Raw genomic sequence first — 57,671 nt, forward strand, 5'->3', positions numbered from 1 at the left:
TACCTCTACATCCGTCATCGCTTCTGCCGTATAGTTATATCCTCTGTCTGTAAACATACCACCATAAGGAAAAATAGAATACCGCTTTACATAGTCATCATATAATAAATTTCCACTTTGATTTACCCGCTCTAACTTTACAAAACCATCTAACATGAAGTAAATTCTTTCTCTTGAATCCCCTTCTAAAAATAAAAATTGACCCTTTTTATAAGTTCGCCAATAGACAAACTCCGCCAAACCTTTCAATTTCTTTTCTGTTAAATGAGCAAATAATTCAAATTGTTTTAAGTCTTTAACTACGTTCCGTCTATTCATAAAATTCCCTCTCTCTTGCTGTATGTTGGAGCGAAAAATCAAGAAAGCGTATTTAAATTAAATTTTATCATAATTAACTTATATATTAAGATTTCATCATGAAAACTTTATGAACAATGAGTACAAAAAATATTAATAAATAAAAAGAATGAAGTTACTAACTTCATTCTTTTTTTACTAATAAATAGCGCACACAATTATTTAAACATACATGCATACATTCTGTTTAGAAATAATAGTACCAGCTTTTTCTTCTAGTGCTTCATATACTTTTTCTAAAGACGTAATAATTGTTTTTCTTTTTGGATTTGTATTAACAAAATTAATAGCAGCTTCAATTTTTGGAAGCATACTTCCCGCAGCAAATTGTTTTTCCTCAATGTATTCTTCTAATTGATTCACTGTGACATGCTCTAATTTCTTTTGATTCAGTTGATTATAATTTACATACACATGATCAACTGCAGTTAAAATTACGAGCGTATCAGCATCTACTAATTCAGCTAATTTCTGCGCAGCAAAATCTTTATCGATAACCGCTTCAGTTCCTTTTAACCCTTCTTCGGAATCAATTACTGGAATTCCACCACCACCAACAGCTATCACTATATTTCCATCCTCAACTAAAGAATTAATTACTTTATGCTCATGAATACTTACAGGCTTCGGTGATGGAACAACACGTCTCCACCCTCTGCCAGCATCCTCTTTAAACACTGCTTTTGTTTCTTCCATTAATCTTCTTGCTTCTTCTTCCGTATAAAAAGGACCAATTGGTTTAGTTGGATTTTTAAATGCCTCATCTTTTTCATCCACGACAACGCGTGTTATAACCGTTGCTACGTCTTTTTTTATATTCCGTTTTTTCAATGCCTTTTCAATCGCATTTTCCATCCAATATCCAATCATCCCTTGGCTCATTGCACCACAAGTATCTAATGGCATTGCAGGTGTCTTTTCCGTTTCTGCAGCTTTTTGCTGTAATAAAATATTCCCCACTTGCGGGCCATTTCCGTGCGCAATTACTATATCTACATCATTTTCCATTATTTTCACAAGTTGTTCCGCTGTTTTTTCTAATGCTTCTTGCTGTGCCCCTGCAGTAGCTTTTCCAGACTGTATCGCATTTCCCCCTAGTGCAACTACAATTTTTCTTCGTGCCATATTTCAGCCCTCCAGTTAATTTCGCTTTCACAGCGCTTTATAAAGTAATACTGCCTGTAATTAATCCATAAATCGCAAAGAATGCTAAAGCACCAATTGCTACCGATGATGCCAATTCCACTCGAGTAAATATTTGCTTCGAACTCTTTTGCTTTTGAACATTGTAAAAAATAAAAATACCTGGCGCATATAAAGTCATTGTTAATAATAAATACTCTAAACCAGCTGCATAAACTAACCACACACCATAAATACTTGCTATCAAACCAATTATTATATTTTTATTTCGATCCACTTCTTCAGACTTTAAACTATGCTTCAGTTGATAAAATGCTGAAAAAGCATATGGGATTAAAATAGCTGAAGATGCTAAAGAGAATGCAAAGTTATACGCCTGATCGGAAACGACGAATGTTAATAAGAACATTTGAATTAAGCCATTTGTTATCCATAATGAATTTATTGGGGCCTTATTTTTATTTTCTTTTGCAAACCATTTTGGAAATACTCCGTCTTTAGCTGCCAAATATGGAATTTCAGATGCGAGTAAAGTCCAGCCTAACCAAGCACCTAATACAGAGATGACTAAACCTAAATTAATAAAGATAGCCCCCCATTTTCCAACAACACTTTCAAATAAATAAGCCATAGACGGATTTTTCAAATTAGCAATATCTGCTTGCTGCATAAGTCCAAGAGACAGTAATGTAATTAAAATGTAAATGATGAGTGTACCAATTAAGCCAATAACCGTTGCTTTCCCTACATCACTTCTATTTTTTGCTCGACTAGATAAAACAACAGCCCCTTCTACCCCAATAAACACCCATAAAGTTACAAGCATTGTACTTTTAACTTGGCTGCCAACCGCTCCCCATGAAAAAGAACCAGTTTGTCCCCAAAATCCATCTAGAAACGTATCAATATGAAACGCGAAGATTCCTATAACAATAAATACAAATACAGGTACTAATTTTGCGATTGTAGTTACTAAATTCACAAGTGCTGCTGATTGAACTCCACGTAAAATTAACATGTGAACACACCATAATAATACGCTTGCACCAATAATGGATGCTACATTTTGACCGCCTTCAAAGATTGGGAAGAAATACCCTAATGAAGAAAACAATAATGTACCGTAAGCTACATTACCAAGCCAGGCAGATAGCCAATATCCCCACGCACTATTAAATCCCATAAAATTACCAAATCCTGCTTTTGCATAGCTAAAAATACCGCCATCTAAATCTGGCCGTTTTACAGTTAGATTTTGAAAAGATAATCCAAGCGCAATCATCCCAATTCCTGTTATAACCCAACCAATAATAATGGCTCCAGCACCAGCACCTTTTGCCATATCACTTGCTAAATTAAATGCTCCACCGCCAATCATAGACCCCACTACAAGCGCCGTTAATGTAAACAACCCTAATTTCTTATCTTCATCCATTCCACTCACCTCTCTTTAATTGCAATAACAATACGAAAGCCATAGTGAATGATAGTGTCTAAAGGAGGAGAAAGAAGAAAGGAAGACTCCCTTTCTTCTTTACTCCATGTTTCCTAAAGTAGCTGCCATAACCGCTTTAATTGTATGCATTCTATTTTCAGCCTGATCAAATACTTTTGAATGTTTACTGCGGAATACTTCGTCAGTTACCTCCATTTCCCTCAACCCATATTTCTCATAAACTTCCTCACCATACATCGTTTCAACATCATGGAAAGCGGGTAAACAATGTAAGAAAATCACATTTTTATTTCCTGTTTCTTTAATCATTTTCATATTTACTTGATAAGGTTTCAATAACTCGACACGTTCAGCAAATTTTTCTTCCTCACCCATAGACACCCATACATCTGTATAAATTACATCTGCATTCGCAACAGCTTCTTCCACATTACTTGTTATCATTACCTGTTCATTATATTTTTTTGCTAAATCAATTACTTCTTGCTCTGGCCATAAAGATTCCGGTGTACAAATACGTACATCCATTCCAACAATCGCTCCACCAACTAGTAAGCTATTAGCAACATTATTTCGTCCATCTCCAACGTAAACGAGCTTCACATTTTTTAATTTCCCCACATGTTCTCTAATTGTTAATAAATCTGCAAGTGTTTGTGTTGGATGCCACATATCTGTTAATCCATTCCAAACCGGCACACCAGAATTTTGTGCTAAAGATTCTACAGTTTCATGATTAAATCCACGAAACTCAATTCCGTCAAACATGCGTCCTAACACTTTTGCTGTATCCTCTACGGATTCTTTTTTCCCAAGCTGAATATCACCTTTCCCTAAATATTCAGGGTTCGCCCCCAAATCTGTACATGCTACTGTAAATGCACATCGCGTACGAGTAGAGGTTTTTTCAAATAATAGCGCTACATTTTTACCTTCTAAATAATGATGTGGGACACCGTTTTTCTTTTTCTCTTTTAATTCTGCTGCTAAATCTAGAAAATATAATAATTCTTCTTGTGTAAAATCTTTTTCAGCTAGAAAACTTCTTCCTTTTAAATTTGGTCTAGTCATTAACATACTTCATCCCTACTTTCTCCGTTATTTATACTAAATATCTTTACGAACAATTGGCATACTCATGCAACGTGGACCCCCACGACCACGAGATAATTCCGAACTTAGCACCTCAATGACTTCTATACCATGCTCCCGTAATAAAGTATTGGATACATAGTTGCGATCATATGTAACAACTACACCTGGCGCAATTGCTAATGTATTAGAACCGTCATTCCATTGTTCACGAGCGGAAGCAATTGCATCTCCTCCTCCACAAGGAATAAGAACTAATTCACTTAAACCTAATACCTCTTTTAATGCTTCCATTAAAGAAGTACGATGTGTAATTTTAAGAGTTTCCGCATCTGGACCTTTTTCTAAAATATAAATATTCATATTTCCTTTTGGCCCTTGAATGGCTGGGTGAATTGTAAACTTGTCATAATCAACCATTGTAAACACTGTATCTAAATGCATAAATGCTCGGCATTTTGGAATTTCTATCGCTAACACTTTCTTAATTTTATTTTGTCGGCTAAAAAGATTTTTAGCTAAACGTTCAATTGCTTTAGCTGACGTACGGGCAGATACTCCAATTGCAATTGTTTCTTCATTTAAAATTAGCTCATCGCCACCTTCAATTGGAAACTTATAATCACGATCTAGCCAAATTGGCACATTGTGATTTACAAATCTTGGATGATATTTAATGATGTACTCCATGAATAATGATTCACGTCTACGCGCCGGTTCTCTCATCTTATTTATCGTTAAGCCATCGCCCACGCTAGCTGCTGGATCACGAGTAAAATATAAATTAGGCATTGGGTCTAAGTAAAACGGATAATGATCTTCCATTAATTCGTATAAATGTGTCTTCTTACTTGTTTCAATTTCGCTTTTCCGTACACCACCCATAATTTTTTGAATTAATTCTTCATTTGAAAAGGAAAGTAAATATTCTTTTAAAGTTTGATGTGCAACATTTACGTCAGCCTGTCCTTCTTCTAAAATACGATCAACAAATTCTTCTCGAAGTTTTTTATCTACTAATGCCTCAGCAGCTAGTTTTTCTAAATAAAGAACTTCAACACCCCGATTGCGTAATGTTTGTGCAAAATAATCATGCTCTTTTTGAATAATTGGTAAGTATGGAATATCGTCAAATAATAATTGTTGCAAATAATCTGGCGTTAAGTTTTCCACTTCTTTACCAGGTCGTTTTAATAACACCGTTTGTAATTCCCCAATTTCTGAAGTAACATGTATCGGATGCTTCATTTGTTGTACCTCCTTTTAAATATGTTTGATGTCTTACAAGTACATAATAAATGCTACGCGCTTTCATCTTTGTGAAAACATCCACATTATCATTGTGAAATATTAAACAAGTTATTTTTTTAAAATCATATGAATTTGTATTTTTATAACACTCCATCCCGCTTTTTCAATAAAAAAATACATATATTACGCATATATGTTGAATATTTAACTTCCGTATTTACACAAAAATCCTGTTTTTAATTTTTATTAAAAACAGGATTTTGCATCTAAATAATTAAATTTAACCTTTCTTCTAAAATCTCCCTATCTGATTTCGACTGAGAAATTATAAGGCATGTATCATTTCCACATATACATCCTATTTTTTCTTTCCAATCTAACTCATCAAACAAAACACCAATAACATGTGCATTACCGGGTAATGTTTTAATAATCATTAATTGATCTACACAATCAATTTTTACAACAACCTCTCGTAATTTTTTCTTTAACCTTATATCAGTTTGTAAATGCTCTTCTGAGAAAAATTTATATATCATTAATCCTTCTTGAGAAGGTACCTTCGTTAAGTTTAACTCACGAATATCTCGAGAAACTGTAGCTTGTGTTACTAATACATCTTTTTTTGCTAACAATTCTACTAATCTTTCTTGCTTCTCTATTTCATACTCCTTTACAAATTGTTTAATTAATCGTTGTCTTTTTTCTTTTTTCATAAAAGACACCCCTTTTAATATTATAGCTCGCTATAATTTTCATCCGAAAGGAACAGAAAAGAATGTTGCGGAAACGTTCATAGTTTATACTTTTTAACTGTAGATATTAAATCTAGCTAAAAAAAGAGAAGAACAGCATTCTGTTCTTCTCTTTTACATTGAAAACCGTTCAATTGTTTGTTTTAAATCCGCTGATTGCTTCTCTAAGTCTTTTAATAATTGATCGATTGCTATCATATTTTTAGACTGTTGCAACGTCACACGTGCCACTTCTTGTGAACCAGCTGACGTTTCTTCCGCAATTGCTGCTACAGCCTTTGTTTGTGCTCCTGTTTGATGAATGTGACTCACTTGTTCATTCATATAACTACTAATTTGCTTGGTTGCATCGGCTACTTCCATAACACTTGATGACATTTCTTTTAAAATTAATTCTGTGGCTTCTCCGCGTTTCGCCTCTTCTTTAGCTTTCTTCACCTGCTCTGTCATTTTCAATGCGACTTGCTGTACTTCATCTTGCATATTCCGCAATAACTGCGATATGTTTTTTGCGGAATGATCACTTTCATCAGCCAATTTACGTACTTCTTCTGCTACAACCGCAAAGCCTCTTCCATGCTCTCCTGCACGAGCTGCCTCAATAGAAGCGTTGAGTGCTAATAAATTTGTTTGGGTAGCAATCTCACTCACAACAGAAACAATGTGTTCAACTTGTTTCATTCGCTCTTCTAACTTCTGTACGTTTTCCATCGAATCTTCATTTTCTCTCGCCAATGTTTGAATACCTTTAATTAAAGAAGTAAAGACACGTGTACTTTGTCCTAAAGCTTGAACCATTTCTGAAGACAACTCGTCAGACTGTTTTGCTTTTCCTTCTACTTCATTTGCAATAGAAGTCGTTGTATCAACAGTAGAAACGATCGCTTGAATCGATGCCGCTGATTGCTCGGCACCGGAAGAAATTTCCGCAAGAGTTTCAGACACACCTTGTGCTTGTTTTGTCGCTTCACCTGTTTGTTTTCTAATTTGCTGAACTTGATTATTTGTATACGAAAATGTAGTATCGATATTTTTTACCATGCCCCTTAAGTTCCCTAGCATCATATTAAATGCAACACTTAAAGATTTAATCTCATCATCGGTCTTTGGCAATGGGACATCTTCACGAATATCACCTTCAGCCGCTCTCCTTGCTGCTTCTTCCAACTTTCGAAGTGGTTTAATTAAAAATATTGCTGCCCCATACGCTAAAATTCCAGACCATACTACACCTAATAACATAACGATAATATTATAAACAGTTTGACTTACATAACTTTGAAAATAATCATATATAACGTAAATAAAAAATAAACTTGTTGAATATGTAATTAAAGCTAAAACTGTAGTAAATAGCATAAGCTGTATACGTAAACCAAAGGAAAATGTCTTCCTTTCTTTTTCCATCTCTTCTTTCCCCCCTTCTTATAAGCAATATAAGTGCTACCTATATATTATTATCCATATTTTCGTTATAGAAAGATATAGGGATTTTAAAAATCATAATTCCCTTGAATATCAAATTCCGTCAAAAAAATAAAGGATTCTGACAATTTATGACTAATAACAGAAATAAGGGGCAACATTTATAAAATATATTTTTGACTGGGGGTTTTGTATGATTCAAGTTCGAAATCTAGTAAAATCATTCGGCTCACTTGATGTTTTAAAAGGAATTGATTTAGAAGTAAAAGAAAAAGAAGTTGTTGTTTTAATTGGTGCCAGTGGTTCCGGCAAAAGTACATTACTTCGCTGTCTTAACTTTTTAGAAATGTACGATGATGGTGAAATTCACTTACAAGGTGAACGAATTGATCCAAAGCATTCAAATTTAAATAAAGTCCGTGAAAATGTCGGTATGGTTTTTCAGCACTTTAACCTCTTTCCTCATATGACCTCACTAGAAAACATCATAGAAGCACCTATTCATGTAAAAAAATTAGAAACAACAAATGCAAAGGATATTGGAAATCAGCTTTTGCAAAAAGTCGGTCTACAAGATAAAGCAGATGTAACTCCCCACCTCCTGTCAGGTGGTCAAAAACAGCGCATTGCCATTGCGCGAGCTCTTGCTATGAATCCTAAAATTATGCTATTTGATGAACCTACCTCAGCTTTAGACCCTGAACTTGTTGGAGAAGTGTTGCAAGTTATGAAAGAACTTGCTGAAGAAGGAATGACAATGGTTATTGTTACTCATGAAATGAATTTCGCAAGAGATGTAGCTGACCGCGTCATCTTTATGGATGACGGGAAAATTGTGGAGGAAGCTCCTCCCGCACAATTTTTTTCAGCTCCATCACATGAACGGGCCAAGCAATTTTTACGCAACGTTTTATAATGTAACTTCTGTTTCAAACGAAAAGAAATACAGTCATACGGTGCACAACTAATCATCCAAATAAAATATCTCGATAACATCCTTAAAACCATCCGTATGATCAATATATAGGAGGGGTTTTATGAAAAGAAAACTATTAACTATTGTTGCGAGTATTACACTGTGTACATCCTTCATACTAGGAGCCTGTAGTAAGGAAAGCTCTACTACTTCATCTAATGGTGAAAAGGAATTTCGTTATGCGATGAGTGGTTTATACAAACCTTTTAATTATAAAGAAAATGACGGAAAGCTTGTCGGTTTTGATGTAGAAATAGGGGACGCTCTCGCGAAAAAGATGGGAATGAAGCCAGTTCCTGTTACAAACCCTTGGGAAACATTAATTCAAGGTCTGCAATCGAAAAAGTATGATGTGATATTAGGAAGTATGGCTATTACAGAAGAGCGATTAAAAGCTGTTAGTTTCTCAAACCCATATTATCGCTCTGGTGCACAAATTTTTGTAGCCAAAAAGAATACATCTATCTCTTCTCCAGAGGACTTGAAAGGTAAGAAAATAGGGGTTGTAAAAGCAAGTACATTCAAAACCCTTGTTGCAAAATATACAGATCAAATTACAGAATATGATAGTGATATTACTGCACTTATGGACTTAGAACCTGGACGTGTAGACGCAGTTATTACTGACCAAATGGTTGGTCTTCGTATGATTAAAGAAGGTAAATCCAATATAAAAGAAGCTGGAAAACCGTTAAACCTTGATGAAATGGGAATTGCTATTCATAAAGACAATAAAGACATGGTCGAAAAGGTAAATAAAGCGCTAGATGAAATCATTAAAGACGGTACGTATGAAAAAATTAGTAAAAAATGGTTTGGGCGTAATATTCTTGGAGACGAGGCAAAAACAAAGTAAGTTGGCCATTTAGAGATTTCATAAATCATGCCCCACTTTGTATGTGGGGCATTTCATTCACTACTAAAATCCATACAATATGAGGTGACACATATGTTTGAAATTTTTATCTCTACCTATCCCACACTCTTAAAGGCTACTATTGTCACATTACAATTAACATTAACATCCCTATTACTCGGTTCACTAATTGGATTACTAGTCGCTTTCTTTCGAATCTCTAACAATAAGGTTTTAAATAGTATTGCTCATGTATACATCGCCATTATTCGTGGTACACCTTTAATTGTTCAAATTGCCATTCTCTATTTTGGGATTACATCCGTTGTTGTTTTTACCCCTTTTTGGGCAGGAGCAATTGCTTTAGCAATTCATAACGGTGCATATATTACTGAAATTTTCCGCGGATCAATTCAATCCGTTGACCGAGGACAATTAGAAGCTGCTCGCTCTTTAGGTATGCCTTACCCTTTAGCGATGCGCCGTATTATATTACCACAAGCATTTCGCCTATCACTTCCTCCTCTAGGGAACCAATTCATCATTGGATTAAAAGATTCTTCACTCGTTGCTTATGTAGGAATGTCCGAATTATGGGGATCAGGTTTATCCATTGCCGCAGGTAACTTCCAACAATTAGATACATATATAATCGTTGGTGTATATTATCTTGCACTTGTTCTTCTATTTACTTATCTTGTTAGCCTTCTAGAAAAACGACTACAGCGAAAAGAAAATAGCTCTATCCACGTCAAGACAAAGAACAAGAAAGAGGTTTCTTTATAACAAAAAGCAAGCTCTAAGAGAGCTTGCTTTTTCATCGTAAAATATATCTATTATTGATTTACTTTTTTAATACTCTCTTTTTCCTCTATATGATCCTCACGATATGAAATATTATGAGGGTCTAATCCATTTCCTAAAGAACCATAGAAATGCTCTCTATGCGGATCCACTAATTCACTTCCTTGATAATACACACGTGGTGTATTCCATAGCGCTGCCAACGCTTTTGTCATCGGCATCTCATGATAGCGTTCCGGCCACATTTCTTTAATTTTCTCTTTTACTAAAGGATAGTATTTAGAGCTCATAGCAGGAAACAGATGATGTTCTGTATGATATGAGAAATTGAAATGTAAAACGTCTACCCAGCGCGGCACTGTTACTGATAAACAGTTTGCTAACGGATCATTTACTGGAACAATTGGGTTTAAGCGGTGATTTGTTGCGATATATGCCATTACAATGAAGTTAGCAATTAACAACGGAATCACATATGCAAATAACCATTTTCCTGGTCCCATAATAAACAATAGACTAATCCAAACTGTCCAAGGCAAAAGAAGTTGAAGCCATACAGATTTTTGATTGGATGACTTAAATTCTTTTATAAAATGAAAGAACATTCGAGTCGAATGCAATGTAAATTGAATGGTTAGTGACAGAAAACTAAAGAATGAACGTACATGAAGAGGCATGCGATATACCCAACTCAAAAACTTACTCTTTTTAAGCTTCTCAAGTGTCGGCCATGCATCTGGATCATTCTCTTCATGCTGTGTATGAACATGATGTGTTGCATTATGCCATTTTCTCCAAAGTTTTGGTCCTGTTGATAGTGGCATAAATGCAATCGCACCTAAGAAATCACGAAGCCATGCCTTTCTTACAACTGTTCCATGTAAAATTTCATGACCTAAAAACCCAAGTGAAGCAAAACATAATCCGAGAACAATCGCAATCCCTAGATTTGCCCACACATTCAATTCAAATACACCAATCGCTATTAATCCCGCTAATGCCACAAGTAAATAAGCCAGTCCACCAAATAAACGAGTAGGAACTGGTTTAAATGCTTTTTTCGGCAAATGTGGTGATACACGCGCTGCATACCACCCAAACGTATGAAGCTCCTTCATCCTTTTGCCCCTTTCTTATGCCGCGCCCTGCGCAACTTGCATATATTAATTCTTGCTTCCAGATTGATTTTACTAGGTGATCCAAAAAGCATCTATTATAAGGAAAATATACTCACTCTATCGTCACTTATTTTTCGCTTTTATTATCAATGAAAAACATTTCTCTTTTTACTCTCTATCAACCTTTCCACATGATGAATCATAACAATAGAATTTCTATATTGTCAACAACTTTTATGACCTAGTAATAAAAGTTGGTTATACTTTTATAATCATACTTTATTTCACTAAAGAAAAAGTATAGATTTCATAGGGGTTTATCCACTATATATATACATATACTTAAACACCATGGACTATATCTCATTCAAGAACTCTCTATGTAATCAACAAACGGAATCACTTAAATTTAACTTTATATAAATCCTACTTCTTCATAATGCCCCATCAAATTAATTATATTAAAATAATTTAATTCCTCTTTTAATAAAAATAGACTCCTTCTAAAACAACACACATGAATTTCATATAATATGGAAATATTAAAAGGAAAATTGTTCTAAAATCGGGAGGTTTCTATAATGACAAGCGATACATTTCCACAATTTCCATTATCTTATTGGATTGAATCTACTCAGGTCCCTGCTTTTCCCCATTTATCTGAAAATACAAAGACAGAAGTTGCTGTTATCGGAGCTGGTATTACAGGCATTACCACTGCCTATTTACTCGCTAAAGAAGGAATGAAAGTCGTTTTAATTGATTCTGGTCTTATTTTAAATGGAACGACTGGGCATACAACCGCAAAGGTAACGGCACAACATGATCTTATTTATGATGAATTAATAAATCATTTCGGTGTGGAGAAAGCGAGGCTTTACTATGAATCAAATAATCATGCTCTACAATTCATAAATGAGACTGTGCAAACATATAAAATCGACTGTAATTTCTCAAATGAAGATTCGTATTTATATACAACTACTGATAATGGATTAAGAAATTTATCGAAAGAATATGAGGCCTATCAAAAATTAAATATACCTTGTGACTATGTTCAATCTCTATCGATTCCGATTCCAGTACAATCTGCACTTGCCATGAAAAACCAAGCACAATTCCATCCCCTCCTTTATTTGAAAACACTTTTAGAAAAGTTTGTAGAGATGGGCGGCAAAGTTTATGAACAAACAACAGCTATTGATGTGGAAAAAGGTGATTGTCCACAAGTCATTACAAAGGACGGCCATCGTATCACTTGCAAATATGTTGTCTCTTGTTCACATTTTCCTTTTTATGATGCAAATAGCTTTTTCTTTACGCGAATGTATGCAGAACGCTCATATGCTCTTGCAATAAAAGCAAAAACAGATTATCCAGGTGGCATGTATTTAAGTATTGATGATCCAAAACGCTCCTTACGCTATATAACAAACAATGGAGAAAAGTTGATTTTGATTGGCGGAGAGAGCCATAAAACGGGACAGGGAATAAATACGATGCTTCATTATGAAGCACTCTATTCTTTTGCTGAAGCAACTTTTGGAGTAGATGAAGTTCCCTATAGATGGTCAGCGCAAGATTTAATTACTCTAGACAAGCTCCCTTATATCGGACATATTAACGAAAGAAATCCAAATATATTTGTTGCAACTGGATATCGCAAATGGGGAATGACAACTGGAACTGCTGCAGCTCATTTACTGAAGGATTCCATTCTAAAAGTCCACAGCCCATATAAAGAGCTGTTTGCACCATCACGCTTTCATGCAAACCCAGATATAAAAACATTCCTTTCTCAAAACATTGATGTTGCCAAACATTTAATTGAGGGAAAAATTGAAACCGCATTACGTAAACCAGAAGATCTTGAAGTTGGCGAGGGATCTGTTGTACATGTTAACGGTAAACGAGCAGGTGCCTATAAAGATAAAGAAGGAAAATTACATATCGTCGACACGACTTGTACACACCTCGGCTGTGAAGTTGAATGGAATAACGGTGATTGTACGTGGGATTGTCCTTGCCATGGTTCCCGTTTTTCAATTGAGGGCGACGTTATTGAAGGTCCTGCAGATCAACCATTAAAACGAGTTGATAACGAGTAAAAAAACAAAGAAGTTCAACAAGAAACCTGTTGAACTTCTTTGTTTTTCATGACACCTTTTCATATAAATTTCGACATAAGAAGGGAAATATTAACATTAAATAAAATAATATATTCATCTACAAATAAAAGGGGTGAATACTATGCAACCTTCTGCTCCACCTCATCTAGAATCTACAGAAACTATCTTTTCAAGCTCTATTACAAAACTTGTTGTTTTTATTTGTTGGCTAGCCATTCTAGCTGACGGATATGATTTAGGTATTTACGGCGCCGTTCTGCCAAAGCTTCTAGAAGACAACAGCTGGGCACTATCACCAGCTCAAGCTGGAACAATTGCTAGCTATGCTCTATTCGGGATGTTTATTGGTGCTATTCTAGTCGGAACCATTACAGATTTAATTGGACGAAAGTGGACACTTATATGCTGTTTAGCTCTTTTTTCTATCACAATGGGCTTAGCTGCAATTGCTCCTTCTCCTGAATTATTTGGGCTATCTCGATTTATCGGAGGAATCGGATTAGGCGGTGTTATCCCAACGGCTTCAGCACTTACTGTTGAATATTCACAAAAAAAACGGCAATCTTTTATTTATGCTCTTATGTTTACCGGCTATCCTTTAGGTATCGTGTTAGGTGCTATTTTATCCATGTTTATGTTAGAAGATTTCGGATGGAGAATTATGTTTGGCATCGGAATGATTCCGCTACTCCTCATTCCTTTCATTATTCGTTATTTACCTGAGTCCATTCAATTTTTATTATCGCGAAATCGACAAGAAGAAGTGAATAAAATTCTTAATCGCTTTCAAATTGAATTCCATGTAAAAGATGAAATTCCTGAAACACCATCTAATATACAAAAGAAAAATGGATTTCTTACGTTATTCTCAAAAGAATACATAAAAGCAACGCTACTTTTTTGGATCACTTATATAATGGGAATGTTTTTAATATACGGTTTAAATACTTGGTTACCACAGATGATGCGCCAGGCAGGATATCCTCTTGGATCTAGTTTATCATTTCTACTTATGCTAAATATTACTGCAGCTATCGGCGCATTATTTGCTGGGGCGATTGCCGACCGTATAGGAGCAAAAATTGTTATTAGCATCTCCTATCTTATGGCAGCCATATGTATTGGACTGTTAACAATTCAACCATCTGTTACAATCATTTATCTTTTAATTGGTCTTGCTGGAATTGGATCAGTCGGTATTACTCAAATATTAAATGCTTATGTAACACAATACTTCCCATCACATATACGAGCTACCTCCTTAGGGTGGGGACTTGGACTTGGCCGAGTTGGTGCGATTGCTGGCCCTATTCTTGTCGGTATTATTATGACAATGCAATATGACTTGGCGTGGAATTTTTACTTATTCTCTTTTGCAGGTCTTATCGCAGCTATATCTGTTTTCTTTATTCCTACAAAATAAAGTGAGACTTTAATCAGCCCTCACCAATCAGGCGTTTACGGGCAGTTGACCTTCCACCTAACTTCTTCGCTCCAGCCGACTCTTGAGGTGGGATTCTTACTTCCCGTTAATGCAGGATAAAAAAGAGCACAAATTTACTTGTGCTCTTTTTTATTTACTTCAAACAACATGTTTCTAAATAATGTATTCAAACTCTCAATATCGATCCCTAATCCCTTTTCAATCCCTTTCACGTATTGCTGATAATAATCAATTTGTTCTTCTAAAAATTGATTTAACACCTGAATTTTCAATCCAACATCTAATTCCGTACCCGCTTTTTTCTTTACTAACAACTTCTCAATCTCATTCAATACACTACGTTCTATAGATAGTTCTATAAGTAATCGGTCAAATTCTATTGGAGGTAATGTCCCTTTCTCTTCTAGCCACTGACAAGCTAAAATAGGACGTAATACATAAAAGTACTTTTTCAACTTTACATTCTCGCCTTGCAAAAATTCACGATAATTTTTTGAAGCCATATGTAAGTAATGATATATCGTTGCTTTTGGATCAAAACTCTTTTCACTCATTTGCTGAAGCAGCTCTGGAAAGTTAGAGTTTTTCGAATAAAAAATTGGTGATCGAATCCACTCAAGTAAAGCTGGATTTGACTTCGCGAATAGTTGCAATGCCTTTTTAATATCCCAGCCACTTATATCTAAGTCATCACTAATCGGATATTCAATTACATCACGTTTATCATGAATTGATAAATACCATTCTACTGGATGTATATAAACAAACCTAACATCATAATCGCTATCTTTCGATGGGAATCCCCAAGCACGACTCCCTGATTCCACTGCAAATAAAATTTTCACATCATTCTCTTTTTCAATTCTTTCTAACTCTAATTCAATTTTCCCTCTCATTTCATACCATCCCCATTTTTTGATTATTTCCTTGGAAATTCGACAAATATACTGCTAATTTTACTACATACTAAAATAACTGCCAGAATTTTTCTGACAGTTTAACAAAACCTAATTTTTCTTTTCAGTTACAGTAGCGTTAATTCGTTCAAACTCTTTTTGAATTTCCTCTTTATATGCATCCACTTTTGAAAAATCCATAGCAGCAATATAAATTCGTTCTAATTTATCACGAACTGATTTTGCTTTTGCTAAGAAAGACATTGCCTCATTCATTTTTGCTTTATATTGAATGGAAACGTCACGAATTTCTGTAGCATACTTCTCATCCGTCCCCGGTTTAACAATAAGAGCATACATATCTATAATCTCATCACCTTCGCGACTTGGAAAATATTCATGTGGTGCGGTACTATCAAAAATTGCAAATCCTAATTCTCTTACGATAACCATATCAAGACTATTCGGGTCGAATCCACAATGATATACTTCAACATCAAAACCTTTTTCTTCTGCTGCCTTCGATAACTTTTTGAGCATTGTTGATTTTCCAGAGCCCGGGCGTCCTTTTATAAAATAACGATGTGGTAATCCTTCTGTTAAATTAGGAACAAAATCAACTGCTCCTTTCGGTGTAGCAGCTCCTAAAAAACGATGTTTCACAATCGATTGTTTCCCCTTTTTATCTGCAAATAATTTCTGAATTAGCTGATCTGTTAGTTCATTTGCTTTATTAAAATCAATGTTATTAATATATATTTTCTCCCACTCATCATGTATAACTAATGCCTCTTTAAAACATCCGTAAGCAGATTTGAAAGCCTTTCCCGCTTCTGATACAAACCGTTCAATTTCTAACTTCTGCTTTCTTAATTTATCTGAGTCCCAAGCAACTCCTAAATTTATATACTCTTCAATAACTCCTGGCATTTTCGGCTCAATAACATGCGGTGATGTTCCATCAACAATTCCTACTTTTAATTTCGGAATAATCACCCCATCAACTGACTTATTATCAGAAGAACAATGCAAAAGTTCAATATCATATCCTTTTTCAACCCATTCACGACCTATTGCCTTAATTAAAGAAGATTTTCCCGTTCCTGGACCACCCTTTAAAATAAACAACCTATCTAGCCCTTTTAAATTCTCTTCGTATAAATTATGAAATCCTCTAGCTGTATTGCCACCAGCATAATAATTTAATACATTACCTGTCACTGCACTCACTCCTTCGCAACAGTCTACTTACATAAGCTACAATATGCGAGCAACTTTATTTGGGTGAACACCTAATTTATATTGCGCGAAAAAAGGAAATGAATTACAATTTAAATATCGTAAATATTCCGAACTTTAAAATTAAATAAACCTTTATCAAGAGAGGCAGAGGGACCGGCCCTTTGAAGCCCAGCAACCTCAGTTTATAAAAACTGAATAGGTGCTAATTCCTGCAAAATGCATTGCATTTTGGAAGATAAAACTCAACTAGTATGTAAAGCCCATCTTTCTTGATTATGAAGGATGGGCTTTTTATTATTTGAAAAACATATATTGGAGGTATTTAAAATGAAAGTAATTGATCTATCACAAACGTTTGAAAATAATATGTCTCAATTTCCTGGAACACCAACAATCCAACTAGAAGCTATTACAAGCGTTGAAGAGACGGGATATCAAGTTACAGATTTCCATTCTGTCGTTCATGTTGGTACACATTGCGACGCTCCTGCACATTTTATTTCTGGTGCAACTACGATTGATCAATTGCCCCTTGATCAGTTTGTAGGTGAAGCAGTTCTCATCGATGTAACTCATGTTCAAGAGCGAAAACTGCCTAAAGAAGTATTGCATAATGCCGACATAAAAAAAGACGATATTGTCATTTTCCATTCCAATCTATCTAATAAATGGAATACAGAAGCTTATGAGAAAGAAGCATTCTATCTTTCTAAAGAATTAGCTGAAGAACTAGTTGAATTAAAAGTAAAATCGGTCGGTTTAGATTTTATTTCTCCTGATGAGGTAACGACAGCAACATCACCAATTCATCACATACTGTTAGGAAATAATATTTATTTAATTGAAAACTTAACAAATCTAGACGCTATTAAAGCGAAACGATTCTTTTTCTCAGCAGCACCTTTAAAAATTAAAGATAGTGATGGTGCTTTCGCAAGAGCATTCGCTGTTATTTTTTAAACAAAGCCTACAAAAAAGCAAAGGTCATTATTGACCTTTGCTTCTATATTTTTTATTTAAATTAAGGAAAAATTGTTCTACCCTAGGACGTACCCAAGCTAAATAATCTTTCTCTTTCTTCTTTGTACAAGCTATCTCTTCCCCATCTACCATTCCGACAAGTTCTAGCTCTAACAGTTGCCTCGTAAATGCTAATATATTTACTTCTTCGGCCGGATACTCTTCTTTTAATTTCGCCTCAATTTCGCCCAATAAAAAACCGTCACGCATCATTGCCAATGCATCAATCCAAAGTGGCGGCATTTCATATTTTTCTCCTGTAATTATATCTTTTACAATATAATTATTTTGCTCTTTTCGAAATTGAATCGTGTGTAAACATACAGTCGAATTTAATGTTAATTCCATCATACCACCCCTTTCATAATATCTGCATAGAAAAAAGGATGCGCGTGCACCCCATCTTTTCTTTTCATAACACTACCGAACCGTTACACGAGCTAAAAGCTCTATGTCGATATTTTCCTCCATTATAAACGAAGTGTTTTATAAAAAAAACCCTTCTTGAAACATTTTATAAAATGTTTATATTTACACAACAAGAACACTTTTCTGAAAAATACTTTCTTCTACTTCGCTACATCGTCGGTAAATAAATTTCCACTTTCGCTCCTACACCCATACTACTTTGAATCGTGATACTCCCTTGATGTTCTTTAATAATTTTATATGTAATCATTAAACCAAGCCCTGTACCATTCTCCTTTGTTGTGTAAAAAGCCTTTCCAATCTTCTCCAATTTCTCTGTCTCTATACCAAATCCTTGATCCTCGACAGAAATACACAAATACCCCTTAGTTTTTTCATATGCCCGAATATGAATGTCCCCACCTTCTGGCATTGATTCTATTCCGTTTTTAATAATATTTAATAACACTTGTTTTAATTGTTTATCATCACCATTTATAACGGGTAAATTTCCATCTACTCGCAAGTGAAATTTCACTTTATATTGAGTCGCATAACTTTCCATTAACTGTACAACATATAAAAGGATTTCCCGTATATTACACCATTCATAATTTGTTGGTTTTGGTTTTCCTAATAACATCAATTCGCTAACAAAACCGTTAATTCTCTCAATCTCTTGTAGCATTATTTCATAGCTAATCATATCTTCAGGGTTTCTTTCTTTTTGCATTTGCGTAAACCCTTTCAAAGCCGTTAATGGATTTCGAATTTCATGAGCAATTGTTGTAGACATAGTCCCAATAACAGCTAAATTTTCGGTCTCTTTCATATTGCTCATCATTTCAAACACTGTTCTTACATAGGACTGGAAACGTTTTAACAGAGAATGTGAAATAATAAAAAAGAATACACATAAAACAAGCGGAATCACAACTTTTATATCTTGCAATATCAACGTGAAAAATACATATTTTCCAATTACACTACAGGAAACGATATAAAAATATTTTCCATTCACGAAAATCGGTGCAAATAAAATTAAAAATATTTCAACCATATTTCCATTTTCAAAAACACGATCACTGTGTAAATAAATCATTAAGTTATTAATAAGGTCAATAAGCATGTACCCAATTAAAAATAAATATTTCACGAAATATACATAACCTTGTTTTTGAAGATATATTGAAATAGGAAATAAAGATATTACTAATATATATACCCCTATTCCCATACCACCTTCTGGCCACCCTACCCTTGCTTCATTAATATTCATAACGGGATAAGCGAAATGATATATAACGTCATATAAAAAGAATATAATATAGAATAATAATATAAATACTTTTAAAGCTTCTCTTTCTTCATAAATCAAGCTCTTGTATTTGTTCATATAAAAACTCCTCTTGATTAATGCAAAAAAACATTTCAAGTGTTATCTCTTTAAATTATAATTATGAAATTGCTTTCAGGGCAACATGTAACCTTCTAATACTAAAAGGAAGGAGATACAGCTCCTTCCTTTTCAGTCACAATTTATATCCATCTTACCCTATCATGTAGCAGTCCATCCGTAAAATCATTATGCCCTATTACAAAATCCTTCATATATAAATTTAAATATTCATCGTACTTACTTTCTGTATTTAATAATAATTCCTCAACATAATAAGCACCTTGTCCAAAGTGATCTAAAAGTAAACTACACAAACCTGCATAAATTCCGCACCCTACTTGGAAGTAAGTTGCATTTGTTTTATATTTATGAAAAACTTGGCTACTATTCATTACGTTATACATATACGTCTCGCTATTTTCATAAACGATTAATACACCGACTAGATCCTCTCCTGCAACCTCTTCTTCCGCTGGATTGAATACTTTACGATTCCAGTTCCATAACTCTTCCACTTTATCTAAGTTCTGTCTAATTACATTCGTTGTATACTCATTAATTCGATAAAGAAAACCAACCTCCATGTTAAAGTTTTTTCCTAAAATTAAAACTTCCTCATGTGGCATTAAGCAACCATAAAACTCTTTTTCTCCTAACTTCACTTTATACTCTGAAGCATATACATCCTCATAAAAATAAAGAGGACGATGATGACTCATATACATCGGATAACTCCATATCGCTTCGTCTAGAAATCGTTCTACTGCCCATGAAGCATAAAGTGTATGCGGCTTTATAAGTGCTATATCATTCAAAAACGACGTATCATGTTCTACAATATAGCATGCTCGTGGCTTTTCATTTGGCCGTTCTTTCATCAGTTCAACAACCATCCATTGAACAACACCTGGATTCATACCTGAACCTATAATCGCTCTTGTATTTGTAAATGTTTCTTTCTCCTTCTCAAACCTCGTATACCTTTCCGTAAGCTGAAAACCAAGTAAACTATCGTCTTGATCTACTGCCTCATTTTCCAAAGCTGAATTAATGTAACAAATGCCAAGGTCATTACAACAGCTCAGTACCCTAATCGTATCTGCGCCTGAAACATCAATAACAACCTTCGTTCTTTTTTCTTTTAAATGTTGTTTAAATTTGACTACATCTTGAAGATTTATTTCATATAAAAAAAACTGCTCTTTCAAATTTGGAAACAACTCATCATAATAACTTTTATCTTTTTGTTTTATATCCACCAAATGAAAATTCACATTCTTTATGACGTCATAAATTGGATCTTTTTCATTTACTACCGCTTGATTCAAAATTGCTAATACTGCTTTTGCTGCTCCACCAGCACTGCCAAGCAACGTAATCGAAAACGAATTTGGAAACTGCTCCACAAATAAAACCCCTTTAATAAAGTAGTTGAGCAGCACTTACTCAAAAAGTGAATTGAATACAATAAAAAATAGCTCGTACATCTTTTTTATAATATAGTACAAGATTACCTCTTTATAAGTAAAAACAGTAACATACTTATATATTCAATTCACTTTCCCCCTCATATCCAAATAACGGTAAAAAAATAGGCTCGACCTTTTCTTCCGCATATATAAAAGAAAAAGCCAGCCCTTTAAACTAGCCTACGGACAATGGACAGATTTCACATGTTGAATATTCACATACATTTTTGCGTCACGTGCTTTTAATATTTCAATATGTCCTTCATCAATTTTCGCCATCTTTCCGATTTTGTTATATTCCTCACCTAAATCAAAAACCATAATTTTCCCAGCCAATTTAATAAGCTGTTCTTCAAATGTTCTAGCTAAAGTAATATTTAGTGGATTTACGGGGAGTTCATTTTTGTTGAGGGAATAAGGTACTTGGTTCTCTTTATAAGGAATTAACCATTTCAAATGCTTTAAAGATATATATACCGTTTTATAAACCGGGCTATAAAAAACAATATAATCGTTCATTACACTTGTAACATAACCGTGTATTGGAGCATTTCCTGCCACATAAATTTCTGTAAAAATCCCTTTAGAAGTACTTAATACTTTTCTCAAAGAAATGGAAGGGGACTCCCTCTTAATTACAGAATCAACATCTGGTTTTGATATTTCTTCATCATGTGGTCTTAGAAATTTATAATATTGTACATGGTATAGGGATATATATACGTAGTCTTGTCCATTGTAAAGCACAACAATATCATTTCCTACGTCAATTAATACACCTTTAAATCTTTTTTCACCGATTAATTTAACGTATATATTTTCTCCAATATTTTTGTTCAGCTCATTCATCTATATCCTCCTTTCTATGAGATTGTACTTTTCTATCTTCCATTTCAAAAAAATAATCAGGGGCAATGTTCTGTCTTTTAATAGTAAGAGATCCTTTTCATATATCGTTCATAATTGTAGCGAACTATGAAATCGTTCTTTACTTCCAATCATAATGCCCCTCTTATTTATTAAACATTATTCATCTTCATTCTTTTTGCATTTCACTACTTGACTCACACTCTTAATATGATAATTAATTATATAGATAACTTCATCACTATTTACTAGTATAATACATTCTTCATGCACTTCACTTAATAAACCTTCTACACACTCTGGTCCACCGCGATTAATCTTTATCCACTTATACTTCAGGTCTTTTAATACATCCAAAAAAGTATCTTCATCAGAATAGAAACATGAACCATAGTAATCGTCACATTTTGTTTCTTTCACTTTCTTGACTAGACTCTTCACATGTTTCAGCTGATAATACACTACTTCTCCATGAGGTAATTGTAGTGTAAGGTAATCTTTTCCTAACGATAACAGTACACCTACTCGACTTTCTGGTCCGCGCAGATTTACTTTTACATTCTCACCGACTAAACCTTTAATTTGATCACAGCATAATACGCTCTCCAAGTTCGTATCCTCCTTCCTTATTATCTTCCTCTACTTGATTGTCTTTGTGCACGAGTTCGACCTGAATTATTGCTTTCACTGTTGCTTTCACTGTTACTTTCTTCGCTCTCTCCGCACACTACTGGGCTATAACTAACACTCTTAATATGAGCTATTGAGATTAATATAACTTCTTCTTTTACAATTAATGTCACATAATCACAAGAAACATCTTGTAAAATACCTTCAATTTTTTCTGGGCCACCCCGATTAATTTTCACCCAGCGATATTTGAAGCTTTGAAGTAGCTTTTCAAAGTCATCTTCATATTCCAACCATCCATAATCATCTGCTTCACAATCTTTCGTATTTTTTGTAACACTTTTTAGATGGCGAAGCTGATAGTAAGAAAGCTCTCCTTTTTCACTCTTTAATACAAAGTAATCCGAACATACTGCGACTATTATTCCTTTTTGAGATTCTGGACCACCCCTGTTTACTCTCACGTAAGATCCAATTAAGTCTTTCAAAAAATCACAATGAAATAAACTCACGAGAAAACCCCTTCCATTAATTTATAAGCTTTTGCACTGATAGTATATGTATCTGTACAGGTTATGTTCGCTATGTTTGTCCCCGCTATGAAAAAATATGCTTTTAACTAATAATACAAATCCCTATAAAATCTTCTTTCCCTTAAATTAACTCTAGGATTTCGGGTGATTTTTTCATATCTTCATACAAAAAGCCCCCGTATTAAGATACATTTCTGCATATCTTAATACGGGGGCTTTTCCTAAATTTAATCTTCGTCTTTAACATCCATATCTTCCGGAATTGGCTCATTTAATATTTCTTCCACTAATTGCTTATATTTCTCCATTTGTTCTAAATGTGTATTAAACTGTTCCTTGTTTAATAAATATTGCTCTCCATCAAACAGTGCACGAATTTTCTTTTGCTGAATTAAATCTTCAACATACGATTTGGGTAAATTCAAATATTCCGCAGCCTCTTCTATCGTTATATACAATGTGTTCATTCCTTTATAGTTTTTTCATATATATACTGTATCTTACTTTATTTTTGTAAACAAATAAAAAAGATTTTGTAAATACAAATTAAAAAGCAGGTAGATGCATTCCATATATTGTATAATAATATAGTAAGCATTTTTTAAAACTATAGAATGGTATTACCCATTTACACAAAGGAGAGTTAACATATGGCTACTCGTCACATCATTACAATGTTAGAAAAAACATTACGAGTTGAAACAGAAAATACAATTTCTCATCTATCTAAGTCTTTATCCGATCGTATTCTTTCACAAAGTGCAGCAGTACACGAAAGCAATTGCTATCATACAATTGGCGAATGGTACAAAAATCATTTCTTATTCCAGCAAGATGATTTCCTTTGGGCTAAATACGTTTTCTATGATGCATATTGTGAGGCTATAAAAAAACAAGGCCATCTTACAAAACGCGTTCGCCAAATATTAGAATCATTAGCTCGAAAACATGGAAAACAATACATTGCTTCTATACTAAATATGCCATTTCCGAATGAACAAGCAAAAGGGACAGCATAAACCAAGCCTAGATTCATTGTTTTCTAGAGAGATTACAAATAAAACGTTCATGTCACATGAACTAATGAAACCGGTGTCATGATAATGATTGCAGATATAATAAACAGGAAAACCCCCATTTACCTCTCTCGTCCATACGAATAGAGAAGTGAATGGGGGTGTACTTGTTCCTTTATCCCGCTATTTGTGGGCAGTAAGACTCCCACCTCAAAATTCAGCGAATGCGAGGGAGTTATGTGGGAGATCAACTGCCCGTAAAAGCCCAATTGGTGAAGGCTAATAATCAGTGGGGGGATGAACACCCCCCACTGATTAAAGTTTCACTTTATTATTTCATCATCTGCTTAATCAATTCTCGATTCCTCTTCTTAAATACTTCATTATGAGAAGAAACCATTCCGTACTCACTTGCATCTGGTTGAATAAATTGTTTCGCTTTATTCACAGCATTTCCAGCATCTTGGAATGCCCCTGCAATTAAATGTAATTTTCCGTCATGCTTTAAAATATCTCCAGCAGCATATAATCCATCTACCGAGGACTCACTATTTGCATTCCCTGCAATAAAGTAATTATCTACAATTGCGACATCTAGCTCACTATTTTCCAATAATGTAATGTCACGTTCATATCCATGATTAATAATAACTTCTTCGATAGATAACTGAGAAATCTCTCCCGTTTCATGATTTGTTAATTCTACATATTCAATCGCTTCATGGTTATCACCAGCAATTAATTTTGTAATCGATGTATTAAAGAAACATTCTGCTGAACTATTCATAAGTTGTTTTACTTGTGCTTCGTGACCAGATAATTCTTCTTTTCTATATGTTAAGTACACTTTTTTCGCGATTGGTTCTAATTCATTCGCCCAATCAATTGCAGAGTTCCCTCCACCTGAAATAATTACCGTTTTATCTTTGAAACGTTTTAACGATTTAACTGTATAATTTAAATTTGAGACTTCAAATCTCTCCGCACCTTCAATTGACAACTTTTGTGGATTCAATATACCACTCCCAGTTGCGACGATCACTGTTTTTGAAAAATGTTCTTCCCCAGAGCTTGTTTTTAATGTGAAAATCCCATCTTGATTACGAATAATTGATTCTATTTTTGTATTCAATACAACTTCTGGCTGGAATGTTAATCCTTGTTGTACAAGTTGCTCAATTAATTTCTCACCAGTAACCGGTAACAATCCGCCGATATCCCAAATCATTTTTTCTGGATAAACATGTATTTTACCACCTAACTGTGGTTGAAATTCTATTATTTTCGTTTTCATCTCTCTTAGTCCACTATAAAAAGCTGAATAAAGCCCCGCAGGCCCTCCGCCTATCACGGTTACATCAAACAATTCTTCTTGATTCATTCGTGTTCACTCCTCAGCTATTAGTCATTGATTATCATTCTCAATAAAATATAACCTGTTTCCGCAAAATTTACAATTAAAATTACTATTGACAATACACCTATATAAAATTATATTATTTAAAGAATCAATAGTGATAATCATTATCAATTTGTTAATTATTAGCAACTGTGAGATTACATCTTCTTTCATTAATATGGTCAATACTATATTGTGAAATCTCATATTCAAGACTTTTGTATTACCACTACTCTTTCAAAGAGATTGCAGTTAAACAATTTATTGTATATTACATATCATCTATCCAAAGGAGAAAGACGATGAAAAAATTATTTATTTCACTAACAGTTCTGTTCGTCCTTGTTATGAGTGCTTGTAGCAATGGTTCAACAGACAAGAAGAACGACGCAAAAGGTAAGAAATCAGAAACAATTACATACCAATCTGAAAATGGTAAAGTTGAAGTTCCAGCAAATCCACAACGTGTTGTTGTCCTATCATCATTCGCTGGTAACGTAATGTCATTAGGTGTAAATCTTGTTGGGGTAGATTCATGGTCTAAACAAAACCCACGTTTTGATAGCAAGCTTAAAAATGTTGCTGAAGTATCAGATGAGAATGTTGAAAAGATTGCAGAATTAAATCCAGATTTAATCATTGGTTTATCCAATATTAAAAATGTTGATAAGTTAAAGAAAATCGCTCCTACTGTAACATATACTTACGGAAAAGTTGATTACTTAACACAACACTTAGAAATCGGTAAATTATTAAATAAAGAAAAAGAAGCAAAAACTTGGGTTGATGATTTCAAGAAACGTGCACAAACAGCTGGAAAAGACATTAAAGCTAAGATCGGTGAAGATGCAACAGTTTCTGTTGTTGAAAACTTCAACAAACAGCTTTATGTATACGGCGAAAACTGGGGCCGTGGAACAGAAATTCTTTACCAAGAAATGAAATTAAAAATGCCTGAAAAAGTAAAAGAAAAGGCTTTAAAAGAAGGATACTACGCATTATCTACTGAGGTATTACCTGAGTTCGCTGGTGATTACTTAATCGTAAGTAAAAACAAAGATACTGATAACTCATTCCAAGAGACAGAATCATATAAAAACATTCCAGCAGTAAAAAATAATCGTGTATATGAAGCAAACATGATGGAATTCTATTTCAATGATCCACTTACATTAGATTTCCAACTAGACTTCTTCAAGAAGAGCTTTCTTGGTCAATAATACAAACATGAGGAATTCTTAATTTAAGAATTCCTCTTCCTTTATTCTATGAAAAGAAAAGATGTGAAACGAATGACAAAAGATCACGATAATCCACGTTCTATAGCTTTTACATACAAACTAATTTTGAGTATCATTGCATTCTTTCTTATTTTTATGGTGGCAATGGTATTAGGTGCTGCAGATACTTCTATAAAAGATGTATGGTTAGCACTCACTTCCTCCGCTAAAGGAGACAAAATATCTATTATTCGCGAAATACGTTTGCCACGTGAAGTTGCCGCTATTTTTGTAGGAGCTGGACTTGCTGTTTCTGGGGCGATTATGCAAGGATTAACACGAAATCCACTTGCAGATCCTGGATTATTAGGGCTATCTGGTGGCGCAAATGCTGCACTTGCACTGACACTTGCTTTCAACCCTTCTATAAGCTACCTTTACTTAACACTAGCTTGCTTTATCGGTGCTGCAATTGGCGCTATTATGGTATTTGGAATTGGCATGGTGAAAAAGGGCGGACTTTCCCCTCTTCGAATTGTATTAGCGGGTGCTGCAGTTTCAGCGTTCCTGCTCGCAATTTCAGAAGGTGTTGGCATTTACTTCAAGATTTCACAAGATGTATCACTTTGGACTGCTGGGGGCGCAATTGGAACGACTTGGAGCCAATTAAAAATTATTATTCCTGTTATTTCAATAAGTATATTTATCGCTATTTTACTTGCAAGGAAATTGACAGTCCTTAGTTTCAGTGAAGAAGTTGCTGTTGGACTTGGTCAAAAAATTATCGTCATTAAAACGATTTTATTTATCATTATTATCTTGCTTGCTGGCGCTTCTGTAGCACTTGTCGGAAACATGGCTTTTATCGGCTTAATGATACCCCATATGGTCCGTCCAATCGTTGGACCAGACTACCGTTTCGTTATACCGATGTCAGCGATCGCTGGTGCTTCCTTTATGCTACTTGCAGATACAATCGGACGTACAATTAATGCTCCGTACGAAACACCAGTTGCTGCAATCGTCGCAATTGTAGGATTACCATTCTTCCTATTCATTGTACGTAAAGGAGGAAGAACTTTCTCATGATGCAATCTATTCTAAAGAAACAACGTCTTATCATACTCGCATTACTTATACTTACCATCACAACCATTGTAATTGGAATGGGGCTCGGTTCTGCCGCCCTCTCCTATGACAGGTTAATCCCAACGCTGATGGGACAAGGTACATTTAAAGAAGAATTCGTTTTATATTCTTTACGACTACCTAGAATTGTTATTACATTATTAGCTGGTATGGCTCTCGCTTTATCAGGGGCTATCCTGCAAGGAATTACCCGAAATGATTTAGCTGAACCTGGTATTCTCGGAATCAATTCTGGAGCTGGAGTCGCTGTTGCTGTTTTCTTTTTATACTTCCCAATAGACGTAGGTTCATTTCTTTACTTACTACCAGTCGTTGGATTTATCGGTGCGTTTCTAACAGCTGTGCTAATTTACGTATTTTCATATAGCAAATCCACAGGCCTTCAGCCAATACGCTTAACATTAACCGGTATCGGTTTTTCATTTGCACTATCTGGAATGATGATTGTCCTTATTTCATCCGCTGATCGTATGAAAGTGGACTTTATCGCAAAATGGATTGCCGGAAACATTTGGGGAGATGACTGGACATTTGTTTTAGCAATGCTTCCATGGCTAATCATATTAATCCCATTTGTCTTCTATAAAGCAAATCGATTAAATATATTAGCATTAAACGAGCCAGTAGCAATCGGTGTTGGAATTGAAATTGAAAAAGAACGAAGATACTTATTAATCGCAGCCGTTGCACTTGCTGCCGCTGCTGTTTCCGTAACAGGAGGAATTAGCTTTATTGGACTAATGGCTCCTCATATCGCAAAATCTTTAGTAGGTCCAAGGCATCAAATCTTCATGCCAATTGCCGTTTTAATCGGCGGATGGTTATTGCTACTAGCGGATACAATTGGACGAAATATCGTCGAACCTAACGGTATTCCAGCTGGTATTGTCGTTGCTTTAATTGGTGCTCCTTACTTTATGTATTTGTTGCTTAAGAAAGCATAAAGAAACCCCCTCAAGTTTTTTTCTTGAGGGGGTTTTCATTTCATTCTACTGCTGCCCATACCCTTCAAACTTCTTCGCCAAATTCTCCATCTCGTCTTCTGGCAATAATTTCGGTTCCCCAACACTTTTCGTTTGGTAATAAATTTGAGCACAAAACTCTATTTCTTCTGCAATAGTAAACGCCATTTTTATATTATTCGCTCCAGCCATTAAACCATGGTTCGCAAGTAAAACTGCACGACGATCAATCATTCCTTCAAAAGCTGCCTCTGCTAATTGCTTCGTACCAAATGTTTCATACGGTGCACAGCGAACATTTGGACCTGCAAAAGCAATTAAATATGACACAGCAGGAAGTTCCCATCCTAATGATGCAATTGTCTTCGCATAAGGAGAATGTGTGTGCACAAGCGCATTTATATCTTCACGATTTCTATAATAAATAAGGTGCATGTCTAACTCGCTTGATGGTTTTCTCTCTCCTTCTATCACTTCACCATCTAAATTCAATATAACTACATCTTCAGGCTTCGTTTCATAATAATCTAAACCGCTTGGGCTAATTGCAACAAGCCCTTGTTCACGATTAAAAATACTAATATTACCCCCAGTCCCCTTTGTTAAACCACTGGAGATCATTTTCTTTCCATATGCTACAATTTCTTCTCTTTCGTTTTGTAATAACATATACATCCCCCTAAGTATGAAGCTTATGATGACTGACTATATATCTACTTACTAAAATAGCTTTTTTAAGTTCTCCGTAAACGGTGCTTCCACAATCCCTTTTTCCGTAATAATCGCTGTTACATTTTCATATGGCGTAACATCAAATGCCGGATTATATACTTTACTTTCTTTCGGAGCAGAATATTGTCCAAAACGATTGATCACTTCAGAAGCATCTCTTTCTTCAATTGGAATTTCTTTTCCTGTCGGTGTTTTCAAATCAATTGTCGGCGTTGGTGCTGCTACATAAAACGGAATGTTGTAGTATTTAGCTAAAATAGATACGCCTAATGTTCCAATTTTATTTGCTACATCCCCGTTTGCTGCTACACGATCACATCCAACGATTACTGCATCGATTTTCCCTTGTGACATGACCATTGCCGCCATATTATCTGTAATGACCGTTACATCAATTCCCGCTCGCTGCAGTTCTAATGCCGTTAACGTTGAACCTTGTAATCTAGGGCGTGTTTCATCGGAATAGATTTTTAAGTCCCATCCTTTTTCTTTCGCTAAGTACATTGGAGCTGTCGCAGTACCATACTTAGTCGTTGCTAACGCACCTGCATTACAATGCGTTAATACCCCCATGCCATCATGGAATAATGTTAATGCATGTTCTCCAATTTGACGGTTAATTTCTTCATCTTCTCTATGAATCTCTTTTGCTTCTTCTAATAATCTATCTTTCAACTGCGCAATTGATAAGTGAGCATTCTCTTTCGCTACACTTTCCATTCTTTCAAGCGCCCAAAATAAATTTACTGCCGTCGGTCTTGATGTCGCTAAGTATGCACATACCTTTTTTACTTCCTCTATGAATTCTTCCGCCGAACTTTCCGCAACTTCCTTTACTCCTAAATACACACCGTAGGCTGCTGAAACACCTATTGCCGGCGCTCCTCGTACTTTCATTACTTGAATCGCATCCCACACACCCTCAGCCGTTTTAAAAGATTCATAGACTACTTCGTTCGGTAATACCGTTTGATCCAATAACACTAAAGCATCATCTTTCCACTGAATTGGTATTAATTGCTCTGCCATCATCTTCTCCCCTTATTTCGCACTATGCATTGACTGTTTTTTTAACGTTTCTACAAAGCTACTACCTGTTTTATATTGATTCGCTTGTAAAATAAACTTCTTCGCTGCCTGTAGACAAATTCGCTCCGCTCTAGCACGCGTTGCATCATTCTCAATACAAGTCATATCCTTCACCTTCGCTAGACCAACAATACGACGAATTAACTCAAGACCCGTCACTGCAGCTGTATCCTCTAATACAGATTGTAAATAAACTTGGTTAAAACCTTCTTCCTTCGCCATAATCTCTGTTACATGAATATCCCAAGCATCTAAAAACTTCTTCTTAAATAAATCAATTACATCTATCATGGTAGATTCTATCCAGTTCATATAGGTACCTTTCTCAATACCAGTTTGCATCACTGCATCTGCATTCACCCATGCAAACATTAAATTCGCCATTACATTCCCAACGTCATATCCCATAGGTCCATAAAAAGCAAACTCAGGATCAATAACCTTTGTAGAATCACTTTTTACAAAAACAGAACCAGTATGTAAATCACCGTGAAGCAGCGCTTGTGCATTCGTCATAAAAGAAAACTTAAGTTTCGCTACTTCCATACGAAGCTCTTTATCACTATAAATATGCTCCCTAATCCATCCTTCATTTAATTGAAACAATTCGTTGCGTTTATTATGGTTTGTGAATGGCTCTGAATATACGAGGTCCTCTGTAATCTCACATAACTCAGGATTTATATAATTCTTCACGAGTTCCTTCTTCTCTTTATGATTCATTACAACATCTGATGTTAATAGAAGAGTATTTACCATAAAAGTAGTTAAATCATCAGCAAGCCTCGGAAACATTTGATGATTTATGAGTGCTGTACGCAATATTGTATGACTTGATAAATCTTCCATCACGCAACAATTCATCACACCATCGAACAAATATACATCTGGTACAAGTCCAGGTGCTAACTCTCCCTCTAATCGCAAAACATCCGATTCTATACGAATTCGATTCGTCGATAACTTAAACTCATCTGAAATACGCGCTGTACCCCCAGCTTGCTTTACAATGACAGAAATGTTCTTCTGTTCATCCCAAACGCGGAACACATAATTTAAATTACCATCACCTATTTCTTTACACTTTAACCCCTTTGCATGTTCGAACTTAGGTAATTTCTCTTGCACATATGCAATCACATCTTTAGCTTCCATTAAAAAATACTTCGTGAACTTAGACATGGTTTCCCCTCCACACTAAATGTAAACGTTTTCTAAAAGCCATAAAAAAATAATAGACTGAAATTTTTTCAATCTATACTATATCTTCTCTATTGCAATACATATCTCGCTTTTATTATATCTTGTTAGAAATGAGCGTCAATGTTTCTATCTCTCATTGCAATATACTTCTTATTATATATATTTATGATGACAATAATTGTTCACAAAGATTCCGATACATTTTGTTTTATTTATTGCACAATTCTTTGTAAAATAGAAGTAAGCAATTCCTTTTCAAATCTACAACTTCTAAGAAATATTTCCTTCCTAAGAATTTATACTTACACCATGTCTCTAACATACACACTACTCTTTCAAACACTCATTGAAAATTTATGACTTAAAAATTACCTTTTAATTCCCTAGCAGCCTTAATTGAGAATAAATATTAATTAAATTGGTATAAAGTTGGTTTATTCTCTTGACAAAATAACCACTTCTATATGATAATTAATATCGAATTAGAATTATTATAGTTAATTAAAAAATATATTTTATGAGCAAACTAATTTCCGATGCTCAAAACCAACCTTTAGGAGGAATTTTAATATGTTATTAATCGGCACAGAAGTAAAACCGTTTAAAGCTAATGCTTACCATAATGGAGAATTTATCCAAGTTACTGACGAAAGTTTAAAAGGAAAATGGAGCGTAGTTTGTTTCTACCCAGCAGACTTCACATTCGTTTGTCCAACTGAACTTGAAGACTTACAAAACCAATATGCAACTCTAAAAGACTTAGGCGTTGAAGTATACTCTGTATCTACAGACACTCACTTCACTCACAAAGCATGGCATGATAGCTCAGAAACTATCGGCAAAATCGAATACATTATGATTGGTGACCCAACTCGCACAATTACTACAAACTTCAACGTTTTAATGGAAGAAGAAGGTCTTGCTGCTCGTGGTACATTCATCATCGATCCAGACGGCGTTATCCAATCTATGGAAATCAATGCTGACGGTATCGGCCGTGACGCAAGCATCCTTGTTAACAAAATTAAAGCAGCTCAATACGTACGTAACAACCCAGGTGAAGTTTGCCCAGCTAAATGGCAAGAGGGTTCTGCAACACTTAAACCAAGCCTTGACCTTGTAGGCAAAATCTAAGGAGTTCGATCAAAATGATACTAGATGCAGATATAAAAACACAACTATCCCAATACCTTCAGTTAATGGAGAACGATATTTTACTTAAAGTAAGCGCAGGAGACGATAACGTATCTAAAGATATGTTAGCTCTAGTAGACGAATTAGCTACTATGTCATCTAAGATTACAGTAGAAAAAGTTGAATTAGAGAGAACACCAAGCTTTAGCGTAAATCGCCCTGGTGAAGACACTGGTGTCGTATTCGCTGGCATTCCATTAGGACACGAATTTACTTCATTAGTGTTAGCTTTACTTCAAGTTAGTGGACGTGCTCCAAAAGTTGAACAAAAATTAATCGATCAAATCAAAAACATTCAAGGCGAATATCATTTTGAATCTTATATCAGCCTAAGTTGTCATAACTGTCCTGATGTTGTACAAGCTCTTAACGTAATGAGCGTTCTTAACTCTGGTATTACACATACTATGATTGATGGCGCTGCATTCAAAGAGGAAGTAGAAAGTAAAGACATCATGGCAGTACCAACTGTGTACCTAAACGGCGAATCTTTCGGAAGCGGTCGTATGACACTTGAAGAAATTTTAGCTAAAATGGGTAACGGTCCAGATGCATCAGAGCTTTCTGATAAAGATCCATACGATGTTCTTGTTGTTGGTGGCGGCCCTGCTGGTGCAAGTGCAGCAATTTACGCAGCACGTAAAGGCATCCGCACTGGTATCGTTGCTGAGCGCTTCGGTGGTCAAGTAATGGATACTATGGGCATTGAGAACTTCATCAGCGTAAAACGCACTGAAGGTCCTAAGCTAGTAGCAAGTCTTGAAGAGCACGTAAAAGAATACGACATCGATGTAATGAATCTACAACGTGCGAAACGTTTAGAAAAAAAAGAACTTATTGAAGTGGAACTTGAAAACGGCGCTATTCTGAAAAGTAAGAGCGTAATCGTTTCAACAGGTGCTCGCTGGCGTAATGTTGGCGTACCGGGTGAAGCTGAGTTCAAAAACAAAGGTGTAGCATACTGCCCACACTGTGACGGTCCATTATTCATTGGAAAAGACGTAGCAGTTATCGGCGGAGGTAACTCTGGTATTGAAGCAGCTATCGACTTAGCAGGTATTGTTAAGCACGTAACTGTTCTTGAATTCATGCCAGAATTAAAAGCTGATGCTGTATTACAAGAACGTCTTAACAGCTTACCAAACGTAACTGTTCTGAAAAACGTTCAAACGAAAGAAATTACTGGTACTGACAAAGTAAACGGTATTTCTTACATCGATCGTGAAACTGAAGAAGTTCATCACGTTGAATTACAAGGTGTATTCGTTCAAATCGGTCTTGTGCCAAACACAGACTGGTTAGGCGAAACAGTTGAACGCGTTCGCGGTGAAATCGTAACAGACAAGCACGGCGCTACAAACGTACCAGGAGTGTTTGGTGCAGGTGACTGTACAAATAATCCGTACAAACAAATCATCATCTCTATGGGTTCAGGTGCAAACGCAGCTTTAGGTGCATTTGATTACTTAATCCGTAACTAATTATATAGACGTGAGTTTAAAAAAAGCAGGTGCCAAGGCACCTGCTTTTTTTATAATCCTAATGTATAAACTAAAAATCTCTCATTCCCATTCTTCTCATAAGCACCCGGTAATCTAATTTCTCTCTTCAATTCAAACGCAGTCTGGTTCTCTAAGAAGAAAATGTAATCTTCAGAAGGGTAGTATAAAATAATATCCACTTCTCTCTCCGTCTCTTCTACCGAACGTAAGATATTATTTACTACATTCATAAACACTTGGACAGAAAATGGATTGAAGAAATAAAACCGGTTATCACATGGATCAATCTCGTATTCCTGTGCTAAACAACATTCAAATTGGATTTTATCTTTACTGTTTCTTACCTTCCTTGCATAACGCTCACGGTTTTCCATTGCTTCTTTATAAAACTCTTCATTCATTTCAATCCCAACGGCCGAAGCACCACACTTATGGTGCATGTAAAAGTTTAATCGTCCTTTTCCGCACCCAAAATCTACAACTCGATCACTACTTTTAATTTCGTATTGGCTCAATAATTCCTCTAACCCACTATATGGCGTTGGCTCATAGCGATGGTAATGCATAGACTTATTAAACCCTTTTTGCTCACCGACAGTTTTTATATGTAATACAGCATCGTAATATTGTTCGTTCATTCGTTTGCTCCTATTAAGAAATATTACTATTATTATACACCACGTACTGAATGCCCATTTTTATCAAATTATTTGGTACGTGAAATTATATATTCATAAATGAAAATATATCGACTTAACGACAAATTCCTACAAAAAAAACAGGAGCTTTCTAACCCCTGTTTTCTAATACTTTCAATACAGTTTGTTTCAATATTTCTACTCCATCCATTATGCAAGAATGGTCAAACTTCATATAAGGATGGTGTAATCCAGGTTGTAGGTTTGCCCCTAGTCCAAGCATGACAGCTTTTAAATGTGGTCTCTTCACTGTGTAGTAATGGAAATCATCGCTTCCTGTCGTATACAGCGGTCCAGTGCATCCCTCTTCCCCGTACACTTCAAGAATGCCTTTTCGCATAAAGCGCTCAGCTTCTTCTGACACTTCAGCTCCTGGTGCAAGATCAATCCACTCATAAGAAAGTTTAGATCCCATTGATTCAGCTGACTGAATTACTTGCTCTATTTTTTGCTTTAATTCATTTAGTAATATGTTATTTTCTGCCCTTACATCTAAACTAAAATGCCCGTTACCTGGAATAATATTTAGATTATCACCACCAGCTTGGCATCTCGTCATCTTAACAGAATACGACGTCTGTGGTGGTAGCCATATATTTTTCAATCCAATATTAATCATCGTGATGACATCAATTGCATTTATCCCTTGATGCGGGCGTGCCCCATGTGCATCATCTCCGTGAATCATCCCTTCTAAAAATCCTGCTGCTCCGTGACGAATAGATGGGGCAGCTTGTTTCAAAAGAAGTTCTTCAATCGGCCTTAAATGAACACCAAATAAGAAATCAGCATCATCCACGGCACCTTTCTCTACCATCTTTAAAGAACCATTTCCTTTTTCCTCTGCCGGTTGAAAAATAAACCTAACCGTTCCACTATCCCATCTCATATTTTTCAATTGTAAAATAAGCCCCATTACAATCGTCATATGAGCATCGTGACCGCATGAATGATTCGCTTTAAATTCTCCGTCTACTTCTTGCCATAGTGCATCCATATCAGCACGAATCGCAATAACTGGGTTCCCGCTTCCAATTTCAGCGATTACGCCTGGGCAATCATCAAATGTTTTATATGAAATTCCTTCTTCTTTTAAAAAGTTAGTAATATATGCTGTCGTTTCATACTCTTTCCAGCTCACTTCAGGGTTTTCATGCAAATGCTGAAAAATCTCCATTAAACGCTCTTGTAGTTCTAATGTTTTCAAAGCCACATTCTCCTTCCCAAATTACAAACCATTCAGGTTAATTATACTTATGAAAAACAGATGTTTTTATGAACATATTGAATTTTAAGAAAAAAGTCAATTATTTATTTTTAAATACTATCGACAACTCACTTTATACAGATAGAACATTCCTTATTTTCTGTTTTTTTATTGACGCTTACATATATTTTTAGTTATTATAACTTAATAAACGTCTATTTTGCGACAATTCTAAAAATACAAACATACATAATGAGGAGGCATTTTATGAAAAAAGAAATACCTTTTGGCGTAGCAATAATCCCTATTATCATTACAGTTGCAGTTATGATGGTTACAATTGTTGTATTAGAACAAAGCCCTCACGTCCCACTTATTATCGGTACAACCGTTGCTTCTATCGTCGCTTGGCGATACGGTTACAAATGGAATGACATTGAAGAATCGATGTATAAAGGAATTCGCCTTGCATTACCCGCTATCGTTATCATTATTCTTGTAGGTTTAACGATCGGTGCTTGGATTGGCGGTGGAATCGTCGCTACTATGATTTATTACGGCTTAAAACTTTTAACTCCATCACTATTTTTAGTTTCAATTACAATTATTTGTTCTATCGTTGCATTAGCAATCGGTAGCTCCTGGTCTACAATGGGAACAATTGGTGTTGCTGGAATGGGAATTGGCCTAAGTATGGGAATCCCAGCTCCTATGGTTGCTGGTGCTATAATTTCCGGTTCTTATTTTGGCGATAAAATGTCACCGCTTTCAGACACGACAAACTTAGCCGCTGGATTAACAAATACAGATTTATTCACACATATTCGTCATATGTTATTTACTACAATTCCAGGTTTAATTATTACTCTTATCGTTTATGCGTTCTTAGGAAGAAGCTTTGGCGCTAACAATATTGATTCAAAAAGCATCGATCAAACGTTACAAGTATTGCAACAAAACTTTGTTATCTCGCCTTTTCTATTAATTATACCAGTAGTTGTTATGGTATTGGTCGCTAAAAAAGTTCCTGCTATACCAGCTATTCTCGTAGGTGTTATTTTAGGATTTTTATCACAAGTCTTTATTCAAGGTGGTTCTGTCTCATCAGCTGTCGGTGCACTCCAAAGTGGATTTGTTATAGACACTGGAAACAAGCTAGTAGACGAACTATTTAACCGTGGTGGCTTAAGCTCTATGATGAATACAGTCTCTATGACAATTGTCGCTATGACGCTCGGCGGAGTACTAGAACATACTGGAATTCTTCGCTCAATTGTAAATCAAATTTTAAAATTAGCGACATCAGCAAAAGGACTTATCGCTTCTACTATCGCATCTTGCTTTGCAACAAACCTTACTTGCTCTGAACAATATATTTCGATTGTTGTTCCTTCAAGAATGTATGCAAATGCGTACACAGAAAAAGGACTACATTCTAAAAACTTATCCAGAGCATTAGAAGATGGTGGAACATTAACTTCTGTTTTCGTACCTTGGAATACATGTGGTGTATTTATACTCGCAACACTTGGTGTAGGCGCATTCGAATATGCTCCTTATGCTATATTGAATTTCATCGTACCTATTATTTCAATCATTTATGGTATAACTGGCTTCACAATTACGAAGCTATCGGATATTGAAAAAGCAGACCTATTGAAAAAACAAAAAGCGCAACTAGAAGCTTAAAATTTTTGAAATGAATACAATGGTAAATTCAGCTCATATATTGCGCGAGGGCGCCCTTGTTGATAGGGCATTTCCTCGCCGCAAATATTGGCATATCTGTAATCAACTAATTTCTTTAACAGCCTTTCCGTCGATCGCCGAGTCACTTGTAAGTATTCAGAAAGATCGGCCGCTGTAAATTTCAATGATGGATGCGATTGACTAAATTGAATAATTTTTGACAGGTTTGCAGGACTAAGCTTCGTTTCCTTCGCTATTTTCATTAATTCAGGGTTATCATTTTTCAAACTTTGTACTCTCTGATCTTTCGGAAATGGACCAAATAATTCCTTATCACTTGTTAGTATATAAAAACGGCTTTCTATCGGATTATTTTTTGCGAAACCTTGAGCGATTTTTGCATTTTGTTCCGCTTCATTTACTGTTTTCCCGTAACCAAATCCAATAGATACCGCTCCTTCTATATTCGTAAATAAACGATCTATCGTATTTGTTTTTATACTCGATTCGATATCACCACGAGTTGTATACAAAATAAATGTTATTTCATCAACTTGCTTAAATGAACCACGTAATTCTTTTGAAATTACATTTAATTGTTCAAGCGATCTTTCTTGTAACTCTATAAAGGATATAATACAAGCACCAACAGTAGCTGAATGGCTTTTTGCTAACTCAGCTTTTATTTTTGCATCCTTTAATCCATGTATAATTGATTGCGCCGGATCTATCATACGCTCTGAAGGAATACCTATTTTTTGAAGTTCATTGTAGACAGCGTGAATACTAGTTAAAGCTAAATGAGCCGCTCCTGATTGATATTTAGTTAAATGAAAATCAATGATTCTCTTAATTTCATCATTACTCCATAACACATTTTCATAATCCATCACTTGCGGAGTTTCTTTCAAACCGATATCATGGAATACATTTGTAATAAACGAACGATCTACTAAATCAATTGAAATTTTATGAGGTTGAACCCCTTGATGATATAATATAGAAAGTAGTGAGGATGCGACGGTAGCCTCATCTTGCTGCAAATATATACTTGGAATTGATAATTGTTCTCTTATTTCTTTTGCCATATAATAAGGTAAAGCACCTGAGAAAAAGATGATATCACAAGGCTTTAAACGCTTTAATAGTTCAGAAGATTCTGCCGGATGAAGATAAATATATGGATCAATCTCTATTTCTTCTAGTTTATGAGCAATAGGTAAAAGTGTCTCCATAAACTCTTTTGAACCGACAACTGCAATTTTTATCATCATTTTCTCTAACTCCTTATCATTAATTAACGACTATTTAACGTCAACTATATCAAATGTACAAAACCATTGTACACAGGAAGGGGTCTTTATTCAATGAAAATTACAGCTATTCACCTTTACGCAATTCGTTTACCGCTTCGCGATCCGTTTGTTATTAGTTATGGTTCTTATTCTGATATGCCTTCTATTATCGTCAAAATGGAAACTGATGAAGGCATTATCGGTTACGGTGAGGGCGTTGCTGATGATCACGTTACAGGCGAATCATGGGAAAGTACTTTCCATACTTTAAAACATACACTAGCTCCTGCTCTTATCGGACAAAATCCAATGAATATCGAAAAAATACACGATATGATGGACAATACGATTTACGGTGTTCCTACAGCGAAAGCTGCGATTGATATCGCTTGTTTTGATATAATAGGCAAAAAACTAAATCAACCTGTATATCAATTAATTGGCGGACGCTACCATGAAGAGTTTCCTGTCACTCACGTCTTAAGTATTGCAAGTCCAGAAAATATGGCTGAAGAAGCTGCTTTGATGATTCAAAAAGGTTACCAATCTTTCAAAATGAAAGTCGGTACAAATGTAAAAGAAGATGTAAAAAGAATTGAAGCTGTACGCGAACGTGTAGGAAATGATATCGCGATTCGCGTCGATGTAAACCAAGGTTGGAAAAATAGCGCAAACACATTAACAGCACTTCGTTCATTGGGGCATTTAAACATCGACTGGATTGAACAGCCTGTTATAGCGGATGATATTGACGCAATGGCTCACATTCGCTCTAAAACAGACCTTCCGCTTATGATTGATGAAGGACTAAAAGGCTCTCGGGAAATGCGCCAAATCATCAAATTAGACGCAGCTGATAAAGTAAATATAAAACTAATGAAATGCGGCGGCATATATCCAGCTGTAAAACTCGCTCATCAAGCTGAAATGGCAGGCATTGAATGCCAAGTTGGCTCAATGGTCGAATCATCCGTTGCTTCTTCCGCAGGATTCCATGTCGCTTTCTCAAAAAAAATCATTACTAGCGTCGAGCTAACAGGTCCATTAAAGTTCACGAAAGACATCGGAAACTTACATTACGACGTACCATTCATTCGCTTAAACGAAAAGCCCGGACTCGGCATTGAAATAAACGAAGATACATTACAAGAACTAACCGTCTTTCAAGACGTTGTACGCTAAAGGAGGACTAACACATGACAGTTCTATACGAAGGAACATTAAAACAAAATAACGATCCATTTCACGTTACATTACTATCTTTAGAACATATGGAACAAATTTTATCATTACAAAATGTTGTAGTTGAAGCGCTAGAAGATAAAGGTCGTTTACAACCTCTCTCACTAGAAGAATTTCAATACATTCTAGAAGGAAACGGCATGATGATCGGTGCTTTTATCGAAAACGAACTCATCGCATTTCGTGCCCTACTCGTCCCTCCTATTGATGATGAACATTTAGGACTTGATATTGGCTTACCAGAAAGCGAACTACATCGCGTCATCTATCAAGAAATCTCAAACGTTCACCCGAACTGTCGCGGAAATGGGATGCAAAAAATATTAGCCACAGTCATTATGGATGAATTACAAAAAGAAGACAGCAAATATGATTATGTTTGCTGCACCGTTGCACCTTTTAACATTCCTAGTTTAAAGGATAAATTTGCGCAAGGGATGGAAATTGCTGCATTGAAGGAGAAGTATGGTGGTAGTATGCGGTATGTTTTTGTGAAGGAATTGCGTGGGGATAAAGAAAACAATTGGACGGATATTAAAGATGTTCCGATGAGTGATGTTAGTGAAAAGCAAACGTTACTTTCAGAGGGGTATCGTGGATATGAGATGGAGAAAGTGGATGGAGATTTCGTTGTGAAGTTTGGACGATAGTTCCTACGCCCGACAAAAAGGAGATGTCTGCTGTGACATCTCCTTTTACTTTCTCCCCATTGAAAAATTCCTTGATAAATGAAATTATATCAACGGTTCGATAAGAAATATCGCTTTACCGACAAAAATCGATATTCCCTACTAAACCGTCATCTTCCAACTCGATACCGCTAACCAATTTTCCATTTCCTTATAATCAGGCATTATCTTCCCAACAAGACGCCAAAAAGATCGATCATGATTTAAATGAACCATATGACACATTTCATGAACAACTACATAGTCAATTACCTGCTGTGGGGCCATTGCAAGCTTCCAATTAAACGTTAACTGCAAGTTCGAATCACAAGTTCCCCACGTACGGCTACTATCTGTAATACGAATAGAACGCGGTTTTGTTTTAAAGTTATTTTGATGTGCTTTAATACTCTTCTCTACTAACGCCTTGCACTGCTTATAGTAAAATCGCTTTAAAGCTTGTTGGATTTTCTCATCCTTAAGCTCTTTCACATAAATATGTAGCTTACCACCCTCAAAGACTGCATTATCTTGCTCAATGCTCGCATCTTGAGAAATCTGTATCGGATACGTGTTTCCTAAATATAGAAATCCCTCTCCTTGATCATAGTCCTTTTCTTGTGGTCCAAGCGCTCGCTCTTGCATTTCCTTACGTGTTTTCTGAATCCAATCCCATTTCTCCTCTAGCAACTGGACTAAGTATTCAACAGGTGTTCCTTTCGGAGCTTGCACTTCCACATTTCCGTACGAATCTACAAAAAGACGCACAGACTTTTTCTTCTTATAAGTTATATGAAAATTAATTGTCTCACCTAAATATGTATGTACCATTTCATCACCTAGCGTATTATTTTTACAAATAAAAAAGAGTAGGATACGAACGTCCTACTCTATCTATTATATCATTTACTGCTTTAACGAACTTATTATCCTCTATACTTTACAGCTAATCCCTTAATGAAATTCCTTGCGTATCTATCGCCGCACTCTTTGTAATGCTTATGGCCTTTCTTTCTTAATAAAGCGCCTAATTCTCCTTTTGTTACGATAACTCCTACGCTGTCTAATATATCAAGCACATCTTCACTCGTTAAAGATAGTGCTATTTTCATTTTCTTTAAAAGAAGGTTATTGGCACTCTCCTTGCTTTGTACAGGTGCCGGTTGCCCTGGTTTCGGATCTTGCTTCCCTCTTTTTAAAGTAATAAATCCATTTAAAAATGCCTCTAGCATCATCATGTCGCATGTTAATACGTACTCATCTTCGATTACATCATCATTTTCAGCTTCATGCTGAGGAGATCTCTTTATTTTTGTAAGCATATCAACTACGTCTTCTTTCGTTACTTCCATCCCGCCAAGTTTAAAGATTTCCACCATATCTATATCTTTTATATCTAAAGCGTATCTTACTCTTTTTAATATATCGTTGTTGCTCATTGCCATTGTATTTCCTCCTGAAATGTTGATTATAGTAATGCTTTTAGCATGTATAAATTAATGTCGTTAAGTTACTACTTTAACATTTTAGAGGTAGGTTTTGTAGTCTTAGGTGGATTAATGCTTTTGGGGATGATTTTAAAACAGCAAAAAATAATGGGATAATCGTGCGAAACTACGGATGGGGATTTACTATTAATTAACACACTTGAAAATCGACTAACCTGATATAGGTTAGTCCATTTCTTTTTATGCAACTCTAATTTAGTGGGCAACTCAAACATGAATGTTACGCAAAATTCAGGTGAAATATATTGATTGTGTTTACTTAGGTTTTCCTTTTTATTTGTGGTACGGTTCACCTTAACTAATCTAAATAAGGTTATTGTTCATTATTTTCATAATTAAATTTAACAAAAAAGGTAGTGCCTTCCGATCCTGTTTGAATTTCTATTTTTGCATTATGACGGGCAGCAATGGCATAACATATGCCTAACCCCAATCCAGTTCCATTATCTTTGGTCGTGTAAAATGGAGTACCCAGTTTCTCTAATACTTCAGGCCTGATACCTTTTCCTTGATCCCGCACTGCAAGCACCACACAATTTTGACCTTCCTTGTAGGTACTAATGGTTAGAACTTTCCCTGTGCTCATCGCTTCTAAGCCATTTCGGTATAGGTTTATTAATAATTGCCGTATCTCATTACGATTTAAAAGTAATTCCGGAATGTCATTTGTATCGACTTGAATATATTTATTTTGATTATACGTATCAATTTTTATTAAAGGAATACTATCGTGGATAATTGAATTTAAATCGAACATCTGCAAATCCGATTTCCTTGTATTACCTATTGAGAGAAATTCAGTAATAATAGAATTGGAACGGTCAAGTTCTTCAATCATTAAATTAAAGTACTTATTATGTTTCTCATAGATGCTCTCTTCTTTTAATAACTGCAAAAATCCTCGTACTGTTGTCATTGGATTTCTAATCTCATGGCTGATACCTGCTGCCATTTGCCCTATTAAATCTATGTTGGATAACCTCTTCAATTCCTGCTCATATCGCTTTTTTTCCGTTATGTTTTTAAAAACACAACAAATACCATCATCATACGGGTATGCAATAACTTCGTGCCAATATTCATCAGAGGTAGAGAGAAATTCGAAATGAACTGTAGTTCGCTCTGACATTGCACGATGAAATTCCTTATACATGACTGTGTCGACGCTACTCGGGAAAACTTCCCGTATATTCTTGCCTAATACATCTTTTGCTGTTTTTCTTTGTGGAAAATATTGATGCTTATTTACGTACGTAAATTCCCATTTATTATTCAAAGTAAAGAATCCATCCGTAATACTTTCAATCACACTTGTAACTTTTTCATTAGCAGCAGCTAGTTCTCTCGTTCGCTCTTCCACCATACTTTCAAGTCGATCCATATATAACAAGTTTGAAAACGTAGGAGCTGTGGCATCAACGATAGATTTTGCCAGTTGAATTTGGGAATTATCGTAATTGTGAGCTTTTCCCTCTTTGCCAACAACGATTACCCCTAATACTTCTCCCATTGAAACCAATGGAATCATCAGTAGACCCTTACTATCTATATTTTTTGTTTGAATAACCTCTTGGATCTTGGCTTCATAGCTTTTCTCCATCCAATACGCTTCTGCCCAATCACAGTCCTTGCTTAACTTCGTTGTTTTAATCGTCGTTTTGTCTAGCGGGTCTAAAAGGTGGATAGCCACGTTTTTACTCTCTAAAATCTGTCCTAAGTAAAAAAAACATTTATCAAAACTTTCCTGTATCGAGGAACACATTGATAAATCACGGGTAACATTTAGTAACAGCTGCTTCTCAGCAATGAGGTTTTCCTTTTGTGTTAAATTATTTGCGTTTTGAATTGCGACCGCAGCCATATTTACATAAGCTTCAACACTCTGAATTTCTGAATCTGTTAAGTTCATTGGAGTTCCATAATCAAATAAAAAAACCAGACCAAATAACTCTTGCCCAAATGAGATAGGCAGGGCTAATAAGGACCTAATTTTGAACGCATCAACTGGTCTCGGATCCGGCCGATTATCCTTTGAGGTATCAGGGATATAGATGGTTTTTTTTGTTTCAATAACTTCTTTTGCCAGTAAATCTATTTCAGGATCAATTACCTGCGTATCGATCGTTACGCCATTTATGGTCTCTGGTTTTCCTGCAAACCCTCTAAATGTTCCATCTTCCTGAGGTAAATAAATTCCAACAGCATTGCACCTAACAATCTCCTCTGATATCGCCATTGTTACACGCTGCAATACTTCACGTAGTTCTAATTTTGTATTTATTATTTTTGTTATATTCGCGAGCCTAGAATATCTCGTCTGATCACTTAACATTCACATAGCCTCCAAGTTATAGGCATAATAAAATAAACATGATACTATCATTGAAAATCAAGACCAACCTGCCATTTTCGATTTTCTCCTGTATTCTTTTCTTACTCTTGTTTTACATAGAATACCTCACTTACTTATGATACAGTTCACCTTAATTAAAATGAAACAGTGTAACTTTCAAAAGTTACACCGTTTCACTATTTTCTACCACATCAACGCTCGCCTCAAACTTATCAAGCAACGCACGCACTTCATCTGTTGATTTCGTGCTCATCAATTGATTTCTTAGTTCAGCAGCTCCAGGGAAGCCTTTTACATAAATTTTGAAGAAGCGGTGAAGCCCTGTGATAGAGCGTGGTAATACTTCTGCATATTGATCTTGAAGATCAAGCTGCAGTCTTAGAAGATCAAGGTGTTCTTTACTACTATGCTCTCTTGGCTCTTTTTCAAAAGCAAATGGATTTTTGAAGATACCTCGTCCGATCATAACTCCATCAATACCGTATTTTTCAGCAAGTTCCATTCCAGTTTGACGGTCAGGAATGTCTCCATTGATTGTTATTAGCGTATTTGGTGCAATGCGGTCACGTAATTTTTTAATTTCCGGAATTAGTTCCCAATGTGCATCTACTTGGCTCATTTCTTCTCTTGTACGTAAGTGAATAGAAAGGTTCGCAATATCTTGTTTGAAAATATGCGTTAACCAATCTTCCCACTCACTTAACTCTTTAAAGCCAAGTCGTGTTTTTACGCTGACAGGTAGTCCGCCCGCTTTTGCTGCTTGAATAAGTTCTGCCGCAACGTCTGGACGTAGAATAAGGCCACTACCTTTTCCTCTTGATGCTACATTCGGTACAGGGCAGCCCATATTAATATCGATACCTTTAAATCCTAGCTCTGCCATTCCAATACTCATTTGACGGAAATATTCAGGATTATCTCCCCAAATATGTGCCACTATTGGCTGTTCATCTTCTGTAAAAATTAAACGGCCACGTACACTTTTCATACCTTCTGGATGACAATAGCTATCCGAGTTTGTAAACTCTGTGAAAAATACATCTGGGCGACCAGCTTCACTTACTACGTGACGAAAAACAACATCTGTCACATCTTCCATTGGTGCAAGTACGAAAAATGGTCGTGGTAAATCACGCCAAAAATTATCTATCATTTCAAATTCAAATCCTCTCACTATGAATACAAGTTCAAACTCTCAATTTATAATTTGTGAAAATCAGCAATATTTATTTTAACTAAAATCGTTGCTGATTGGTATTTTTGTAAAGTGAAACTTTAATCAGTGGGGGGCTTCATCCCCCACTGATTATTAGTTGAACCAATCAGGCTTTTACGGGCAGTCCGACCCCCACCTAACTTCTTTGCTTTCGCTGAATTTTGAAACAGGGGTCTTACTGCCCGGAAATAGCGGGATAAACCAAAAAGCAGATGGTATAGATTTTTTCTATATCAACTGCTTTTTTATTATACCAACTTAAGCCAAGCTACACACTCCACATGCGTAGTATGCGGGAACATATCAACAGGCTGTACTTCCTGTGTTTTATATCCGCCTTCTTCTAGTACTTTTAAGTCGCGTGCTAATGTTGCTGGATTACATGATACGTATACGACGCGTTTTGGCTTCATATCGATGATTGTGTTTAATAGTGCCTCATCACAACCTTTACGCGGTGGATCTACGACCATTGTGTCAGCGATTACGCCTTCTTTGTACCATTTTGGAATAACTACTTCTGCTTCTCCTACACCAAATTCAGCGTTTGTCATGTTGTTTAGTGCTGCATTTCGGTTTGCGTCCTCGATTGCTTCTGGGACGATTTCAACACCGTACACTTTTTTCGCTTTTTGCGCTAGGAATAAGGAAATTGATCCGATTCCGCAGTATGCGTCGATTACAGTTTCGTTACCATCTAATTGTGCGTATTCTAACGTTTTATCGTATAGCACTTTCGTTTGTTCTGGGTTTACTTGATAGAATGAACGTGCTGAAATCGCAAATTTAATGTCACCGATAAAGTCATAAATATATTCTGATCCGTACAGTACTGTCGTTGTGTCTCCAAAGATTACGTTTGTACGCTTCGTGTTTACGTTTTGTACAATCGATTTTACTTCAGGGAATTTCGCTGCAATTTCTTCAATGATTGCTTTTTTGTTTGGCAACTCTGCTGTACGTGTAATGAAGACAAGCATAATTTCCCCTGTTACTTGCCCGTAGCGAGCCATTACGTGGCGAAGTGTTCCTTTGTTACGCTCTTCGTTATACGCCGAAATACCGTGTTTTTCACAAATACGTTTTACTTCTTGAATTAAAGCATCGTTTTCTTCCGCCTGAATTAAGCATGATTCCATATTAATGATGTCATGCGTTCCTTGACGATAGAAACCTGCTACAAGTCCACCTTCACGTTCTCCAATTGGCACTTGTGCTTTATTGCGGTATACCCACGGGTTTTTCATACCAAGTACAGGATGAACAGGAACATCACTTAATCCACCGATGCGCTGCATAACGTCGCGTACTTGTTTTTCTTTCGCTTGTAATTGTCCTTCATATGTTAAGTGCTGAAGCTGACAACCGCCGCACTCGTTGTACACGGGGCATTCTGCATCTTTACGATATGGACTTTCTTGATGAAGCTTCATTAAACGACCAAACGCGAAGTTTTTCTTCACTTTAATAATTTTAATTTGCGCTTCTTCACCTGGTAATCCGTTTTTAACGAAAATAGGATATCCCTTCACTTTCGCAACACCGGCACCATCATGTGTTAAATCTTCAAACACTACATCTATAAACTCGTTTTTTTCAACTGGTGGCGTCATTTTTGTACTCATTTTCCGACCTCTCTTTTTCATAACACTGCGTTACATTTTATCATACTTATATGGTCTATTTCTATTGGAAGAAAAAAAAGCTATTGACGATAGTTCTCTAGTAATGTTACGCTACTACTAATTTAATACGGACGATGTTACCTCATATATAGTCGATAATATGGATCGAGAGTTTCTACCCGGCAACCTTAAATTGCTGGACTATGGGGAAAACTAATGAATATTAGCCTATGTATAAAAAGACTCCTATTGATTAGCTTTCTCTCATAGATGAAAGTGAATCCATATGGGTCTTTTTTTATTTTTTATTTTCAAAAAGGTCAGACATCTTACGTATGACATAAAACCTCTATTACTTTATTTTTAGTAATATAACGAGCGTTTTATGTACAAACTTTATACGAACTTCTGAAAGGGGCAACTACATGCAATATGTAATGAGCATTATCGGCATTCTTGTCGTTTTAGGTTTATGTTTTGCTTTGTCAAACAACAAAAGTAAAATCAACTTCCGTGCAATTGCTATTATGATTGGTTTTCAAATTTTAATCGGTTGGTTTATGTTTGGGACAAAGATTGGTCAACAAATCATTGTTTTCATTGGTAAAGTTTTCAACAAACTAATTAAACTTGGTACGACAGGTGTTGATTTTCTCTTTAATGGAATTCAAAGAGATTTTGTCTTTTTCTTAAATGTATTATTAATTATCGTATTTTTCTCAGCACTACTTTCAATCTTTAGTTATCTAGGTGTTTTACCATTCATCGTTCGCGTTGTCGGCGGTGCAATTTCAAAAATTACTGGTTTACCACGCGTTGAATCATTCCACGCAGTAAACTCTGTATTCTTCGGTTCAAGTGAAGCCTTAATCGTTATTAAAAACGATTTACAGCATTTTAACAAAAACCGTATGTTCATCATTTGTTGTTCTGCGATGAGCTCAGTTTCTGCTTCTGTTACAGCATCATACGTAATGATGTTAGATGCGAAATATGTACTAGCAGCTCTTCCACTAAACTTATTCTCAAGCTTAATCGTTTGTTCGTTATTAACACCAGTTGATACGAAAAAAGAAGATGAAGTGATTCAAAAATTTGATAGAAGTTTATTTGGAGACAGCTTTATTGGCGCAATGATTAACGGTGCGCTTGATGGTTTAAAAGTAGCTGGTATCGTTGCCGCATTAATGATCGCCTTTATCGGTGTTATGGAAGTTGTAAACTACGTAATCAGCGCTGCTTCAGGTGCAATGGGATATGCTGTTACTTTACAACAAATCTTCGGTTATATACTTGCTCCATTCGCATTCTTAATGGGTATCCCAACTCATGATATTATCCCAGCTGGTGGTATTATGGGTACGAAGATTGTATTAAACGAGTTTGTAGCAATCCTTGATTTAAAAGGCGCTGCTGCAACATTAGATCCACGTACAGTTGGAATCGTTACTGTATTCTTAATTAGCTTTGCAAGTATTAGCCAAATTGGTGCAATCGTTGGTACAATCCGTGCCCTTTCTGAAAAACAAGGCAGCGTCGTATCTCAATTTGGTTGGAAAATGCTATTTGCATCAACACTTGCTTCTATTTTATCTGCGACAATCGCTGGATTGTTTATTTAATAAAAAATCACCTTACTCGTTAAAGTAAGGTGATTTTTTTGATTCTTTATGAAACCGAGTGAAATTCGACCGCTTCTTCTGTATTGATAATCCTATCTTTATATATACCTTTTATTGAAATATAAATGATAGATTTGTTTATGTTTTTTAACTTTCCTAATGAAAAATGATAAAGTAGTCCATCGCTTTTTAAGGTCCACATCTTCCCACTCCATGGCCCAGTAGCTTTTTGTTCATCCGATGCCTTTATTTCACCTTCATATTCACACTCTCCAAAAGGAGTTTTAATTGTATTCTTCTCTGTATCAATTCGAATATTTTTAATTAGTTTCAAATTCTCATCAGAGAGAATTTGAATTTCATGGTCTTTCTTTTTAAAAAAGAGTTTTCCGTCTTTTGTATTTATATATTCTGCATTATTCATTTCATCTATCATAAAATCATATTCTTCTTTTGTAATACCCAAGTTTTGATGATAAGGAAAAGTTTTTTTCGGGATAATTTCTTCTTCTGCATACTTCAAATACCAATCTAAATTATTTGTAATGCTAGCACTCATCTTATTTCCGATTTTCTCCAATTTCTCTTTTATCCCATAAGGAAATTCTAGCGTCATAATATCCGCCGTAACTTCCGCATTCATAAGGCGTGATGGAATATACTCCTCCACACTATTCGCTTTACTCACTTCACTTTGGCAACCGACTATGAATAGCGATATGAAAAGGATATATACTAGTTTTTTATATTTCATTTCTATTCTCCACTCCGTACATCATTCTTGCTTACATTTATAGCGGTTCTTATTATAGTCCAAAATCCTGATATTTAAATAGAAACTACTCTACATATGCAAAATTACATATTAATAAACCTTTCTCTTACTTTAAAATTAACTTAAATCATTTACAAAAATATACAAATCACAAATGAAAAATGTTATAATTTGTAAAAATATATTGGAGGATATTATGAAAGCCCACGCCCTTTTCGACTTCTTACATTTACTAGTCTTGACCATGAAAAGCTATTATTTATGGGGAATGCCTATCTATGTCTTCATTATTCCTCTTATCTTTGTAGTCGGTTATATTATTATCAATTCTAATAAAAAACGAAAGAATACATCTATTCAGAGTCACTAACCTATCCCATATCTAAAAATGATATGATGAACAAGGGTATATCCCCACCTCTCTTATAGCGGTGGGGATTTTAATGTAAGTATGCAACATAATACACAATAGAAGGTGATTTCATGAGAAAATATGCAGCAATTGCTTTATGTACATCTGCCATTCTAGCAGGCTGTAACACAAATAATGCTAGCCCAGAACCTGCAAAAGAGAAAAAGGTACAAGAAGTAAAAAAACAAGAAGAGACTGTACAAACACAAGGTAAAATTTCTTATAATCCAATTACGCACGAATCTACAAACGTAAATATTCATATTACGGACATAAAGGGTTCTTTAACCGAAGTACAATATAAAATTTGGCGCACTGCTGATGGAAAGGAAAGTGCTAAATCTTTTTCTTCTAAAGAGAAAGATCAACAATTTACACTTCCCTTTGATATAAAAGAATTTGAAGGAAAACGCGGTGAATACCAAATTGAAGCAACAGGAACAACAGAGGGTGGAAAAGCTATTCCACTTACGAAATCTACTATTACTTTCGAGCAAAAGGTTCCTGTTCTTATGTACCACGCAATTGATGATTATCACGGGCAAGGTATTAAAGATTTATTCGTATCGCCTGCTAACTTTGAAGCTCAAATGAAGTATTTAAAAGACAATGGTTATACATTATTAACATTTGAACGTTGGGGCGATATTAATAAAGTAAATAAACCCATCTTCGTTACATTTGATGACGGTATGAAAAATAATATGAATGCATTTCGCATTTTACAAAAGCTAAAAGATGATACTTTCAAACCAGCAGCAACTGAATATATGATTGTTGATAACGTTGATGTAGAAGGCGCCCTTTCTACATCTGAAATAAAAGAAATGGTTGATTCCGGCATTTTTTCTGTACAATCTCACACTGCAACACATGCAGACTTGCCGAAAATTACAAACTATGAAGAAGAGTTAAAAGGATCGAAAGAAAAGCTCGAAAAAATAACAGGAAAACCCGTTATCGCAATTGCTTATCCATTCGGTCATGTAGATGATAAAGTTGTCGCTGAAACAAAGAAATACTATCAATTTGCAACGACAACGAAGCCTGGACAATTCATTACGAAGGGTGAACCTGATGAGTTGTTAAAAATGAAGCGTGTTCGCATACACCATACAACGACTGTAGAACAATTTGCTTCTTCGATTAAATAACTATTAGAGCTCAATACATTTTGAGCTCTCTTTTTACTTTATATTTATATATATTTTTAGAATTTTCTTGTATTATATATAGTAAGAAATCTTTCAAACTAAAGGAGATTATACATATGTCATTTGAACAAACGTTAGAGAAATATGCTGCTCTTGCAGTCAATGTTGGTGTTAATATTCAACCCGGACAAACTTTATCAATTAGTGCACCTCTTGAGGCTGTACAGTTTGTACGCCTCGTTACAGAAAAAGCATATAAATCTGGTGCAAAACACGTATATGTTGATTGGAATGATGAGACGTTAACACGTTTAAAGTTCGATCTAGCTCCTGAAGAAGCTTTCTCTGAATTTCCTTCTTGGAAAGCACATGCTCGTGAAGAATTAGCAAAAGAAGGCGCTGCATTTATGTCTATTTATGCAGAAAATCCGGATTTATTAAAAGGCGTAGAACCAACTCGTATCGCAACTGCTCATAAAGTAGCCGGTGAAGCGATGAAAGTATACCGTGATTACGTACAAGCGGACAAAGTAAGCTGGTGTGTCATTTCTGTTCCTACGAAAGAATGGGCTGCGAAAGTATTCCCTGATGTAGCACCAGCAGAACAAGAAGCTAAACTATGGGATGCTATCTTCAAAGCTACTCGTGCTGATTTAGAGAATCCTGTGGAAGCATGGAAAGAACATGATGAAACGCTACATACAAAAGTAGATTACTTAAATGAAAAGCATTATAAAGCTCTTCACTATACAGGCCCTGGAACAGATTTAACGATCGAACTTCCAGAAAAGCATGAATGGGCTGGTGCTGGTAGCTTAAATGAAAAGGACGTACCATTTATGGCTAACATTCCAACTGAAGAAGTATTTACAATGCCACTTAAAACAGGTGTGAACGGCCAAGTATCTAGCACAAAACCGTTAGCATTTGCAGGTAACATTATCGATCACTTCACGTTAACATTTGAAAACGGACGTATCGTAGACTACAAAGCTGAAACTGGTGAAGAGGCTTTAAAACATTTAGTAGAAACAGATGAAGGTTCTCACTTCTTAGGAGAAGTGGCTTTAGTACCTCATGACTCACCAATTTCAAACACAAATATTTTATTCTACAATACGCTATTTGATGAAAACGCATCTTGCCACCTTGCAATCGGAAGTGCTTATGCATTCAACTTAGTTGGCGGAAAAACAATGTCTAAAGAAGAACTTGCTGAAAACGGAGCAAACGCTAGTATTACACACAACGACTTCATGATCGGATCAGCTGAGCTTGATATCGATGGTATTACAGCTGATGGAAGACATGAGCCTATTTTCCGTAAAGGTAACTGGGCATTTTAATACAAATAAAAGGCTATCTTCCACACCGGAAGATAGCCTTTTATGATGCCGATGAAACCTTAAGTCCAATTACTCCTAAAACAATAAAGAGAATACAAAATGCTTGGAATAAATTAATATGCTCTTTAAAAAAGTACACACTAATGATTGTAATAAGTAGCGTTCCCACACCCGACCAAATTGCATAAGCAATGCTTAAATGAATCTTTTTAACAACGATAGCAAACACGCTGAAACAAATTCCATAGAATACGAAAATAAGTACGCTTGGAACGGGCTTTGTTAAACCGTTCGATAATTTCATCGCAATCGTTCCAGCTACTTCAAAAATAATTGTTACGAGTAATAATAGCCAATATACCATACTAGAATCTCCTTCTCTGTTACCTTATCGAGATTCTAGTATACTACTTATAGCCCTAACGAAATATATTTAATTTCTAAATATTCCTCGATGCCGAAATGGCCTCCTTCACGGCCGATACCACTTTCTTTAAAGCCACCAAATGGTGCTTGTGCAACTGATGGAAGTCCATCATTTAATCCGATAATTCCGTACTCTAATGCTTCGCTAATTTGGAATGCCTGACTAATATCTTTTGTGAAAATATAAGCAGCCAAGCCATATGGTGTATTATTTGCACGTTCGATTACTTCTTCAACCGTTTTAAATTTAGCAACTGGTGCAACCGGCCCAAATGTTTCTTCATTCATACAAAGCATCGTGTCATTTGCTAATCCAATTACTGTTGGCTGAATGAAATATCCATCTAACTCTGCAAATTTATGGCCACCGTATAAAACTTCTCCACCCTTTTGAATTGCATCTTCAATATGTTCTTGTACTTTCGAAATTGCATTCGCATCAATAAGTGGACCTACAGTTGTTCCTTCACCGAATCCGTCTCCAACTTTAAGCTGCTCTACAGCTTTTGTGAACTTTCCTGCAAATTCTTCGTACACTTCTTCTTGAACAAAGACGCGGTTTGTACATATACACGTTTGTCCTGCGTTACGGAATTTCGAACCGATTACCGCTTCTACCGCCTTATCTAAATCAGCATCATTCATAACAATAAATGGAGCGTGACCACCTAACTCAAGTGAAACCTTTTTCATCGTTTGTGCAGCGCTAGCCATTAATTCTTTCCCAATTTCAGTTGATCCTGTAAAGGAAACTTTTCGAACGCGCTCATCTTCCATCCACGTATCAGCAATTGCTTTTGCACTACCTGTCACAATATTTATTACACCTTTTGGAATATCCGCTTCATGTGCTAATTCAACTAACTTCAATGCCGTTAATGGTGTTTGGCTCGCTGGTTTCACAACCGCTGTACAGCCCGCTGCAAGCGCTGGAGCTACCTTTCTCGTAATCATAGCAGCTGGGAAGTTCCACGGTGTAATAGCTGCCATAACCCCAACTGGTTGCTTTATAACTAAAATACGTTTATTCGGATGAGAAGCAGGAATCATTTCACCGTATATTCTCTTTCCTTCTTCTGCGTACCATTCAACAAAACTATTTGCATAATTTACTTCACCAAGTGCTTCTGCAAACGGCTTTCCTTGTTCTCTCGTCATAATTGCTGCAATTTCTTCTTTATTTTCATCAATGAGTGTGAACCATTTTTTCAACTTTACTGCGCGATCTGCTGCAGTTAATTTTGACCATGATTTAAAAGCTTCATGTGCAGCATCAACTGCTTGCTTTGCCTCTGTAATCCCGCCCTTTGGCACAGTTGCAAATACTTCCTTTGTCGCTGGATTATTTACTTCGATTTGTTCTTGCAGTGTAATCCACTCACCGTTTATATACATCGCCTTTTTCTCTAAGTTTACGAACGTCGCTTTTTTATCCAATGTTTTCTTCCTCCTCTATATCTTCATTCTCATTAGAATTGTTCTTATACTTATCAAACAGCATTCTCATAAAGAAATAACCACCTAAAACCGTCCAGCCTAACACCATTAGCCATTCGTACGGCCAAATTAATGCAGCAGGCATCCCTGGCATATACAATAAAATAAAACCAATACTTAATATTACTGCTATACTCCCGACTACTTTTCCATTCTTCACGCGAAACGGTCTAGCCATATTAGGTTCTGTTTTGCGTAACTTTAAAAATGATAAACTAACTAATAAATATGAAACAACAATCCCAAGTCCACCTGCATTTACAATCCATACCAGTGCTGGTCTTCCAAGTAACGGAGCAAAAAATGATAACATCCCTAGGAATATAATCGCATTAGTAGGTGTTTTATATTTCGGATGTACTTTTCCAAACCAAGCTGGAATCATTTCATTTTTAGCCATCGCATATAACACACGACTACCTCCAATAATAAAAGCATTCCAACTTGTAACAATTCCAGCTAACCCGCCAAAGATTAAAATATTCGCAAATATTTTCGATCCAAATACTGCTCCCATCGCATCAGCAGTTGCCAATTTTGTATTCAAGAGTGCGTTTTGATCTAATGCCATCGAAACTCCAACTGTAATAAGTAGATAGAATACGACCGCACAAACAACAGAGAATATTAAAAGTTTTCCAATTTCTTTAAATGGAAGATTCACTTCTTCCGCTACTTGCGGGATTACATCAAATCCGACAAACAGAAATGGAACCATTATAAGGACAGCCATTACTCCGCCTGCACCATTTATAAAAAATGGTTCTAAATTTTTTGTATCTCCGTTAAAACTAGATCCAAAAACGAGCATAATGCCCGTCGCTACAATAAATATTGTAAATATACTTTGAAATACAGCGGCTGTTTTGACACCAAAGTAGTTAATGATTGTAATAAGTAATGCCCCGCCCATTCCAATCATCGCCCACGTCAAGTATACATCCCAGCCTCCTATCGTCCATAAATAAATACTTTGATAATTTGGCAGTATATAATCTACCACCGTTGGTAAAGCAACAGCTTCAAAGGTAACAACTGATACATATCCAAGTACCATTGCCCACGATGCGATAAATGCTGATTTTTTCCCAAATGCTTTTTTTACATATAGTAAACCACCGCCTGTTTCCGGCATGGCAGAAGCAAGTTCAGCATATGTTAGTCCAACAAAAATAACAAGTAATCCTCCTATAACGAAAGCAATAACTGCCCCTATAGAACCAGCCGATGTAACCCAATCCCCTGAGAGTACAACCCAACCCCATCCAAGCATGGCGCCTATCGCAAGGAAAAGAACATCAAAACGTGATAGCACTTTTTTAAGTTCCTTCTTCTCCTCCAACTATATAATCCTCCTCTATAAACTTCTTAATTTTCCTAGTAGCAGCAGATTGGCTTATTTTCAAGAATTCTGCGACTTTATAACTGGATCCATGTGTTTTGTATGTTTTTAAGATAATGTTTCGTTCCACTTCTTCTAACATTTTATAGAGACTTTGACCCGATTGCTCAACTGTAGACTCCTGCATCGATATCGGTAAATCTTCTATCGTGACAACATCGTCAGCAGTTATAACAATCCTCTCGATTACGTTTTCTATCTCTCTATTATTTCCCTCCCATGAATACCCTACAAACATTTGTAACGTACTAGGAGCTAGCTTCACATCACGTCCATACTTTTTATTGAAATGCTGTAAATAATGATAGACTAACGGTAATATATCTTCTGTTCTTTCACGAAGCGGAGGAATTGAAATTGGGATTACATTTAGGCGGTAATACAAATCCTTCCTAAATGTCCCCTCTTTTACCATTTTACTTAAATCTCTATTCGTAGCCGCGACTATACGAACGTCTACTTTTTTTAAGTCTCTTCCTCCTACCGGCCGAAATGTTTTCTCCTGTAATACTTGCAAAAGTTTTGCCTGAATTTCAAGCGGCATTTCACCGATTTCATCTAAGAAAAGAGTTCCTTTATGCGCTGCTTCTAACAGTCCCTTCTTCCCTTCACGATTTGCCCCTGTAAAAGACCCACCTGAATATCCGAAAAGCTCAGATTCAATTAAATTCGTCGGCAATGCCGCACAATTAATCTCATAAAAACTTTCATTTTTCCGGTGACTTACTTCATGCAAATGGCGTACTAATCGGCTTTTTCCTACTCCCGTCTCACCTAATACGAGAACAGTGCTATCCACC

At 35.7% G+C, this 57,671-nt stretch carries 52 protein-coding genes and 2 riboswitches (2 of these 54 only partly in view); of the genes, 18 read left to right on the top strand and 34 right to left on the bottom strand.

From position 1 onward, the window contains the following. The 7 genes from SJY24_RS28355 to SJY24_RS28385 form a co-directional block, all read right to left on the bottom strand. Nucleotides 1-318 carry the beginning of a Crp/Fnr family transcriptional regulator gene (locus SJY24_RS28355; protein ID WP_001081901.1) on the bottom strand. It extends 372 nt beyond the left edge of the window, so only the first 318 of its 690 coding nucleotides appear in the window; its start codon is at nt 316-318; the stop codon falls past the left edge of the window. Between the two features lie 201 nt (nt 319-519). Next, nucleotides 520-1,482 carry a carbamate kinase gene (gene arcC / locus SJY24_RS28360; RefSeq protein WP_002139469.1) on the bottom strand — a complete coding sequence of 321 codons (963 nt, stop codon included), beginning with the start codon at nt 1,480-1,482 and terminating at the stop codon, nt 520-522. 37 nt (nt 1,483-1,519) lie between these two features. Beyond that, on the bottom strand, nt 1,520-2,935 hold the full coding sequence (gene arcD / locus SJY24_RS28365; protein WP_000343045.1) for an arginine-ornithine antiporter: 1,416 nt from the start codon (nt 2,933-2,935) through the stop codon (nt 1,520-1,522). Between the two features lie 99 nt (nt 2,936-3,034). After that, nucleotides 3,035-4,033 carry an ornithine carbamoyltransferase gene (gene argF, locus SJY24_RS28370; protein ID WP_377867028.1) on the bottom strand — a complete coding sequence of 333 codons (999 nt, stop codon included), beginning with the start codon at nt 4,031-4,033 and terminating at the stop codon, nt 3,035-3,037. A gap of 30 nt (nt 4,034-4,063) precedes the next feature. Further along, complete coding sequence (arcA, locus tag SJY24_RS28375; RefSeq protein WP_377867029.1) at nt 4,064-5,296, bottom strand: arginine deiminase; 1,233 nt, start codon at nt 5,294-5,296, stop codon at nt 4,064-4,066. A 269-nt stretch (nt 5,297-5,565) separates the two neighbouring features. Beyond that, nucleotides 5,566-6,015 (bottom strand): arginine repressor, encoded by a 450-nt coding sequence (argR, locus tag SJY24_RS28380; RefSeq protein WP_377867030.1) that lies wholly within the window; start codon nt 6,013-6,015, stop codon nt 5,566-5,568. 153 nt (nt 6,016-6,168) lie between these two features. After that, nucleotides 6,169-7,461, bottom strand: coding sequence for a methyl-accepting chemotaxis protein (locus tag SJY24_RS28385; protein WP_377867032.1), 1,293 nt, complete (start codon nt 7,459-7,461; stop codon nt 6,169-6,171). Between the two features lie 211 nt (nt 7,462-7,672). Here SJY24_RS28385 and SJY24_RS28390 point away from each other — a divergent pair, with 211 nt between their 5' ends. The 3 genes from SJY24_RS28390 to SJY24_RS28400 all read left to right on the top strand — a co-directional run bounded on the left by SJY24_RS28390 (nt 7,673) and on the right by SJY24_RS28400 (nt 10,097). Continuing rightward, the gene (locus SJY24_RS28390) at nt 7,673-8,395 is read left to right on the top strand and encodes an amino acid ABC transporter ATP-binding protein (RefSeq protein ID WP_377867033.1); all 723 of its coding nucleotides are present in this window, start codon (nt 7,673-7,675) and stop codon (nt 8,393-8,395) included. A gap of 121 nt (nt 8,396-8,516) precedes the next feature. After that, entirely contained in the window at nt 8,517-9,311 is a 795-nt protein-coding gene (locus tag SJY24_RS28395) for an ABC transporter substrate-binding protein (RefSeq protein ID WP_377867034.1), read from the top strand. Nucleotides 9,312-9,404: 93 nt separating this feature from the next. Continuing rightward, on the top strand, nt 9,405-10,097 hold the full coding sequence (locus tag SJY24_RS28400) for an amino acid ABC transporter permease (protein ID WP_098500032.1): 693 nt from the start codon (nt 9,405-9,407) through the stop codon (nt 10,095-10,097). Between the two features lie 50 nt (nt 10,098-10,147). Here SJY24_RS28400 and desB read toward each other — a convergent pair whose 3' ends face one another. Next, nucleotides 10,148-11,233 carry a Delta(10) desaturase DesB gene (gene desB / locus SJY24_RS28405; protein ID WP_377867035.1) on the bottom strand — a complete coding sequence of 362 codons (1,086 nt, stop codon included), beginning with the start codon at nt 11,231-11,233 and terminating at the stop codon, nt 10,148-10,150. Between the two features lie 581 nt (nt 11,234-11,814). Between desB and SJY24_RS28410 the strand changes: the two genes are divergently transcribed. Then, nucleotides 11,815-13,341 carry an FAD-dependent oxidoreductase gene (locus SJY24_RS28410; protein WP_377867037.1) on the top strand — a complete coding sequence of 509 codons (1,527 nt, stop codon included), beginning with the start codon at nt 11,815-11,817 and terminating at the stop codon, nt 13,339-13,341. A gap of 142 nt (nt 13,342-13,483) precedes the next feature. Continuing rightward, a complete protein-coding gene (locus SJY24_RS28415; protein WP_377867038.1) occupies nt 13,484-14,785 on the top strand; it encodes an MFS transporter in 1,302 nt (433 codons plus the stop codon). A 134-nt stretch (nt 14,786-14,919) separates the two neighbouring features. On the opposite strand, the gene SJY24_RS28420 is transcribed toward SJY24_RS28415, so the two are convergent. Next, nucleotides 14,920-15,702 carry a nucleotidyltransferase domain-containing protein gene (locus SJY24_RS28420; RefSeq protein ID WP_377867039.1) on the bottom strand — a complete coding sequence of 261 codons (783 nt, stop codon included), beginning with the start codon at nt 15,700-15,702 and terminating at the stop codon, nt 14,920-14,922. A 111-nt stretch (nt 15,703-15,813) separates the two neighbouring features. Continuing rightward, nucleotides 15,814-16,923, bottom strand: coding sequence for a PRK06851 family protein (locus tag SJY24_RS28425; protein ID WP_377867040.1), 1,110 nt, complete (start codon nt 16,921-16,923; stop codon nt 15,814-15,816). A gap of 150 nt (nt 16,924-17,073) precedes the next feature. Next, nucleotides 17,074-17,186: riboswitch (SAM riboswitch) on the top strand. An 85-nt stretch (nt 17,187-17,271) separates the two neighbouring features. Here SJY24_RS28425 and SJY24_RS28430 point away from each other — a divergent pair. Further along, nucleotides 17,272-17,904 (top strand): cyclase family protein, encoded by a 633-nt coding sequence (locus tag SJY24_RS28430; protein ID WP_377867041.1) that lies wholly within the window; start codon nt 17,272-17,274, stop codon nt 17,902-17,904. Nucleotides 17,905-17,931: 27 nt separating this feature from the next. Here the strand turns inward: SJY24_RS28430 and SJY24_RS28435 are convergent, their stop codons facing one another. The 7 genes from SJY24_RS28435 to SJY24_RS28465 all read right to left on the bottom strand — a co-directional run bounded on the left by SJY24_RS28435 (nt 17,932) and on the right by SJY24_RS28465 (nt 23,737). Then, nucleotides 17,932-18,312, bottom strand: coding sequence for a hypothetical protein (locus tag SJY24_RS28435; RefSeq protein WP_377867042.1), 381 nt, complete (start codon nt 18,310-18,312; stop codon nt 17,932-17,934). A gap of 229 nt (nt 18,313-18,541) precedes the next feature. After that, entirely contained in the window at nt 18,542-19,768 is a 1,227-nt protein-coding gene (locus SJY24_RS28440; RefSeq protein WP_377867043.1) for an ATP-binding protein, read from the bottom strand. A 143-nt stretch (nt 19,769-19,911) separates the two neighbouring features. Continuing rightward, on the bottom strand, nt 19,912-21,177 hold the full coding sequence (locus SJY24_RS28445) for an S-adenosylmethionine decarboxylase related protein (protein WP_377867044.1): 1,266 nt from the start codon (nt 21,175-21,177) through the stop codon (nt 19,912-19,914). A 243-nt stretch (nt 21,178-21,420) separates the two neighbouring features. After that, nucleotides 21,421-22,089 carry an LSm family protein gene (locus tag SJY24_RS28450; RefSeq protein ID WP_377867045.1) on the bottom strand — a complete coding sequence of 223 codons (669 nt, stop codon included), beginning with the start codon at nt 22,087-22,089 and terminating at the stop codon, nt 21,421-21,423. Between the two features lie 177 nt (nt 22,090-22,266). Beyond that, nucleotides 22,267-22,716 (bottom strand): spore coat protein, encoded by a 450-nt coding sequence (locus SJY24_RS28455; RefSeq protein ID WP_377867046.1) that lies wholly within the window; start codon nt 22,714-22,716, stop codon nt 22,267-22,269. Nucleotides 22,717-22,736: 20 nt separating this feature from the next. Next, entirely contained in the window at nt 22,737-23,249 is a 513-nt protein-coding gene (locus SJY24_RS28460; RefSeq protein WP_002091282.1) for a hypothetical protein, read from the bottom strand. 248 nt (nt 23,250-23,497) lie between these two features. Beyond that, the gene (locus SJY24_RS28465) at nt 23,498-23,737 is read right to left on the bottom strand and encodes a helix-turn-helix domain-containing protein (protein ID WP_029953170.1); all 240 of its coding nucleotides are present in this window, start codon (nt 23,735-23,737) and stop codon (nt 23,498-23,500) included. A gap of 183 nt (nt 23,738-23,920) precedes the next feature. Between SJY24_RS28465 and SJY24_RS28470 the strand changes: the two genes are divergently transcribed. Then, nucleotides 23,921-24,289 carry a hypothetical protein gene (locus SJY24_RS28470; protein ID WP_071747242.1) on the top strand — a complete coding sequence of 123 codons (369 nt, stop codon included), beginning with the start codon at nt 23,921-23,923 and terminating at the stop codon, nt 24,287-24,289. Between the two features lie 328 nt (nt 24,290-24,617). On the opposite strand, the gene SJY24_RS28475 is transcribed toward SJY24_RS28470, so the two are convergent. Next, on the bottom strand, nt 24,618-25,667 hold the full coding sequence (locus tag SJY24_RS28475) for an NAD(P)/FAD-dependent oxidoreductase (RefSeq protein WP_044444295.1): 1,050 nt from the start codon (nt 25,665-25,667) through the stop codon (nt 24,618-24,620). A gap of 320 nt (nt 25,668-25,987) precedes the next feature. Between SJY24_RS28475 and SJY24_RS28480 the strand changes: the two genes are divergently transcribed. Genes SJY24_RS28480 through SJY24_RS28490 form a run of 3 tightly spaced genes read left to right on the top strand, consistent with a single transcriptional unit; the run spans nt 25,988 to nt 28,998 of the window. After that, nucleotides 25,988-26,905 carry an iron-hydroxamate ABC transporter substrate-binding protein gene (locus SJY24_RS28480; RefSeq protein ID WP_000732562.1) on the top strand — a complete coding sequence of 306 codons (918 nt, stop codon included), beginning with the start codon at nt 25,988-25,990 and terminating at the stop codon, nt 26,903-26,905. 48 nt (nt 26,906-26,953) lie between these two features. Beyond that, nucleotides 26,954-27,994: a FecCD family ABC transporter permease gene (locus SJY24_RS28485; protein ID WP_377867047.1), complete on the top strand. Its 1,041-nt coding sequence runs from the start codon at nt 26,954-26,956 to the stop codon at nt 27,992-27,994. Then, complete coding sequence (locus SJY24_RS28490) at nt 27,991-28,998, top strand: FecCD family ABC transporter permease (protein ID WP_377867048.1); 1,008 nt, start codon at nt 27,991-27,993, stop codon at nt 28,996-28,998. Before SJY24_RS28485 ends, SJY24_RS28490 begins: the two co-directional genes overlap by 4 nt. Nucleotides 28,999-29,043: 45 nt before the next feature. Here the strand turns inward: SJY24_RS28490 and SJY24_RS28495 are convergent, their stop codons facing one another. From SJY24_RS28495 to mtnK, 3 genes are read right to left on the bottom strand one after another with little or no spacing between them, the layout of a single operon-like run. Beyond that, nucleotides 29,044-29,685, bottom strand: a complete 642-nt coding sequence (locus SJY24_RS28495) for an L-fuculose-phosphate aldolase (RefSeq protein WP_071747236.1) — start codon at nt 29,683-29,685, stop codon at nt 29,044-29,046. A 51-nt stretch (nt 29,686-29,736) separates the two neighbouring features. After that, nucleotides 29,737-30,777: an S-methyl-5-thioribose-1-phosphate isomerase gene (gene mtnA / locus SJY24_RS28500; protein WP_377867049.1), complete on the bottom strand. Its 1,041-nt coding sequence runs from the start codon at nt 30,775-30,777 to the stop codon at nt 29,737-29,739. A gap of 12 nt (nt 30,778-30,789) precedes the next feature. Continuing rightward, on the bottom strand, nt 30,790-32,019 hold the full coding sequence (gene mtnK, locus SJY24_RS28505; protein ID WP_377867050.1) for an S-methyl-5-thioribose kinase: 1,230 nt from the start codon (nt 32,017-32,019) through the stop codon (nt 30,790-30,792). 591 nt (nt 32,020-32,610) lie between these two features. Here mtnK and ahpC point away from each other — a divergent pair. Both ahpC and ahpF read left to right on the top strand, forming a co-directional pair. Next, nucleotides 32,611-33,174 carry an alkyl hydroperoxide reductase subunit C gene (gene ahpC, locus SJY24_RS28510; protein ID WP_000924420.1) on the top strand — a complete coding sequence of 188 codons (564 nt, stop codon included), beginning with the start codon at nt 32,611-32,613 and terminating at the stop codon, nt 33,172-33,174. A gap of 14 nt (nt 33,175-33,188) precedes the next feature. After that, complete coding sequence (gene ahpF / locus SJY24_RS28515; protein ID WP_377867051.1) at nt 33,189-34,715, top strand: alkyl hydroperoxide reductase subunit F; 1,527 nt, start codon at nt 33,189-33,191, stop codon at nt 34,713-34,715. A 50-nt stretch (nt 34,716-34,765) separates the two neighbouring features. On the opposite strand, the gene SJY24_RS28520 is transcribed toward ahpF, so the two are convergent. After that, nucleotides 34,766-35,374: an SAM-dependent methyltransferase gene (locus SJY24_RS28520; RefSeq protein ID WP_377867052.1), complete on the bottom strand. Its 609-nt coding sequence runs from the start codon at nt 35,372-35,374 to the stop codon at nt 34,766-34,768. Between the two features lie 151 nt (nt 35,375-35,525). Further along, nucleotides 35,526-36,641, bottom strand: a complete 1,116-nt coding sequence (locus tag SJY24_RS28525; protein WP_377867053.1) for a M20 peptidase aminoacylase family protein — start codon at nt 36,639-36,641, stop codon at nt 35,526-35,528. Between the two features lie 267 nt (nt 36,642-36,908). Here SJY24_RS28525 and nhaC point away from each other — a divergent pair, with 267 nt between their 5' ends. After that, the gene (gene nhaC, locus SJY24_RS28530) at nt 36,909-38,330 is read left to right on the top strand and encodes a Na+/H+ antiporter NhaC (RefSeq protein ID WP_377867054.1); all 1,422 of its coding nucleotides are present in this window, start codon (nt 36,909-36,911) and stop codon (nt 38,328-38,330) included. Here nhaC and SJY24_RS28535 read toward each other — a convergent pair. Further along, nucleotides 38,327-39,604 (bottom strand): transcriptional regulator, encoded by a 1,278-nt coding sequence (locus SJY24_RS28535; protein WP_377867055.1) that lies wholly within the window; start codon nt 39,602-39,604, stop codon nt 38,327-38,329. The genes nhaC and SJY24_RS28535 overlap by 4 nt on opposite strands. 93 nt (nt 39,605-39,697) lie before the next feature. Between SJY24_RS28535 and SJY24_RS28540 the strand changes: the two genes are divergently transcribed. Further along, the gene (locus SJY24_RS28540) at nt 39,698-40,807 is read left to right on the top strand and encodes a mandelate racemase/muconate lactonizing enzyme family protein (RefSeq protein ID WP_377867056.1); all 1,110 of its coding nucleotides are present in this window, start codon (nt 39,698-39,700) and stop codon (nt 40,805-40,807) included. 14 nt (nt 40,808-40,821) lie between these two features. Further along, the gene (locus SJY24_RS28545; RefSeq protein ID WP_377867057.1) at nt 40,822-41,517 is read left to right on the top strand and encodes a GNAT family N-acetyltransferase; all 696 of its coding nucleotides are present in this window, start codon (nt 40,822-40,824) and stop codon (nt 41,515-41,517) included. Nucleotides 41,518-41,658: 141 nt separating this feature from the next. Here SJY24_RS28545 and SJY24_RS28550 read toward each other — a convergent pair whose 3' ends face one another. From SJY24_RS28550 to rlmD, 5 genes are all read right to left on the bottom strand, one after another. Further along, entirely contained in the window at nt 41,659-42,366 is a 708-nt protein-coding gene (locus SJY24_RS28550; RefSeq protein WP_377867058.1) for a M48 family metallopeptidase, read from the bottom strand. Between the two features lie 95 nt (nt 42,367-42,461). Further along, entirely contained in the window at nt 42,462-42,980 is a 519-nt protein-coding gene (locus SJY24_RS28555) for a YehS family protein (RefSeq protein ID WP_097808424.1), read from the bottom strand. Between the two features lie 376 nt (nt 42,981-43,356). Then, a complete protein-coding gene (locus SJY24_RS28560) occupies nt 43,357-45,375 on the bottom strand; it encodes a GAF domain-containing sensor histidine kinase (protein WP_377867059.1) in 2,019 nt (672 codons plus the stop codon). 184 nt (nt 45,376-45,559) lie between these two features. Beyond that, nucleotides 45,560-46,549 (bottom strand): tRNA dihydrouridine synthase, encoded by a 990-nt coding sequence (locus SJY24_RS28565; RefSeq protein ID WP_377867060.1) that lies wholly within the window; start codon nt 46,547-46,549, stop codon nt 45,560-45,562. Nucleotides 46,550-46,860: 311 nt separating this feature from the next. Further along, nucleotides 46,861-48,237: a 23S rRNA (uracil(1939)-C(5))-methyltransferase RlmD gene (gene rlmD, locus SJY24_RS28570; RefSeq protein ID WP_000105015.1), complete on the bottom strand. Its 1,377-nt coding sequence runs from the start codon at nt 48,235-48,237 to the stop codon at nt 46,861-46,863. A gap of 122 nt (nt 48,238-48,359) precedes the next feature. Beyond that, a riboswitch (purine riboswitch) is annotated at nt 48,360-48,461 on the top strand. A 201-nt stretch (nt 48,462-48,662) separates the two neighbouring features. Here rlmD and SJY24_RS28575 point away from each other — a divergent pair. Beyond that, nucleotides 48,663-49,859: a NupC/NupG family nucleoside CNT transporter gene (locus SJY24_RS28575; protein ID WP_377867061.1), complete on the top strand. Its 1,197-nt coding sequence runs from the start codon at nt 48,663-48,665 to the stop codon at nt 49,857-49,859. 46 nt (nt 49,860-49,905) lie between these two features. On the opposite strand, the gene SJY24_RS28580 is transcribed toward SJY24_RS28575, so the two are convergent. Further along, a complete protein-coding gene (locus SJY24_RS28580) occupies nt 49,906-50,613 on the bottom strand; it encodes a hypothetical protein (RefSeq protein ID WP_002124912.1) in 708 nt (235 codons plus the stop codon). A 504-nt stretch (nt 50,614-51,117) separates the two neighbouring features. Here SJY24_RS28580 and SJY24_RS28585 point away from each other — a divergent pair. Further along, entirely contained in the window at nt 51,118-52,200 is a 1,083-nt protein-coding gene (locus SJY24_RS28585; RefSeq protein WP_377867062.1) for a polysaccharide deacetylase family protein, read from the top strand. 116 nt (nt 52,201-52,316) lie between these two features. Then, nucleotides 52,317-53,546: an aminopeptidase gene (locus SJY24_RS28590; protein WP_377867063.1), complete on the top strand. Its 1,230-nt coding sequence runs from the start codon at nt 52,317-52,319 to the stop codon at nt 53,544-53,546. Between the two features lie 40 nt (nt 53,547-53,586). Here the strand turns inward: SJY24_RS28590 and SJY24_RS28595 are convergent, their stop codons facing one another. The 4 genes in view from SJY24_RS28595 to SJY24_RS28610 are tightly spaced (at most 47 nt apart) and all read right to left on the bottom strand, a layout consistent with a single transcriptional unit that may run on beyond the window. Continuing rightward, nucleotides 53,587-53,910, bottom strand: coding sequence for a DMT family transporter (locus SJY24_RS28595; RefSeq protein ID WP_000263263.1), 324 nt, complete (start codon nt 53,908-53,910; stop codon nt 53,587-53,589). Between the two features lie 47 nt (nt 53,911-53,957). After that, nucleotides 53,958-55,409: an NADP-dependent succinate-semialdehyde dehydrogenase gene (gene gabD, locus SJY24_RS28600; RefSeq protein WP_377867064.1), complete on the bottom strand. Its 1,452-nt coding sequence runs from the start codon at nt 55,407-55,409 to the stop codon at nt 53,958-53,960. Beyond that, a complete protein-coding gene (locus SJY24_RS28605; protein ID WP_377867065.1) occupies nt 55,402-56,811 on the bottom strand; it encodes an APC family permease in 1,410 nt (469 codons plus the stop codon). Before SJY24_RS28605 ends, gabD begins: the two co-directional genes overlap by 8 nt. Beyond that, a protein-coding gene (locus SJY24_RS28610) for a sigma-54 interaction domain-containing protein (RefSeq protein ID WP_377867066.1) crosses the window boundary here: on the bottom strand, nt 56,789-57,671 show its 3' portion. The gene runs 500 nt beyond the window's last position; the window shows 883 of its 1,383 coding nt (coding positions 501-1,383); its start codon lies off the right edge, out of view — the gene reads right to left on this strand; it ends in the stop codon at nt 56,789-56,791. Before SJY24_RS28610 ends, SJY24_RS28605 begins: the two co-directional genes overlap by 23 nt.

Origin of the sequence: Bacillus sp. R86525 (assembly GCF_042466195.1) — a bacterium.
GTDB classification, from domain to species: Bacteria; Bacillota; Bacilli; order Bacillales; family Bacillaceae_G; genus Bacillus_A; species Bacillus_A nitratireducens.

What these genes read in the sequence shown, in the direction of transcription:
- argR (WP_377867030.1), bottom strand. Translation starts at nt 6,015, where the DNA reads ATGAAAAAAGAAAAAAGACAACGATTAATTAAACAATTTGTAAAGGAG.
- SJY24_RS28495 (WP_071747236.1), bottom strand. Translation starts at nt 29,685, where the DNA reads ATGTTATTACAAAACGAAAGAGAAGAAATTGTAGCATATGGAAAGAAA.
- SJY24_RS28590 (WP_377867063.1), top strand. Translation starts at nt 52,317, where the DNA reads ATGTCATTTGAACAAACGTTAGAGAAATATGCTGCTCTTGCAGTCAAT.
- SJY24_RS28410 (WP_377867037.1), top strand. Translation starts at nt 11,815, where the DNA reads ATGACAAGCGATACATTTCCACAATTTCCATTATCTTATTGGATTGAA.
- SJY24_RS28565 (WP_377867060.1), bottom strand. Translation starts at nt 46,549, where the DNA reads ATGATAGATAATTTTTGGCGTGATTTACCACGACCATTTTTCGTACTT.
- SJY24_RS28430 (WP_377867041.1), top strand. Translation starts at nt 17,272, where the DNA reads ATGAAAGTAATTGATCTATCACAAACGTTTGAAAATAATATGTCTCAA.
- SJY24_RS28485 (WP_377867047.1), top strand. Translation starts at nt 26,954, where the DNA reads ATGAAAAGAAAAGATGTGAAACGAATGACAAAAGATCACGATAATCCA.
- SJY24_RS28490 (WP_377867048.1), top strand. Translation starts at nt 27,991, where the DNA reads ATGATGCAATCTATTCTAAAGAAACAACGTCTTATCATACTCGCATTA.
- argF (WP_377867028.1), bottom strand. Translation starts at nt 4,033, where the DNA reads ATGTTAATGACTAGACCAAATTTAAAAGGAAGAAGTTTTCTAGCTGAA.
- arcC (WP_002139469.1), bottom strand. Translation starts at nt 1,482, where the DNA reads ATGGCACGAAGAAAAATTGTAGTTGCACTAGGGGGAAATGCGATACAG.
- SJY24_RS28535 (WP_377867055.1), bottom strand. Translation starts at nt 39,604, where the DNA reads ATGATGATAAAAATTGCAGTTGTCGGTTCAAAAGAGTTTATGGAGACA.
- SJY24_RS28450 (WP_377867045.1), bottom strand. Translation starts at nt 22,089, where the DNA reads ATGAATGAGCTGAACAAAAATATTGGAGAAAATATATACGTTAAATTA.
- SJY24_RS28550 (WP_377867058.1), bottom strand. Translation starts at nt 42,366, where the DNA reads ATGGTACATACATATTTAGGTGAGACAATTAATTTTCATATAACTTAT.
- SJY24_RS28400 (WP_098500032.1), top strand. Translation starts at nt 9,405, where the DNA reads ATGTTTGAAATTTTTATCTCTACCTATCCCACACTCTTAAAGGCTACT.
- SJY24_RS28520 (WP_377867052.1), bottom strand. Translation starts at nt 35,374, where the DNA reads ATGAACGAACAATATTACGATGCTGTATTACATATAAAAACTGTCGGT.
- SJY24_RS28585 (WP_377867062.1), top strand. Translation starts at nt 51,118, where the DNA reads ATGAGAAAATATGCAGCAATTGCTTTATGTACATCTGCCATTCTAGCA.
- SJY24_RS28435 (WP_377867042.1), bottom strand. Translation starts at nt 18,312, where the DNA reads ATGGAATTAACATTAAATTCGACTGTATGTTTACACACGATTCAATTT.
- SJY24_RS28475 (WP_044444295.1), bottom strand. Translation starts at nt 25,667, where the DNA reads ATGAATCAAGAAGAATTGTTTGATGTAACCGTGATAGGCGGAGGGCCT.
- SJY24_RS28545 (WP_377867057.1), top strand. Translation starts at nt 40,822, where the DNA reads ATGACAGTTCTATACGAAGGAACATTAAAACAAAATAACGATCCATTT.
- ahpC (WP_000924420.1), top strand. Translation starts at nt 32,611, where the DNA reads ATGTTATTAATCGGCACAGAAGTAAAACCGTTTAAAGCTAATGCTTAC.
- SJY24_RS28415 (WP_377867038.1), top strand. Translation starts at nt 13,484, where the DNA reads ATGCAACCTTCTGCTCCACCTCATCTAGAATCTACAGAAACTATCTTT.
- SJY24_RS28555 (WP_097808424.1), bottom strand. Translation starts at nt 42,980, where the DNA reads ATGGCAATGAGCAACAACGATATATTAAAAAGAGTAAGATACGCTTTA.
- SJY24_RS28560 (WP_377867059.1), bottom strand. Translation starts at nt 45,375, where the DNA reads ATGTTAAGTGATCAGACGAGATATTCTAGGCTCGCGAATATAACAAAA.
- SJY24_RS28465 (WP_029953170.1), bottom strand. Translation starts at nt 23,737, where the DNA reads ATGAACACATTGTATATAACGATAGAAGAGGCTGCGGAATATTTGAAT.
- SJY24_RS28575 (WP_377867061.1), top strand. Translation starts at nt 48,663, where the DNA reads ATGCAATATGTAATGAGCATTATCGGCATTCTTGTCGTTTTAGGTTTA.
- SJY24_RS28480 (WP_000732562.1), top strand. Translation starts at nt 25,988, where the DNA reads ATGAAAAAATTATTTATTTCACTAACAGTTCTGTTCGTCCTTGTTATG.
- ahpF (WP_377867051.1), top strand. Translation starts at nt 33,189, where the DNA reads ATGATACTAGATGCAGATATAAAAACACAACTATCCCAATACCTTCAG.
- SJY24_RS28420 (WP_377867039.1), bottom strand. Translation starts at nt 15,702, where the DNA reads ATGAGAGGGAAAATTGAATTAGAGTTAGAAAGAATTGAAAAAGAGAAT.
- SJY24_RS28385 (WP_377867032.1), bottom strand. Translation starts at nt 7,461, where the DNA reads ATGGAAAAAGAAAGGAAGACATTTTCCTTTGGTTTACGTATACAGCTT.
- desB (WP_377867035.1), bottom strand. Translation starts at nt 11,233, where the DNA reads ATGAAGGAGCTTCATACGTTTGGGTGGTATGCAGCGCGTGTATCACCA.
- rlmD (WP_000105015.1), bottom strand. Translation starts at nt 48,237, where the DNA reads ATGAGTACAAAAATGACGCCACCAGTTGAAAAAAACGAGTTTATAGAT.
- SJY24_RS28595 (WP_000263263.1), bottom strand. Translation starts at nt 53,910, where the DNA reads ATGGTATATTGGCTATTATTACTCGTAACAATTATTTTTGAAGTAGCT.
- SJY24_RS28390 (WP_377867033.1), top strand. Translation starts at nt 7,673, where the DNA reads ATGATTCAAGTTCGAAATCTAGTAAAATCATTCGGCTCACTTGATGTT.
- arcD (WP_000343045.1), bottom strand. Translation starts at nt 2,935, where the DNA reads ATGGATGAAGATAAGAAATTAGGGTTGTTTACATTAACGGCGCTTGTA.
- SJY24_RS28440 (WP_377867043.1), bottom strand. Translation starts at nt 19,768, where the DNA reads ATGAACAAATACAAGAGCTTGATTTATGAAGAAAGAGAAGCTTTAAAA.
- SJY24_RS28395 (WP_377867034.1), top strand. Translation starts at nt 8,517, where the DNA reads ATGAAAAGAAAACTATTAACTATTGTTGCGAGTATTACACTGTGTACA.
- nhaC (WP_377867054.1), top strand. Translation starts at nt 36,909, where the DNA reads ATGAAAAAAGAAATACCTTTTGGCGTAGCAATAATCCCTATTATCATT.
- SJY24_RS28580 (WP_002124912.1), bottom strand. Translation starts at nt 50,613, where the DNA reads ATGAAATATAAAAAACTAGTATATATCCTTTTCATATCGCTATTCATA.
- SJY24_RS28540 (WP_377867056.1), top strand. Translation starts at nt 39,698, where the DNA reads ATGAAAATTACAGCTATTCACCTTTACGCAATTCGTTTACCGCTTCGC.
- mtnK (WP_377867050.1), bottom strand. Translation starts at nt 32,019, where the DNA reads ATGTCTAAGTTCACGAAGTATTTTTTAATGGAAGCTAAAGATGTGATT.
- mtnA (WP_377867049.1), bottom strand. Translation starts at nt 30,777, where the DNA reads ATGGCAGAGCAATTAATACCAATTCAGTGGAAAGATGATGCTTTAGTG.
- SJY24_RS28470 (WP_071747242.1), top strand. Translation starts at nt 23,921, where the DNA reads ATGGCTACTCGTCACATCATTACAATGTTAGAAAAAACATTACGAGTT.
- arcA (WP_377867029.1), bottom strand. Translation starts at nt 5,296, where the DNA reads ATGAAGCATCCGATACATGTTACTTCAGAAATTGGGGAATTACAAACG.